Here is a 47717-nt window from a genome sequence, read left to right as displayed (position 1 = left end):
GAATCCACCCACTGACCACCAATCAAAAGCTTCGTCGGAACCTTAGCCAGAAGCTCGTCGATGTTTACTTTGCTTTGCGTAGTCATGAGTCTTTCTACTCCTTAACGGTTGCTCTCAGTGATTGCTCTCAGTAGCAGATGAAGAGGCAAATGAATCAGCCAACGAGCGCGCCGCGCCCGCCAGCAGCTGTACGTCAGCGCCCACTAGCGCGAAGGAGGCACCGGCCTCCAGGTAGCTACGCGCCTGATCCAGGTTGAAGGCGTTCACACCCACCTTCTTACCCGCCTTCTGGCAGGCCTTAAAGGTACGGTCCACCGCGGCCAGCACATCCGGGTGGGTTTGCTGGCCCAAAAGCCCCATGGAGGCCGCAAGATCCGAGGGGCCCACGAAGATCTGGTCCACGCCGTCCACGGCGACGATCTCCTCGACGTTCTCCACGGCAGTAGCGGATTCGATCTGCACGGTGAGACTCACTGTCTCCGAGGCCGTGGCCAGGTAGTTCTCCACGCCGTTCCAGCGTGAGGAGCGGGCCAGCGCCGCGCCCACGCCGCGCACGCCGCGCGGCGGGTAGTGCATCGCGGCTACGGCGGCCTCGGCCTCCTCCTTGGTGTCGATCATCGGCACCATGAGGTTCTGCGCGCCGAGATCCAGGTACTGCTTGATCAGCGCGGTGTCGTTGACCGGCACGCGTACCACGCGGGTCAGCCCGTAGGCGTCGGTGGCGCGCAGCAGGCTGAGCACGGTCTCCAGGCTGTAGGGGGAGTGCTCGCCGTCGATGAGCGTCCACTCAAATCCGGCAGAGGCGATGATCTCTGCGGCGGCCTCCGAACCAGAGCTGATCCAGGCGCCGATGAGGGGAGAGGAGGCGCGGTCAAGCGCCTGCGCAAAAGTGGCGGGGAGTTTTACTGGAATCGGCATGAGATGGTTCCCAACTTTCCGTAGTCAGCGAGCACGGTATCGCCCGGCTCGACCCACATGGGCTTGGTGAAGGAGCCGGCGAGGATGATGTCGCCGGCCTCGAGGGAGTCGCCGTGCTGGTGCAGCTTGTTGGCCAGCCAGGCCACGCCCATGGCCGGGTGGTTGAGCACCGCGGCGGCTACGCCGGTGTCCTCGATGGACTCGTTGCGGTAGAGCAGGGCGGAGACCCAGCGCAGGTCGATGGACTCGGGGGCAACGGGGTTACCGCCGTAGACCATGGCGCCGAGCGCGGCGTTGTCCGCGATGGTGTCCACGATGGTGCGCCCCTCCATCTCCACGCGGGAGGAGAGGATCTCCAGCGCGGGGACCACGTATTCGGTGGCGCGCAGGACGTCGAAAATCGTGCAATTCGGACCGGTGAGCTTCTCCTTGAGAACGAAGGCCAGCTCCACCTCGATGCGCACGTTGGAGAACTGCGCGTGCTCGATGATGGAACCGTTCTCGAAGACCTGGTCCTCGAAGATGGCACCGTAATCCGGCTCGGTGATGCCGGTGGCCTCCTGCATAACCTTGGAGGTCAGCCCGATCTTGCGGCCTACCAGGCGGCGCCCCTTCTCGACGCCGCGGCGGACCCATTCCGCCTGTACGGCGTAGGAATCCTCGACCTCCATCTCGGGGAAGCGCTTGGTGAGGCGCTCGACCATGGTGCGGTCGCTTTCGGCTTGGGCGAGCTCATCAGCGATGGCGATGTGCTGCTCTGTGCTCAGCATGTCATTCGCTCCTTTGACGGGTGTGATGTGGCGGGTTAGTTGTGGTGAGTGAGGGAAATGCGTGGTTTCACGTGAAACAACGAGAGGCCCCGCGGGCAGTCCTAGGGTGGCTGCGCTGCGAGGCCCAACGTTAGCGAGTGCGCGCGGCGCGCGCTTTAGAGCTGGTGGCCCAGCTTGTACTCGCCCAGCTTCCACTCCGGCATCTCAGCGGAGTCTTCCTTGCGGGTGTAGGAGAAGCCATCGGCACCGATGGTCTGCTCCAGCTCGGACTCGTCGGTGCGCTCGACCAGCGGAACCGGGTTGCCGTCGAGGTCGAGGACGGTGGAGCCGTCGCGGTACCAGGAGGGCACAACCGGGGTGCCCCACCAGTCACGGCGCTGGTTGTCGTGAACGTCCCAGGTGATGACCGGGTTGTCCGGGTCGCCGGTGTAGTAATCCTGGGTGTAGATCTCCACGCGGTGGCCGTCCGGATCGCGCAGGTAGAGGTAGTAGGCGTTGGACACACCGTGGCGGCCCGGGCCGCGCTCGATGCGGTCAGACTCGCGCAGGGCACCCAGCTTGTCGCAGATGGCGATGATGTTGTGCTTCTCGTGGGTGGCGAAGGCAATGTGGTGCATGCGCGGGCCGTCGCCGCCGGTCATAGCGGTGTCGTGGACGGTGGACTTGCGGCGCATCCACGCGGCGTAGACGGTGCCTTCCTCGTCGCGGATGTCCTCGGTGATGCGGAAGCCGAGGTCCTCCATGTAGTCCACGGCCGTCGGCACGTCCGGGGTGATCTGGTTGAAGTGATCGAGACGGACCAGGGCGCCGGGGATGTGGGCGTCGTAAGCCCAGGCCAGGCGTTCCACGTGCTCGACCTCGTAGAAGAACTCGTAGGGGAAGCCCAGCGGATCCATGACGCGCACGGAATCGCCGATGCCCTTGACAAAGCCCTCCTTGTTGCGGCGGACCTCGCAGCCGCGAGCCTTGTAGAACTCCTCGGCGAGGTCCAGATCCTCCGGGCTGCGCACGCGGAAGGAGAAGGCGGCCACGGCGGCCACCGGGCCCTGGCGCAGAACCAGGTTGTGGTGGATGAACTCCTCGTAGGTGCGCAGGTAGATCTCGTTCTCGTTCTCCTCGGTGACCACGAGGCCGAGGGTGTCAACGTAAAACTTGCGGGAGGCGGCCAGGTCGGTGACCACGATCTCCATGTAGGCGCAGCGCAGGATGTCGGGGGCCTGTACTTCAGTCATGATTGCTCCTTGCAATTCAAGTGGGGGTGGGGGGTAGGTGAATGCGGGACTAGTCCTGCTTGCCAAAGACCGGGTTGTGCACCTTGTCCAGGTTGATGTGGACGGCCTGCTGGTCGGTGTAGAAGTCGATGGAGCGGTAGCCGCCCTCGTGGCCCAGGCCGGAGGCCTTGACGCCGCCGAACGGGGTGCGCAGGTCACGCACGTTGTTGGAGTTGAGCCACACCATGCCGGCCTCGACGTTCTGCGCGAAGTTGTGGGCGCGCTTGAGGTCGGAGGTCCACACGTAGGCGGCCAGGCCGTACTTGGTGTTATTGGCCAGCTCCAGGGCTTCCTCGTCGGTGTCGAAGGGGGTGATGGCCACGACAGGGCCGAAGATCTCCTCCTGGAAGATGCGGGCATCCGGCTTGACGTCGACGAAGACGGTGGGCTGGACAAAGTTGCCCTCCTCGAAGCCCTCCGGGCGCTCGCCGCCGGCGGCCAGGGTGGCCTCCTGCTTGCCGATCTCAATGTAGGAGGTGACCTTCTCGTAGTGCTCCGGGTGAACCAGGGCGCCGACCTCGGTCTTCGGGTCGGAGGGCAGGCCCACCTTCACGCGCTTGGCCTGCGCGGTGTAGCGCTCAACGAACTCGTCGTAGATGTCGCGCTGGACCAGAATGCGGGAGCCGGCGGTGCAGCGCTCGCCGTTGAGGGAGAAGACACCGAAGATGCAGGCGTCGATTGCGGTCTCCAGGTCGGCGTCGGAGAAGACGATGGCCGGGGACTTGCCGCCGAGCTCCATGGACAGGCCCTTGAGGTGCGGTGCGGCGTTGCCGAAGATGATCTGGCCGGTGCGGGACTCACCGGTGAAGGAGATGAGTGGCACGTCCGGGTGCTTGACCAGCGGGTCGCCGGCGTAGCCCTCCTCGCCGAAGCCGTTGACCAGGTTGAACACGCCCTTGGGCAGGCCTGCCTCCTCGAAGATGCCGGCCCACAGCTGTGCGGAGAGCGGGGTGAACTCGGCCGGCTTGAGCACCACGGAGTTACCGGTGGCGATGGCCGGGGCGAGCTTCCAAGACTCGAGCATGAACGGGGTGTTCCACGGGGTGATGAGGCCGGCGACGCCAATCGGCTTGCGGTTGACGTAGTTGATCTGGCGGCCGGGGACCTTGTAGGCGTCGTCAGCCTGCGCCACGATGAGGTCGGCGAAGAAGCGGAAGTTCTCCGCGGCGCGCTTGGCCTGGCCGTTGGCCTGGGTGATGGGCAGGCCGGAGTCGAAGGACTCCCAGGCGGCGAGCTTGTCGGCGCGAGACTCGACGATGTCCGCAATCTTGTTGAGCACGCGGGCGCGCTCACGCGGCAGGGCCTTGGACCACGGGCCGTTCTCGAAGGCTTCCTTGGCGGCGGCAACGGCCTTGTCGATGTCCGCCGGCTTGCCGGAGGCTGCCTTGATGTAGTTCTGGTTGGTCACCGGGTCTAGGACGTCGAACTCGTCGCCGTCAATGGACTCGACGAACTCACCGTTGATGTAGTGGAGGATCTTCTCGGGGAGGTCTGCGGGCTTGGCGGCGTCGTTGTTGATAGCCATGTGCTGTGCTCCTTGTGTCGTGATAGTGAGGGGTTAAGAGTCGATGAGGTGTGTGTTCTTCTCGCGGTAGCTGGCGGAGGTCCGCAGCCGGTGCTGGCGTGCGACCTTCTCGATGTACGCCGGCTCCGCGCCAGCCTCGATGAAGCTGACCAGTTGTTCGTGTTCGTTGATGGATTCTTGGGCTCGCTCAGGCACGTAGCGGAAGGTGGACACGCGGTGATAATCCAGCTGATTCCACTGCTCGACCACCAGGCTCACTAGGCGCTCGTTGGGGCACTTACTGAAGAGGACGCTGTGGAAGTCCCTGTTGAGCTGGGTGAATTCCTCCGGCTCGTGGTGGATGTCCAAGTCCCTCATCTGCTGGTTGATGGCGCGCGCCTTGGCGATGTCCTCCGCGTCCAACAAGGGCGCGGACTCCGCCGTGGCTCTGGCCTCCAACGTGGCCACGATGTCCATGGTCTCGTAGTAGGCCTCGCGGTTGAAGGTGGTCACGCGGGCTCCGACGTTGCGTTCGTAGGTGACCATTCCTTCGGCCTCGAGCTGGCGGATGGCCTCGCGTACGGGAACCACGCTGACGTCCAGCTCCTCCGCGATGGAGGTGAGCACCAGCCGGTAGTCCGGCTCGTACTCGCGAGTGCGAATCTTGCGGCTTATCCAGTTATAGGCGTGTTGTGATTTGCTCACCCCGGCGGGCGCCGGGGTGCGGTCGATGGTTCGCGTCACTGATCACCCGCCTTCCCGGCGTCCTTGCTGGCCTCACGGAAGGCGATGTATGCCTCCTTGTTGGCCCCGGTGGGCGGGAAGAGGCCGTCAAGGCTGGCGCCGGTTTCCACCTGGCTGGCCACCCACTCGTCCTCGTGCTCCTTGGCCAGGGTGGCGTCCACGACTTCTTCGGCGATGTCGCGGGGGATGACCACCACGCCGTCGTCGTCACCGACGACGATGTCACCCGGCAGGACCGTGGCGTTGCCGCAGGAGACGGCGATGTCGCTGTCCCACGGCACGTGCTTACGGCCGAGCACGCAGGGGTGCGCGCCCTGGGTGAAGACCGGCAGTCCGATCTCCTTGACGGCCTCGTAGTCACGCACGCCGCCGTCGGTGACCACGCCCGCCGCACCGCGCACCTTGGCGCGCAGGGCCAGGATGTCACCCAGGGTGCCGGAGCCAGGCTCCTGGCGAGCCTCGATGACGATGACCTCGCCCTCACGCACGGTGTCGAAGACCTTCTTCTGCTCGTTGAGGCCGCCGCCGTGGGACTTGAAGAGGTCCTCGCGGCCGGCCACGAAGCGCAGGGTGCGGGCCACGCCGACCATTGTGGTTCCGGTGGTCTGCGGGTAGACGCCCTCGATGACGGACTGGTTGATGCCGCGCTTGCGCAGCTGGGCGGAGATTCCGGCGGTGGGGGCCTTCTCCAGCTTGGCCTTGAGCTGCGGGTCCAGCGCGTGCTCCGCGCCTACCGGCGGCAGGCCGGCGGATTCGCGGTCGCCGTAGGCGTCCTCGCGCTGCTTGTCATCGATGTGGGGGAGGTTTCCCAGCGCCGGGTCGAAGGAGGCGGGGACCTCCACGACGGTGGTGGACAGGCGCCCGGAGCTCTCGCCGCCGGGGACGTCCACCTCGACTTCGACGACGTCGCCCGGCACGATGACCGTGGAGCCGGCCGGTGTGCCGGTGAGGATGATGTCACCCTCCTCGAGGGTCATGTGCTGAGAGAGGTCAGCCACGAACTGCGCGAGCGGGAAGATCATGTCCTCGTCGGAGGAGGTGCCTTCCTGCACAAGGTCGCCGTTGACCCAGGTGCGCAGGCGCAGGCCCTTGGGGTCGACCGTCTGGGCGTCAATAAGCTTCGGCCCGATGGGGGTGTAGCCGTCGCGGGACTTGGAGCGGGTGTTGGAGCCCTTGTCCTGCGCCTTGTAGTCGTAGATGCCCAGGTCATTGGAGGCGGTCACGTAGGCGACGTGATCCCAGGCCTCCTCGAGGGAGACGTTGCGGGCCGGCTTTCCGATGATGAGCGCAATCTCACCCTCGAATGCCAGAAGCTCGGTGCCTTCTGGGCGTTCGACCACTCCGCCGGACTCGGCGAGGGTGCTGGTTGCTTTGAGGAAGTAGCTCGGGGTCTTGGGCCAGCGGCCGCGCTGCGCGGCGCGGGACTCAAAGGCCACATGGACGGCGATCATTTTGCCCGGATTAACCGGCAAGAACGCGGGTACAGCCATGAAGAATCCTTTACTTTGAACAAATCCTTGCCCGAATCGTATATTATCTTCCACATCGCTGCAAGTGGTTTAGTTCACACTGCCTTAAGCGTATACGACACGACACATCCCCCTTGAAAGGAACGCGCATGCCCCGCACCCCTGCGGCTGGGACCATCACGACGAACGAACGCCGCCGTGTTGTCGCAGCCACCACGATTGGTACCGCCATCGAGTGGTATGACTACTTCCTCTACGCCGCCGTCGCCGGCCTCGTCTTCAACAAGCTCATGTTCGGCCCCCTGGAAGGAGGCATGGCCAGCATCATCGCGTTCCTGACCGTCGGCCTTTCCTTCCTCTTCCGCCCGCTCGGCGCCTTCCTGGCCGGCCACTTCGCCGACCGCCTAGGCCGCCGCGTGGTCCTGCTCGTCACGCTGTTCGCCATGGGCGGTGCCACCACGCTCATCGGTGTGCTGCCCACCTACGAGACCGCCGGCGTGTGGGCGCCCATCCTGCTCATCCTCCTGCGCATCATCCAGGGCATCTCCGCCGGTGGCGAGTGGGGCTCGGCGGTGCTCATGGCCGTCGAGCACGCTCCCACTGACAAGCGCGGCCTCTACGGCGCCGGCCCCCAGATTGGTGTGCCCGCCGGCCTGCTGCTCTCCTCCGGCGTGCTGTCCATTATGAACACCATCGCCCCGGGGGAGGCCTTCATGCAGTGGGGCTGGCGCGTTCCCTTCCTGCTCTCCTTCGTGCTCGTCCTCGTGGGCTACTACATCCGCATGGGCGTGGAGGAATCCCCGGTGTTCGCGGAGATCGCCGAACGCGAGGAGCAGGAGGCCCGCAACCCCATCAGCGTGCTCTTTGCCAAGTTCACCCCGCTGGTCTTCATCGCCGCGCTCGTCTTCGCTGGTAACGGCACCGTGGGCTACATGACCACCGGCGGATACATCCAGAAGTACGCCACGGACCCGGACGGCCCGGTGGCCCTGGCGCGTGGCGACGTCCTCAATGCCGTCACCCTCTCCGCCTTCACCTGGGGCATCTTCACCCTCATGGCGGGCTGGATCTCCGATTACATCGGCCGCCGCAACACCTACCTCATCGGCTTTGTTCTGCAGGGCATCGGCGCCGCGGCACTGTTCCCCATGGTCAACACCGGTGAGCTGGGCAAGCTCTACATCGCGCTGATCTTCCTCACCATCGGCCTGGGCCTGACCTACGGAGCGCAGTCCGCGATGTACGCCGAGCTCTTCCCGGCCTCCATCCGTGCCACGGGTGTGTCCATCACCTACGCGCTGGGCTCCATCCTCGGCGGCGCCTTCGCCCCGATGATCGCCGCGGCCTTGGTGGAGGCCACCGGCACCACCTTCGCGGTCTCGGGATATCTGGTCACCGCCTCCATCGTGGGCCTGGTGTGCACCTTCATCCTGCGCGAGCGCAAGGGCATCCCGCTGGGCCCCGAGCACGAGGCCGAGCAGTCTCGCGGCCACTTCATCTTCAGCAAGAACAAGTAGGCACCTCTCCGGCGCCACCCCCGACCCCGCACTCTGAGAGACATAAATTGTGAATCTCATTGTGCGGGGTTGCGTCATCATATATGATTCGGCCCATAGGACTTAGATCACAGGGTTCGCACTCATTGAGGTGAGTCACCGCCCTTCCCTCCATTAGCTCACACTTCGCCGGGGTTGATTCCTACCCCCGCACCCCCATTGGTAATCAAGGAGACCACAGTGCAGTTCCACCACAACGGCTATGTTTCTGAAGACCCCCGAGAGCTCCCGGCTGCAGGCTATGGCGTCGATCGCGCCACCGAGCTGCCCGATGAGATGGATGTTCTCATCGTCGGCTCTGGCCCGGCCGGCATGATTGCCGCCGCACAGCTGTCCATGTTCCCCAGCGTCAACACCCGCATCATCGAGCGCCGCCCCCACCGCCTCGAGCTGGGACAGGCGGACGGCATCCAGTCCCGCTCCACCGAGACCTTCCAGGCCTTCGGCTTTGCCCAGGAGATCATCGAGGAGGCCTACGAGATCACCGAGATGTCCTTCTGGAACCCGGATCCGGAAGACCGCTCCAAGATCATCCGCACTGCCTGCCCTATCGATGACGAGTTTAGCATCTCCGAGTTCCCGCACCTCATCGTGAACCAGGCCCGCGTGCTGGATTACTTTGCCCGCTACGCGCGCCGCGGACCCGCCCGCATCACCCCGGACTACGGCTGGAACTTCCTCTCCCTGGAGGTGGGGGAGGGCGAGTACCCGGTGCTCGTCCACCTCGAGGACGCCGAGGGTAACCCGCGCGACGTCCGCGCCAAGTACGTCGTCGGCTGCGACGGTGCCAAGTCCCGCGTGCGCAAGTCCATCGGCCGCAGCCTCAAGGGCGATCAGGCCAATCACGCCTGGGGCGTCATGGACGTCGTGGTGGACACCAACTTCCCGGACTGGCGCACCAAGTGCGCCATCCACTCCAAGGCCGGCTCCATCCTCCACATCCCGCGCGAGGGCGGCTACCTCTCCCGCATTTACGTCGACCTCGGCGTGGTGGCCGAGGATGACAACCACAAGGTCCGCGAGACCCCGATTGAGAAGATCATCGAGAAGGCCAACGAGATCTACGCCCCCTACTACGTGGACGTCAAGATGGTGGCCTGGCACTCCGTCTACGAGGTGGGCCACCGCCTGGTGGACGCCTTCGATGACAGCGACGCCGAGCCGCGCGTCTTCCTCACCGGAGACGCCTGCCACACCCACTCGGCCAAGGCCGGCCAGGGCATGAACGTATCCATGCAGGACGGCTTCAACATCGGCTGGAAGCTGGGCCACGTGCTCGACGGCCGCGCGCCCAAGGACCTGCTGTGCACTTACCACGGCGAGCGCCAGCCGGCCGCCCAGAACCTCATCAACTTTGACAAGGAGTGGTCCACTCTCATGGCCACCCCCACGGAGGAGCTGGATGATCCGGAGGCAGTGGAGAAGTACTACGTTGCCGCCGAGGAGTTTGCCGCCGGCATGCTCACCCAGTACGAGGAGAACCTCATCGTCGGCGGCACCGAGAACCAGGAGCTGGCCTCCGGCTTCCCGGTGGGCAAGCGCTTCAAGTCCTACGAGGTCCTGCGCCGCTGCGACGCCTTCCCGCAGCACCTGGGCCACCAGCACCAGGCCGACGGCCGCTACCGCATCTACGCTTTTGCCGACGCCCCCAAGGCCGGCGAAGACTCCCGCCTGAGCGCCTGGGCGGAGAACATGGAGAAGGTCGTCGCCGCCTTCACCCCGGAGGGTGAGGATGAGAACACCTACTTCGACATCAAGGCCATCTACCAGCAGACCAACCACCACGACTTCGAGATCCTCGACGCCCCGCGCCTCTTCCGCCCGCGCAACGGCAAGTTCAACGTGCCGAATTGGGAGAACGTCTTCAGCGTGCTCTCCGCGGAGAAGGACATCTTCGAGGCCCGCGGCATCTCCCGCGAAGGTGCGGTGGTCATCGTCCGCCCCGATCAGTACGTGGGCGCGGTCCTGCCGCTGGATGACGCCTCCTCGGTCGAGGCCTACTTCTCCAAGGCCCTGATCAAGCGCTCCTAAACCCCAGCGCGCCCCGCCCGACACTCCACCCCAGTGCCCGAACGGAAGTCAACCCCCGGGATGCGATGTTTCACGTGAAACAGCCCGCGCCCGGGGGTATTTTTCTCATTACCTATACAGCGAGAGAAATCGGATGCTAGAGTGACACACATGACAAAGAACTCCCTGAACTGGTGGTGGCGCGCATAACCTGCGGGCCTTCCTTGTCATCCCTCTCTTCGGTCCGCGGCAGCGGGCCTTTCGGCGTTTTTGACCACGAGCCCGCCGCTGGGCTCCACCCCTTTGCCCACCCTCCACGTCAATCCCCAACGTCAGCGAAAGGCCATCATGCCGTACACAGCACAGCGCGAGCTCGCCTATACCCTTGATGCGGCCGCTCTCTTCTACGCCCTCGCCACGCCGCGCGACTCCCTGCTCCTCGAGGCGGCCGACATCGAGTCCAAGAAGAACCTCAACTGCATCGCCATCACCAAGGCGGCAATGAAGGTCACCTGCCGCGATAACCGCGTCACCGCTCAGGCACTCAGCGAGTCCGGCCGCCTGCTACTGGAAAGGCTCAACGCCGAGTTCGCCACCCAGCGCCAGCCCGAGGCCACCGAGCCGGAGCAACCAGCGGGGGAGCGGTCCGTCTTTCTCTTTGAGAGGTCCCGCGAGCACGACGAGCGCGCCCGCCTCCAGGACTCCTCCAGCGCGGACGTCCTGCGCTTCCTCCAGTTCATGGAGCTCGGCGGCGAGCAGGGTTCGGTAGCCGAGGACCTTCCCTTCCTCGGCGGCGGCTTCTCCTTTGACTACCTGGCCTCCTTCGAGGATCTGCCCGCGGTGACTGAGGGCGCTAACGGCTACCCGGACTACGAGTTCCTCGTGGCCGAGCACCTGCTTGTGGTGGACCACCTCAACCAGAAGGCATGGATGGAGGGATGGGGCATCGACAAGCGCGAGCTCGACCGCGCCCTCGATCGCGCCGCACACACCCAGCCTGCCAGCATGGAGCCCGCCCCCAGCGTGCCGGCACTGCGCGCGGTGGCCAGCATAGATGACGCCACCTTCCGCGCCCACGTGGAACGCCTGCAGGGCAACCTCGCCGCCGGCGACATCTACCAGGTGGTGCCCTCGCGCTCCTTCGAGCTGGAGTGTCCCAGCGCCTGGGCCGCCTACCGCAAGCTGCGCGAGTCCAATCCCTCGCCCTACATGTTCTACGTGCGGGGAGCGGACTACGAGCTCTTCGGCGCCTCCCCGGAATCCAACCTCAAGTTCAGCGCCCACAACCGCGAGGTGCAGCTCTATCCCATCGCCGGCACCCGCCCGCGGGGGCTCAACCCGGACGGCAGCGTCAACCACGAGCTCGACATCCGCGCCGAGCTGGACATGCGCACCGATACCAAGGAGGTCTCCGAGCACATCATGCTCGTGGACCTTGCCCGCAACGATCTCGCCCGCGTGGCGGTGCCCGGCACCCGGCGCGTAGCGGAGCTGCTCAGCGTGGACCGCTACTCCCGGGTCATGCACCTGGTTTCCCGGGTGGTGGCCACCCTGCACGAGGATTTCGATGCGCTCGACGCCTACCGGGCCTGCATGACCATGGGCACGCTTACCGGGGCACCGAAGCTGCGCGCTACCGAACTGCTGCGCGAGACCGAGGGCACCCGGCGCGGCTCCTACGGCGGGGCAGTGGGCTACCTCAAGGGTGATGGCTCGATGGATAACTGCATCGTCATCCGCTCCGCCTACGTCGCCGGCGGCAAGGCCATCGTGCAGGCGGGTGCCGGCGTGGTACGCGATTCCGTGCCCCAGGCCGAGGCCGATGAAACCGTCCACAAGGCCTACGCGGTGCTCAGTGCCATCGCCCAGGCCCACAACGCTTCCCTGGAGGTCATCCGATGAGCCAGAACACCCCGCACGTGGTGCTCATTGATAACCACGATTCCTTTGTCTATAACCTCGTTGACGCCCTCCACGGTTGCCGCACCACGGTCTTCCGCAACACTGTGCCGGTGAACGAGGTGCTCGCCGCCCAGCCCGATCTCCTCGTGCTTTCCCCAGGCCCGGGTCACCCCCGCGAGGCCGGCAACCTCATGGAGATCCTCAACGCCGCTCTGGGCACCATCCCCGTGCTCGGCATCTGCCTAGGCTTCCAGGCCCTGCTCGAGCACTTCGGCGGAAAGGTGGAGCCCTGCGGCCCAGTGCACGGCGCCTCGGTGCCCATGACGTTGACCCCGGAGGGGCAGCGCCACCCCGTGTTCCAGGGCCTGGCCACCAACGTGGAGCCGGACGCCCCGCACCGCGGCGGCACGCAGGTGCCGGTGGCGCGCTATCACTCGCTTGGCTGCTTTACCACCCCGGAGCAGCTCCACCCCCTGGCCACCACGCCCACCGAGCGCGGGGAGGTGGTCATGGCCGCGGCCACCCCGGATGGCATGGCACTGGGCCTGCAATTCCACCCCGAATCCATCCTCACCCCGCAGGGCCCGGTGATGATCGACCGCAGCATCCATGCCCTTAGCCAGTTTCATAACCACACCCCTTAACCACACCGCATAGAAAGGACCACCACCATGACGAGCAGCGATTCCCTGCGCACCCTACAGAGCTACCTCGACATCAAGGAACCCACCATCGAAGAAGCCATTGAGGTCTTCACTCCTCTGACGGTGGGTGATTACGACGAAGTCCACATCGCCGCGCTGCTCGCGGCCATCCGTACCCGCGGGGAAACCTTCGCGGATGTAGCTGGCGCGGCCAAGGCCTTCCTCAAGGCCGGCTATCCTTTCCCCATCACCGGGAAGGGCCTCATGGACACCGCGGGCACCGGCGGCGACGGCGCCAACACCATCAACATCACCACCGCGGCGTCCCTCGTGGCCGCCGCCGGGGGAGTGCGGATGGTCAAGTGCGGCAACCGCTCGGTCTCCTCCAAGTCCGGCTCCGCCGACGTCCTCGAGGCACTCAACATCCCGCTGGATCTCGATCCCCAGCGCGCGGTGCGCCAGTTCGAGTCCTCCAACTTCACCTTCCTCTTCGCCCCGGCCTATAACCCGGCGGTGGCCCACGTGCAGCCGGTGCGCAAGGCGCTGGGGATCTCCACCATCTTCAATACCCTCGGCCCGCTGCTCGCCCCGGCCCGTCCGGAGCTGCAGATCATGGGTATCGCCAACCCGGCGCTGGGCCAGACCATCGCGGAGGTCTTCAAGGAGCTGGGCCGCCGCCGCGCTCTGGTCATCCACGGCGCGGGCACCGACGAGGTGGCGGTGCACGGCACCACCGACGTCTGGGAGCTTAACGAAGGCGAGATCACCCACTACCAGATCAGCCCGGAGGATCTCGGAGTCGAGCGCCACGAGCTCAGCGAGCTGGCCGGCGGCGACGGCGCCGAGAACGCTCAGCTCATCCGCGCGGTCTTCGAGGGCCACGGCAAGCCCGCGCATGTCGACGCCATCGCAGCCACCGCCGGCTTGATGTTCTACCTCAACGGCACGGCCGAGACCATGGCCGAGGGCGTGGTCCACGCGCGCGAACTCATCGAAAGCGGCCAGGTGCAGGAGTGGCTGCGCACCCACGAGGAGGCCAACTATGGCGGAGAATAAGGTACCCACGGTGCTGGAAGGGATCGTCGCCACGCGGCGCACCCACCTGCCGGAGATTCGCCAACGCCTGGCGCACGTGGATCTGGAGGCCCTACCGCGCTCCACGCGCTCGCTGTACCGTGCCCTGCAGGGCCGCAACCGCTTCATCATGGAGTGCAAGGCCTCCTCGCCCTCGCTGGGGCTCATCCGCTCGCACTACGAACCGGGGGCCATCGCGCGGGTGTACTCCCGCTACGCCTCGGCCATCTCGGTGCTCTGCGAGCCGGAGCGCTTCGGCGGCGATTACGATCATCTGCAGACGGTGGCCATGTCCACCCACCTGCCGGTGCTGTGCAAGGACTTCATCATCGACCCGATTCAGGTCTACGCCGCGCGCTACTTCGGCGCGGACGCCATCCTGCTCATGATGTCCATCGTGGACGATGACACCTTTGCCAGCCTCAAGGCGCTAGCCGATAACCTCGGGCTTGACGTCCTCACGGAGGCCATCACCGAGGAGGAGGTATCCCGCGCGGTGAACTTCGGCGTTGACATCATCGGCATCAACAATCGCAACCTGCACGATCTCAGCATCGACCTCAGCCGCACTGAGCGCCTGGCCCCTCGGGTGCCGGAGGGAAAGGTCATCGTCTCGGAGTCCGGCATCCGCGATAACCAGACGGTGCGCCGGCTCGGCGGGCACGCCAACGCCTTCCTCGTCGGCTCCCAACTCACGGGAACACCGGACATCGACGCCGCCGCGCGCGAGCTGGTCTTCGGCCGCAACAAGGTCTGCGGCATCACCGAGTGCTCCGTGGCGCAGGCGGCCCGCGCGGCCGGCGCCCTCTACGGCGGACTCATCTTCGAGGAGGCCTCGCCGCGCAATGTTTCACGTGAAACCGCGCGCGAGATCATCGCCCACGAGCCCGGCCTCGAGTACGTCGCGGTCTCCCGCCGCACCACCGGCTGGGAGGAGCTCACCCTCGAGGGCATCGACGTCTTCCAGATCCACGCACCCTACCAAGGCAGCCTCGAGGCCGAGCACGCGCTCCTCTCCTCGGTGCGCGCGGCGGCGGGGGAGCGCCAGGTGTGGCGCGCCGTGGACATGCAGGGCCCCAAGGGCCCTGCCCTCGCCGCGCAGCTGGCCGATGCCGCCGACATGCTTATCCTCGACTCCGGCTCCGGCGGCACGGGCACGAGCTTCGATTGGTCCACCGTCCCGGCCAGCGTGCGCGGGAAGTCCTTGCTCGCCGGCGGCATCAGCCCAGAGAACCTCCACGCGGCGCTCTCCGTGGGTACCGCGGGCCTGGATCTCAACTCCGGCCTTGAGGCGGGCGGCCGCAAGGACACCGGGCGCATCGCCCGCGTCTTCGCCAGCATCCGCGAGTTCACCGACTAAACGCATACCCACACCCACCACCATCCACGAGAGAAAGACACCCACACCATGACTCAGCACAACGCAGAACGGGAGACACTCCTCCCGGCGTACTTCGGCGAGTTTGGCGGGCAGTTCGTTCCAGAGTCCCTCATCCCGGCTCTGGATCAGCTCGAGCGCGCCTTCGTCGACGCCACCAATGATCCCTCCTTCCGCGCAGAACTCGCGGGCTACCTCAAGGACTACCTCGGGCGCCCCACGCCGCTGACCGAGGCCACCAAGCTCGGCGGCAAGGCCCGCATCTTCCTCAAGCGCGAGGATCTGGTCCACGGCGGCGCGCACAAAACCAACCAGGTCATCGGCCAAGCGTTGCTGGCCAAGCGCATGGGAAAGAAGCGCATCATCGCTGAGACCGGCGCGGGCCAGCACGGCACCGCCACCGCGCTGGCCTGCGCGCTGCTCGACCTCGAATGCGTGGTCTACATGGGCGCCAAGGACGTCGCCAGGCAGCAGCCCAACGTCTACCGCATGGAGCTCATGGGCGCCACGGTGGTTCCGGTGGACTCCGGCTCCGGCACTCTCAAGGACGCCGTCAACGAGGCGCTGCGCGATTGGACCGCCACCTTCCACGAGTCCCACTACCTGCTCGGCACCGCCGCCGGGCCGCACCCCTTCCCGACGATCGTCCGCGAGTTCCACAAGGTCATCTCCGAAGAGGCCAAGGCGCAGATGCTCGAGCGCGTGGGCGCGCTGCCGGACCTCGTGGTGGCCTGCGTGGGCGGCGGCTCCAACGCCATCGGCATGTTCGCTGACTTCATTGACGAGGAAGGCGTCGAGCTCGTCGGCGCCGAGCCCGGGGGAGAGGGCCTCGACTCCGGCAAGCACGGCGCCACCATCAACAACGGCACAGTGGGCATCCTGCACGGCGCGCGTTCCTACCTCATGCGCAACGCCGACGGCCAGGTGGAGGAGTCCTACTCCATCTCCGCCGGACTGGATTACCCAGGTGTGGGCCCGCAGCACGCCTACCTGGCGCAGACCGGCCGCGCCACCTACGTGGGCATCACCGACGCCGAAGCGCTGGAGGCCTTCCAGCTATTAAGTAAGAAGGAGGGCATCATCCCGGCCCTGGAGTCCTCCCACGCCCTGGCCTACGCGCTCAAGCGCAAGGACGAGGACATCACCATCCTCGTCTCGCTGTCTGGCCGCGGAGACAAGGACATCGATCACGTGCGCCGCACCCTGGAGGAGCACCCCGAATACCGCCTCAAGGAGGAGAAGTAAATGAGCCGCTATGAAGCACTTTTTCAGCAGCTGGACGCCCGGGGCGAGGGGGCCTTTGTCCCCTTCATCATGCTCAGTGATCCGCGCCCCGAGGTAGCACTCGAGGTAGTCCGCGCGGCGGTGGCCGGTGGCGCCGATGCCCTGGAGCTCGGCGTGCCCTTCTCCGACCCAGTGGCCGATGGCCCCACCATCCAGGCCTCCCACATCCGCGCGCTGCGCAACGGCGCCACCGTCGATTCCGCCATAGAGCAGATCCGCACCATCCGCGCCGAGTTTCCGGAGCTGCCCCTGGGCATGCTCATCTACGGCAACGTGGCCTTCACCCGCGGCATCGAGCAGTTCTACCGGGACTTCGCGGAGGCCGGTGCCGATAGCATTTTGCTTCCCGACGTTCCCGTGCGCGAGTCCGCCCCCTTCGTTGCGGCCGCCGAGCAGGCCGGCATCGATCCGATCTTCATCGCCCCGGCCCAGGCCTCCGAGAAGACGCTCGAGGGCGTGGCCCGCAACTCCCGCGGCTACATCTACGCCATCTCCCGTGACGGCGTCACCGGCACCGAGCACGAGTCCGAGACCCGCGGCTTGAGCGAGGTGGTGGCCAACGTGCAGCGCTTCGGCGGCGCGCCCATCCTGCTCGGCTTCGGAATTTCCACCCCGCAGCATGTGCGCGATGCCATCGCCGCCGGGGCGGCCGGCGCGATCACCGGCTCGGCACTCACCAAGGTCATCGACACGCACCTCGACGCCGCGGGCAACCCCGACGAGGGCCTGGCCCAGGCGGTGAGCGAGTACGTCGCTTCCATGAAGGCGGCCACCATCCGCGACTAAGGCGCACAGCAAAAGCCTCCTTCCCCTCCCACGTCATTCTCAGTGGGGGAGGAAGGAGGCTTTGGCCTGTTTCACGTGAAACAGGGTTCCACGCGAGGACGCGCGTCTAGCTTAGGCCTCTGCTCCGGCGGCGCCGCTGGTGGCGGCCTCCTCGTCGAGGCCCTCGATCTTGTTGCGCGCGAAGCGGTCCACGATCATCGCGATGGCGCCGTCGCCGGTGACGTTAGCGGCGGTACCGACGGAGTCGATAGCGATGTAGGCCGCGATCATGAGCGCCACCATCGAGTCGTCGAAGCCCATGTTGGACTGCAGCAGGCCCACGGCCACCATGACCGCGCCGCCCGGCACGCCCGGGGCGGCAATCATCATGATGCCCAGCAGCAGGATGAAGCCCATGGCCTTACCAAAAGAGGCATCCATATCCGCCATGTAGACGATGGCGAAGGCGTAAAGGGTCAGCTTCATCATCGAGCCGGAGAGGTGGATGGTGGCGCACAGCGGAATGACAAATCCGGCCACGGGCTTGGAGATCCCGTTGCGCAGGGTGGACTCCAGAGTCACCGGGATGGTGGCCGCGGAGGAGGAGGTGCCCAGCGCGGTGAAGTAGGCCGGGGCCATGTTCTTCAGCGCCTTGGCCGGGTTCTTGCCGGCAATGGCACCGGCCACCGCGTACTGGAAGATGAGGTAGACCACGGTCATGATGACCGCCAGGATGAGCACCTTGGTAAAGGCAATGAGCACCGAGCCCAGGTTGCCGTTCATGCCCAGCGCCAGGAACATGCCAAAGATGTAGATGGGCAGCAGCGGGATGACAAAGCCCCAGATTACCTTGATCACCACGTTTTCCAATTCCTTGGTCAGCGTGTAGAGGTTATCGGACTTCACGGTGGTCATGGCCACGCCCACGCAGAAGGAGAGCAGCAGGGCGGTCATCACCTCGAAGGGGGCTGGCATCTCTACGGTGAAGTAGGGGGCCAAAGCACCCTCGTCAATATCGGCGACGTCCGTGTTGAGCGTCTGGCCAGCCAGCATGGCAGGGTAAAGCACCTGGGTCAGCGCGTAGGCGATGAGACCGGAGACGATGGTGGAGCCGTAAGCGATACCCGCGGTGATACCCAGCCATTTTCCAGCGCCGCGGCCCAGGCCCGCGATGGCGGGCGCAACCAGGGCGAAGATCAGCACCGGGATGAAGAAGCCGAGGAAGTTACCAAACAGGCCATTGAAAGTGGCGAACGTCCGGCCCAGCCACTCGGGCGCGAAGAGGCTGACGACGATACCGAGGATAATGGCGACTACGATGCGGAAGAGCAACGAGTCAGTCATCTTCTTGAAGTTCATACGTGATTCTTTTCTACTTACGGTCCCGTGCCGCGCTGAACCATGAGATTTCTATCATGCGACACGCAATGAATATTACAGCATGGAGCTTATAATCTGAACCAACATTCAGACCACAAACACACCCTCACTAGCCCCGAAGCACTCGCCAGCACGGCGTCGCGCTTTTTGATCCGGGGAACTCAGGGATAAACTTGAGCCCATGCTCGCTGTAGGAATCCTCTTCTTTATCCTTGCCTTCATCCTCCTGGTCGTCGGCGGCCTCGCCACCGCCCGCAAGCTTCCCGGCAACAACGTCGTGGGCCTTCGCCTCGTGGAAATCCGCAAGACCAAGGAGGCGTGGGATAACGCCCACGCCGTGGCTGGCCCCTTCTGGCTGCTCGGGGGAGTAGCGCTTGTCTTTGGCGGGCTCGTGGCTCTGCGCGCCTCCGGCTGGATGTGGCTCATCCCCGTGGTCACCTTCATCGTCGCGGTCCTCGCGCTCTCCATCGGCTCCAACATGGGTGCGCGCGCAGCCTACCTCTGGGATCAGGCGCACCAGGAGGAGGAAGGCTGCGGTGAGAGCTGCAACTGTGGCGATGGCGGCTGCGGCTCCGGCGAGGCCGACACACCGGCCCCGGCCGTAGATCTGGATGCCCTCCGCAAGGCCGCCGAGGAATCCGACAAGAACTAGCGCCATCACCAGCAAAAGAATTCACCACGCATAAGGCATTGACCTCTTAACGGGGACCTGAATACACTGTATTCACCACCGTTGGGAGGAACTATGAGCACCATGACAGTACGCATGAGCGAAGAAGACGCCGAGCTCGTTCGAAAGTTCGCTCACTTTGAGGGCGTCACCATTTCCGATTTCGTCCGCAGCGCCATTTTGGAAAAGATCGAGGACGCTCACGACCTCCAAGAACTGCGCGACGCCGTCGCACAGGACTCTGGGGAGCGTTTAAGTATGGACGATATTCTTTCTGAGCTCGCCTGATGCCTCCTACGTCCACTCCCTACCGCGTTGAATTCACTGCGCGGGCGCACAAGCAGCTCAAGAAGATGGACCGCTTTGACGCCAGGATCCTCGCCAAGTGGATCAAGAAACATCTCGACGGATGCGTTGACCCTCGCGCATTCGGCAAGGGGCTCACCGCAGACCGCACGGGGGAGTGGCGCTATCGAGTTGGCTCCTATCGCATCCTCGCCCTCATTCACGATGATGTCGTCACCATTGAGGTTTTCTCTATTGGTCGGCGCGACAAGATCTACTCGTCACAGTGACTTTATATGCTCCACGGGCAACCCCTGCACATACCGTCACTTTCTTTTATCCGAAGCCATTCTTTTCAGGAAGGGAAGGGCTAAAGTAGAGGCATGACTTTGTGTTCCCGCCGCATCTTCCTCCTTGGATCCGCCACCACCTTTGCCGGCGCCTACCTCGCAGCCTGTGGCAAGGCGCCAAGCGCCGAGATCGCCGCCACCGAGATCCCCGTTGGCTCCGCCGTCATCATTGACAAAGTGATTTTCACGCAGCCCACCGAGGGCCAGTTCAAGGCTTACTCTCAGACCTGCCCGCACCAGGGCAGCCTCATCACCGAGATCCAGGGCATGACCGCCACCTGCACCACGCACTACACCAGCTACGATCTCAACACCGGCGAACCCACTGGCGGCCCGGGCACCAAGCCGCTCGAAGAGTACGGCGTGGAATCGGACGGCGGGACCGTCAAGAACGTGACCAACTAACCTCGCTGCCGCGAGACTCATCCGAGATACGCGGGGTGGTTTCACGTGAAACCACCCTGGACGTTTCTGTGCGAGCAGCGGCCAGTGGGGGAGCGAGGTTTCCTCACGCGCGGGGGATAGAATGCAGCCTATGCTCGCGAAACTGAAACGACTCGACCCCCTCATCGTCCTCATCCTCTGCGCGGTGGTCATCGCCATCCTCTTCCCCGCGCGCGGCTCTTTTGCCGAGGGCTTCGATGTAGCCACCAACGTTGCCATCGCGCTGCTCTTCTTCCTCTACGGAGCCAGACTCTCCACGCGCGAGGCGCTCGAGGGACTCAAACACTGGAAGCTCCACCTCACCATCCTCGTCTTCACCTTCGCGGTCTACCCGCTCATCGGCGTGGCGCTGCGCCCCATGACGGCGTTCATTCCCCAGGACATGTACCTGGGCATCCTCTACCTCACGCTCGTACCTTCCACGGTCCAGTCCTCCGTGGCCTTCACCTCCATCGCGCGCGGCAACGTGGCTGGTGCCATCGTCTCCGCCTCCGCCTCCAACCTGGCGGGCGTCATCCTCACCCCCCTGCTGGTCATGGGGCTCATGGGCGCCGGCGGCAGCCTGCACATTGACGCCTCCGTGTTCCTGGAGATCGCAGCACTCCTGCTCGCACCCTTCATCCTGGGCCAGCTCACCCGCCGCTGGGTGGAGAACTTTGCCGCCAACAAGGCCACCAAGATCGTGGACCGGGGCTCCATCGGCATGGTGGTCTACGCGGCCTTTTCCAAGGGCATGGTCGACGGCATCTGGACCTCCATCGACCTCTGGCAAATCCTCTTCCAGATTGTCTTCTCCACCATCTTTGTCTTCTTCATGCTGTGGCTCACCGGCTACGCCTCGGACAAACTCGGATTCAACCGCGCGGACAAAATCGCCATCCAGTTCTGCGGCTCCAAGAAGTCCCTGGCCACCGGCCTGCCCATGGCCTCGGTGATGTTCGGCGCCGGCGGTGCCTCCCTAGGGCTTATCATTCTGCCGCTGATGATCTACCACCAGATCCAGCTCATGATCTGCGCCTCCATGGCCGCCCGCTACGGCCGCGAAGCCGAGGAAGTACACTCTTAACCCATGAGCACGCACTTGTACGTCCGCACCACCATGACCATCCCCGGAGTCGGCACCGCGATCCACGTGGCCGAGCTGGAGGAGCTGGGCCCCCAGGCCTGCGCCATGCAGCGCATGATCGCTCTGGCGCCGAACGACGCCATCATGGGCGCAGCCACACCCACCACCTCCGTGGGTAACGCGGACATCCCCCAGAAGCAGGTTCCACATCCGGACACCTACGGTGACTTCGAGGGCATCGAGGCCGAGCGCATCAGCGCCGAGGACTTCCACACGCTGTGGAGCGAGGCCACGGCGCTCTACGGGGAGCTCTAGTTGTTCTCGATGTTGGCGGGGTAGGTGGAGTAGAGCGGCAGCGGCATCGGCTGCCGCTTCATCACATCAGCCCACAGATCGGCAGGGCCGGGGGTGAGCACGTCCTGCGCCAGGGCCGGGGCCACGAACCAATCGCCGCGCTCGATCTCATCGTGCAGCTGGCCCGGGCCCCACTCGGCGTAACCGGCGAACATCCGGGTGCCGTCGACAAGCTGCGCAATCTCCTCCGGATCCGCGCGCAGATCCACGTGTGCCAGGCGCGGCGCGAGGCGGTTGAGCTGCGGGGTCTTATCCATGTTCACCCCGCTCTTGGTCATGGCCAGGCCCACCACGGACTGCTGGTTGAGCGGGCCGCCAATGTAGAGGGCCTGCGGCTTGGCCACCACCGGCAGCCACTCCGGCAAGACGTTGAACACCGCCACCTCGGAACGCTTGGTGAGATCCACGCCGAAGGTCATGAGCTCGTTGTGCTCAATCACCAGGATCACCGAGCGAGCAAACTCCACGGAGAGCATGCCCGGGGCCGCGACCAGCAGCTGGCCGGGCGCGGGCTCGTTGCGTTCGAGGGCGTTGAAAAGTCTATCGGCGTACATCGTCTACTAAACTACCTGGACTCCCACCACTGGCGCAGCCGGGCGACGGCCTCCTCGCGCTCGAGGGGGCCCTCCTCCAGGCGCAGCTCCTTCATGAAGGCCCAGGCAGCGCCGACCTCCGGGCCGGGCTTGAGCCCCAGGATCTCCATGATCTCGTTGCCATCCAGGTCAGGACGCACGCGCGCCAGATCCTCCTTGGCGGCGATCTCCGCGATGCGCTCCTCCAGATGATCGTAGGTGCGCTGCAGGCGGCGAGCCTTCCTTTCGTTGCGGGTGGTGCAGTCCGCGCGCACCAGCTTGTGCAGGCGCGGCAGCAGCTCGCCGGCGTCGGTGACGTAGCGGCGCACCGCGGAGTCGGTCCACTGCCCCTCACCGAAGCCGTGGAAGCGCATGTGCAGGTACACCAGCTGGCTGATGTCCTGTGTGGTGGCCTTGGGGTACTTCAGCGCGCGCAGGCGCTTGCGCACCAGCTTGGCGCCCACCACCTCGTGGTGGTGGAAGGTCACCTTGCCGCCGGTGGTATCGCGCGTGTCGGGCTTGCCGACGTCGTGAAGCAGCGCCGCCCAGCGCAACACCAGGTCGGGGCCGTCCTCCTCCTGATCCATGGCCTGGCGCAGCACGGTGAGGGAGTGCGCGTAGACGTCCTTGTGCTGCGCGTGCTCGTCGGGAGCCATGCGCAGCGCGGGGATCTCGGGGAAGACGTACTCGGCGATGCCCGAATCCACCAGCAGGTCAATGCCCAGCCAGGGTGCGGCGCCGCAGATGAGCTTGTCCAGTTCCACCTGGACGCGCTCCACGGTGATGCGCTGGATCTCAGCGGCCATGTCCGTCATGGCCGCCCGCACGCGATCCGCCACGGCGAACTCCAGCTGGGAGGCAAAGCGCGCGGCGCGCAGCATGCGCAGCGGATCATCGTGGAAGGAGATCTCCGGGGCGTCCGGGGTATCCAGCACACCCTGGGCAAGATCCTGCAGGCCGCCCATGGGGTCGTGGAACTCCTGGGTGCCGTCGGGACGCAGCTCGATGGCCATGGCGTTGACCTTGAAGTCGCGGCGCACGAGATCGCCTTCGAGGGTGTCTCCGTAGACCACCTCGGGGTTGCGGGAGTCGCCGTCGTAGGAGTCGGAGCGGAAGGTGGTGATCTCGATCTGCTGCCCCTTGTACACCGCGGAGACGGTGCCGTAGTCGATGCCGGTGTCCCAGACGGTCTCGGCCCAATCATCGAGGATGGCCTTCACGGTCTCCGGGCGGGCAGGCGTGGTGAAGTCGAGATCGTGGCCGAGCCGGCCCAGCAGTGCATCGCGCACGGAGCCGCCCACGAGGTAGAGCTGCGCATCGTGCTGCGCGAAGCGCTCCACCAGCCCCGAAAGCAGGCCACTGAGGGAGCCAACCGTCGCTTCTGCCCGTGCGAGTACGCCGATAAGCTGAGTGTCCTGAAAATTCACGGATTGAAGTCTACTACGATTGACCAGGATGACTAAGCACGAACAAGGCACCTCCACCGGCTCCTCCTCGTCGGGAGACAGCCGTGGCAGGCGACGCCGCCGACGCCGCCCCGATAACCGCTCGCGGCGCGCGGGGCGCAACCAGCGCCATTCCACCACGCGCATGACCACGCGTGATGAGACCTCGGCTGGCGGCCTCGTGGTATCCGGGTTGGCTGAGGCTGTTGCCGAGGACGGCTCTGTCGATCTCTCCCGTATCTATGTAGCGCTCATCGGCCGGCTTGATCGCCGCGGGCGCCTGCTGTGGTCCATGCCCAAGGGCCACGTGGAAAACGGGGAGGCCAAGGAGCTCACCGCCGAGCGTGAGGTGTGGGAGGAGACCGGCATCCACGGCAAGGTCTTCGCGGACCTGGGGATGATCGATTACTGGTTCGTCTCTGAGGGCGTGCGCATTCACAAGACGGTCCACCACCACCTGCTGCGCTACGTCGACGGCATCATGAATGACGAGGACCCCGAGGTCACCGAGGTCTCCTGGATCCCGGTCTCGGAGCTCATCGAGCACCTGGCCTACGCCGACGAGCGCAAGCTGGCGCGCATCGCCCACGACTTGCTGCCGGATCTCGCGCGAAAGGAAGCCGCCGCAGGAAAGGCGACGCCCCGGTGATGTCGCGGTTCACCCAGGCGCTAGCGTTGGCCGCAACGGCGGGCGTGAGCATGGGCGCTGCCTTCGTGCCGCTGGCCGGCGCCGTCGAGCCTGAGCAGCAACAGGTGGCGGCCCAGCAGTGGGTCGGCGCCCGCGGCCAGGACGAGCTCGAGCTCAGCCTGCTGGAGGCTACCCCAGTGGCGGCAGGGGAGACCAGCTCCATGCGCTTCAAGGTGCATAATTCCTCAGATTCCCCGGTCTCTCATCTGCAGATCACCTCCCGCCGCGGCGACGCCGTCACCAGCACCGCGCAGGCACGCGAGCAGCTGGCGGCAGGCGCATTTCCTTATTACGGGCCCATCGCCGAGGTAGGGGAGTTGGCGCCGGGGGAGAGCCGGGAGCTTAGCGTCGAGGTGCCCACCGGCCTGGCGCACGCGCTCACGCTGGCGATCACCGAGCCGGGCGCCTACCCGCTTCTTTTCACCCTCACCGGCACCCGCGAGGGCCAGGCCGCCAACTTTGCGGAGGAGCGGCTGATCTTTCAGGTGGATCCGGCACAGCACCTCGAGGCGGAGCCGCACCCAGCGGAGGCGGAGCCAGAAGAACAGCCCCACGCCTTCACGCTGGTCTACCCGCTGACCTCCGACATCGACATCGTGCCCGGTGACACCGGCGGCACCGAGCTCATCCTGTCCAATGACAACCTTGCCGCGGAGCTGGCCCCCGGCGGGCGCCTCGACGTGCTGCTCGATTCCTATCTGTCCCACGACCTGCGCGGCGCGGGCTGCGTGGCGCTGGATCCGGCGCTGGTGGACACCGTGGACCGCATGGCCAAGGGCTATACCGTCAACCCCACCCGCCCCTCGGCCGCCGAGCCCCCGCGGCGCCTGCGCGATTCCTGGTTCACCAACGAGGAACACGAGCGAGGAAAGCCAGGCCGCGGCAGCGCGGACGCCGCCGCCTGGCTGGGCAAGCTCAAGCACGTCTCCTGCACCATGACCATGCCCTGGGCCAACGCGGATGCTGACGCCGTCGCACACGTCAACAACAAGTGGCTCAACTTCGAGGCCATCCAGCGCGGCGAGGACACCATCAAGCGGGTGCTGGGCACCGAGCTGAGTACGCCGCTGAGTACCCCGGGCTCGGGCACCATCGCCCACGACATGGGCGTGCCCATGCTGGTGGCGGACAACAGCCAGTGGGTGGGCAAGGCCGCCACCTTCGACGCCTCCCTGGGCGCCCTGCTGGGCCAGACCGGCTCCAAGCCGCAGACGGCGGGCTACACCAACCCCGAGTTGCGCTATGACTATCAGCTGGATTCGGAGCAGTCGCGCGCCTTGAGCGCCGCGGCGGCGCTGGGTATTGCGGCCCGGCACGGCGATGTGGTGGCCAAGCTGCCGAACTACCTGGACGTCTCTGCGGCCGGCGCCGTGCTGGATTCCGCGCAGCAGCTTATCGACGCCGAAACCGTCACCCCCCGCGAAGTCAGCGCGCTGCCCATCGAGGATCCCTCCCCGGAGCGGGGAAACCGGGCCGGCAGCCCGTACCCGGATCCGGCGATCTTCCAGGACGCGGACATCACCCGGGTGGAGCAGCAGGCGCGCTACACCGACGAGCTCACCGGCATCATGGTCAACGATCCGAACATCGCCATGACCCGCTACGGCTTCACGCTGCCGCTGCGCCGGGATCTGCTTAGCGCCCTCTCGCTGACCAACCGCGACACGCTCAGCGGCTACGCCGAGTCCATCGAGGCCAGCTCCGAGCGCCTGCGCCGCCAGTCGGAAATGCTGCGTGACCTGCGCGCTTCTGTCTCCCTCATCCCGCCGGGCAACGTCTACACCCGCGTCTCGGAGTCCTCGCCCTTGCTCATCGTGGCCAAGAATGGCCTGCCTTTGCCTGTCGACGCCCGCCTGGCCTACACCGCGCCCGACGGCGGCTCCCTCAACACTCCTTCCTTGGTCCACATCCCGGCCAAGGGATCCATTACGGTGTCGATGACGGCCGATCTCCCCAGCGATAAGGCCCGCACCGATCTCACGTTGTGGTTGGCCACTCCTGATCGGCACGCCATTTCCGAGCCGATCAATATCGCAGTTCAGACTCGTGCCGGTATCGTAAGCGTCTATGGTGTCGGCGCCATCGCCGCGCTAGTGCTCATTCTGGCCGCGCTCTTCCGGCTCGGTCAGCGAAGAAAAAAGAACTCCCAAAGATAGTTTTTCTCTATGACAAAAGAATCTGGCCATGAGGTTGAGGCGGCCACCCAGCCGTCCGCAGCGCGCACAGCGCCCACCGAGGCCGCAGCGCCCACTGCAACCACGCACGCCGGCGCCAGGGGCCGCATTGTCACCCCCTCCCCGCCGGCTCCGGTTCCCGTCAAGCGCGCTCCGGTCGCCGTGCCGCCCGCCGAGGATGCCGCGCGCGAGGATCTCTCTGGGCTCAAGGGCAAGGCCGTCACCGTGGTGGATCCCTCCTCCGACGGCCAGGAGAACTCCGACGGCGCCGTCGTGCGCGCCACCGGCTCCATGGCTTTCGCCACCCTGATTTCCCGCATCACCGGCTTCCTGCGCCAGATGCTCATCGGCGCCACCCTGGGTGAGATCGTGGGCAACGCCTTCGGCGTGGCCAACCAGATCCCCAACCTGGTCACCGAGATCGTGCTGGGCGCGGTGCTCACCTCGCTCGTCGTGCCGGTGTTGGTGCGTGCGGAAAAGGAGGACGCCGACCGCGGCGAGACCTTCGTGCGGGAGCTGTTCACCCTGGCCACGGCGCTGCTGGCGGTGGTGACCATCCTCTCCGTCATCGGCGCCCCCTGGCTGACCAGGCTCATGGTGCCGGAGGACAGTAAGGTCAACACCATTCAGGCCACCTCACTGGCCTTCCTGCTGCTGCCGCAGATCCTCTTCTACGGGCTCTTCGCCCTCTTCCAGGCCATCCTCAACACCAAGAACGTCTTTGGTCCTGGCGCCTGGGCGCCGGTGGTCAACAACGTCATCGCCATTTCCGTGCTGGTGCTCTACCGGCTGGTGCCGGGCACGCTCGATCCCTTCGAGCCCACGCCGGTGACGGATTCACACATCCTGCTGCTGGGCCTGGGCACCACGCTAGGCGTGGTGGTGCAGTGTCTGATCCTCGTGCCCTACCTCAAGAGCGCCGGGATCAATCTGCGCCCAAAGTGGGGGATTGATAACCGCATCAAGCAGTTCGGCGGCATGGCGATTGCCATCATCACCTACGTCGCCATCTCCCAGGCCGGCTACGTGGTGACCTCCCAGGTGGCCTCCTACGCCGACCGCGGCGCCATGCTGGTCTACCAGAACGCCTGGCTCATGCTGCAGGTGCCCTACGGCGTCATCGGCGTCACGCTGCTCACCGCCATCATGCCGCGGCTCTCGCGCAACGCCGCGGAGGGCGACGTCCAGCGCGTGGTCAAGGACCTCACCCTGGGCTCCAAACTAACCTTCATCGCGCTGATCCCGATTGTCATCTTCATGACCGGCTTCGGCGTGCCCATTGCCCGCGCGCTCTTCCAGTACGGTGCCTACGGCGCGGATAGCGCTGAGCAGTTGGGCCTGACCATCTGCTTCTCCGCCTTCACGCTCATTCCCTACGCCCTGGTCCTGCTGCACCTGCGCGTGTTCTACGCCCGCGAGGAGGCCTGGACGCCGACCTTCATCATCGCCGGCATCACGCTGACCAAGGTGGTGCTCTCCCTGCTGGCCCCGCTGGTGGCGGATTCCTCCTCCCGCGTGGTCATCCTGCTGGGTACCGCCAACGGCTTCGGCTTCATCTCCGGCGCGGTGATCGGCGGCTTCCTGCTCAAGCGCAAGCTGGGCAGCCTGGGCGGCAAGGAGCTGGCCAGCACGGTGGTGTGGTCCACCGGCGCCGGCGTCGTGGGCCTAGCGGTGGCCGGCGCGCTCTACTGGGCGCTGGGGCTCATCCTGCCGGAGAACATCCCCTCGCTGGCCTACCTACTGCTCATCATCGGCCTGGGCATCGTCTTCGTGGCGGTCACGGGCATCGTGCTCTCGCGCTCCGGCTTGCCGGAGGTCATCAACCTGGGCCGCCAGCTGCGCCGCATCCCCGGCATGTCCCGCATCATTCGCATTGACAACGCCGAGGCCATCGAGGTGGACGAGCCGGATCAGATGGAGATCCAGCCCATCTTCACCGCGGATGCCTTCAACTCCTCGCCGGTGCCGCCACCGATGTCCGCCGGCATCGTGCGCGGCCCGCGGCTTGTGCCGGGTGCGCCGGTGTCCGACGGCCGCTTCCGCCTGCTCAAGGATCACGGAGCGGTGCCCGGTGCGCGCTTCTGGGAGGCCCGCGAGCAGGCCACCGGCCGCCTCGTGGCGCTGACCTTCGTGGACACCACGGGCGCGGCCCCGATGGCGCCGTCCACTCCGGCGGAGTCCGCGCGCAGGGCTGCCGACGTCTCCCGCGCCACCCGCAAGCTCGGGGAGATGAACCTGCCCGGCGTGGCGGAGAACATCCGGGTGCTGTCCTACCGCCAGGGCTGCCTCATCGTCTCCGATTGGGTGGAGGGCAGCGCGCTGCGCACCGTTTCGGAGGACAAGGAGCTTGATCCCCACGCGGTGGCGCACGCCCTGACCCCGCTAGCTCAGTCCATGGCCACCGCCCACGCGGCCGATCAGCTGCTGGGCGTGGATCACCGCGATCGCATCCGCATCTCCACCGAGGGAGTGGCCACCCTGGCCTTCCCGGCGGTGCTCAATGAGAACGACGAGGACTCCGACCGCTCGGCGCTGGGCTCGGCCATCGCCCTGCTCGTGGGCTCCACCAACCCCACGCCGCAGGCGCTGAGCGATATCGCTGCCGACGCCGAAGAGTGCGAGGAGACCGAGCTGCAGGACATCGCCAAGCGGCTGGCCTCCTTCGCCCACGGCGGAGAAGGCGAGAGCGATCGCGAGGGCGAGGCCGCGCCCGAGACGCTGCTCATTCCGGAGCAGCCCGAGGAGCAGCGCCCGGATCCCACCCCGGAGCCGGGCTTTGGCAGCCGCGGCTACTCCCGCTCGGGCATCGTGGTGCTCGGCGTGTTTGCCAGCCTCTTCGTCGTGGCCATGGCGGCACTGAGCGTGTGGATCCTCTCGCTGGTGGGCAACGAGTCCACCTCGCCGGTGACCCCGAAGAACGTCACAACAACGGAGACCACCTTCCCCAACGTGCCGCCGGTGATCCTCAAGGATCTCACGGTGACCTCCGTGCCGGAGGGCAAGGATCAGGCGCAGGTGCTCAAGGAATCTTCCAGCACCACGTGGAGCACCAAGAAGAAGGACACCGGGCTGCTCATCTCCGCGAAGACCCCCACCCAGCTGCACGTGCTGCCGCTGGTGCAGTCGAAGTCCACCGGCGCGAGCTACACGGTCTATGGCGTCGACTCGGCCACCTTCGATCCCAAGAAGCCGGAGATCAGCTCTGCGCCGGTGCTGGCCGAGGGCACGCTGGATCACGCGCGCACGGACATTGAGCTGGAGGAGCTCAACGAGGCCTTCGACAGCGTGTACGTGGTGTTCACCGATCTGGGCAAGAACCAGCAGGTGACGCTGCGCCAGGTCTCCCTGGTGGGGCTACCCACGAACTCCTAGTGTGTGGGGGCGACGCGAAAGTCGGGGGGCTTTCGCGGGCTGCGCAGGATTTTCACTTCAAGCCTTGACAGTTTAGGCGTGAAGTGTATAGTTCATGTTGTTACGTCAACAAGCGTTCGAGCAAAGGAGTTTTAATGACCAACCTCGCAGGTACCTACACCATCGACCCCGCCCACACTCTCATTGGCTTTGTCGCCCGCCACGCCATGGTGACCAAGGTGCGGGGCCGCTTCGATGAGTTCGAAGGCGCCCTGACGGTGGGGGAGAACCCCGCCGAGTCCTCCGCCGAGGCCACCATTAAGACCAGCTCCATCGACACCGGCGATACCAAGCGCGACGAGCACGTCCGCGGCGATGATTTCTTCTCCACCGAGCAGTTCCCGGAGATGACCTTCAAGGCCACCTCCTTCGACGTCGACGCCGAGGGCAACGGCACCGTCACCGGTGACCTCACCATCAAGGGCACCACCAAGCCGGTGACCCTCAAGGTGGAAACCGAGGGCATCGCCGAGGATCCCTTTGGTAACACCCGCCTGGGCTTCGAGGCCAGCACCAAGATCAACCGCACGGACTTCGGCATCGACTTCAACGCTCCGCTCAAGACCGGCGGCATGTTGGTCTCCGAGGAGATCAAGATCGAGATCGAGGCTTCTGCCATCAAGCAGTAGGTCGCGAGCAGTAACTCGCACGCGCTCACCCGCGCACGCATTAAGGGAATGCAATGAAAGGGGCGTCGCCACGCAGCGGCGCCCCTTACAATGATCGGCATGACTCAAGCCACAGATTCCCAGAACAACCGCGGCCGCAACTCCGCAAACCTCAGTCACGACGAAGCACAGGCCCGCAGCGCCGCGCTCACGCTGAGCACCTACGAGCTTCACCTCGACGTCACCGGCGCCCCCACGGAGGCCGAGACATTCGGGGTGATCTCGCGCATTCGGCTGAGCAACACCGCGCCGGATACCTTCCTGGATTACCTGGGCGCCGCCGTGGAGTCCGTGCGCGTCAACGGCGAGGAGGTGGCCAACACCTTCGACGGCGGACGCATCTACCTCAGCGGGCTGCCGGTGGGGGAGGAGCTCACCATCGAGGTGGTGGGTTCCTCGCGTTACTCGCGCACCGGCCAGGGCCTGCACCGCATGCATGATCAGGCCGACGGCAACACCTATCTCTATTCGCACCTCGAGCCTTCCGACGCCCGCCGGATCTTCCCCTGCTTCGATCAGCCGGATCTCAAGGCGCGCTACACCGTGCACATCACCGGCCCGGAGGGCTGGCAGCTCTTAGCCAACCAGCCAGAGGTTTCACGTGAAACCACCGAGAGCGGAGTGACGGCCACCTTCGCCGAGACCCCGCTGCTGTCCACCTACCTCACCTCCTTCGCCGCCGGACCCTACGTCTCCACCGAGCGCACCTGGACCGCGCCGGACGGATCACTGAGCTCCGAGCTGCGCGCCTTCGCTCGCGCCTCGATGGGGGAGTACCTCGACGAGGAGATCCTGGAGATCACCGCCCGCGGCATGGACTTCTTCCACCAGGCCTTCGGCTTCCCCTACCCCTGGGGCAAGTACGATTCCATCTTCGTGCCCGAGTACAACCTCGGCGCCATGGAGAACCCCGGCCTGGTGACCTTCACCGAGCACTATCTCTACCGCTCCGCGGCCACCCGCGCACAGCACGCCGCGCGCACCAACACCATCCTGCACGAGATGTCCCACATGTGGTTCGGCGATCTGGTCACCCCACAGTGGTGGGATGATCTCTGGCTCAAGGAGTCCTTTGCCGAGTTCATGGGCGCCGATGCCTCCGTCGAGGCCACCCAGTACACCGAGGCGTGGACCAACTTTGCCGGACAGCGCAAGAACTGGGCCTACCAGCAAGATCAGCTGCCCACCACGCACCCCATCAAGGCGGAGATCCCGGACGTCGACGCCGCGCGCCAGAACTTCGACGGCATCACCTACGCCAAGGGCGCGGCCGTGCTCAAGCAGCTGGTGCACTACGTGGGCCGCGAGAACTTCTACGCCGGCGCGCGCGACTACTTCCAGGCCCACGCCTTCGCCGCAGCCACCTTCGACGATCTCCTCACCGCGCTCAAGGGCCACACCGAGCGCGATCTCGACGCCTGGTCCCAGGCCTGGCTGCGCACCTGGGGCCCGGATACCCTCACCCCGCACCTGAGCTTGAAGGATGACGCGGACGACGCTGCCGCAAGCGCGAAGGTAGATGAGCTGCGCATCGACTCCGCCGCTGCGGACGTCACCCGCCCGCACCGCCTCGACGTCTCCTTCTTCGATGCGGATCTGCGCAAGTACGCCACCCTCGACGTCGATATCGCAGCCGGGGCGCAGTCCACCGTGGTCAGTGCCGCCGAGGGCCTGGACGCGCCCGCGCTACTGCTGCTCAACGACGCCGACCACACCTACGCCAAGGTTCGCTTCGACGAGACCTCCCTGACCACTCTGCGCGAGCGGCTCTCCGACATCCCCGATGAGCTCAGCCGCGCGGTGATCTGGACCTCCCTGTGGAACCTCACCCGCGACGGCGAATGGCCCGTGGCCGAGTACGTGGAGACCGTGCTGCGCCACGCCCCGGCGGAGACCAACCCGGCGCTGCTCACCACCACCTTTGCCAACGCCCACTTTGCCCTGGGCCACTACCTACCCGAGGCCCAGCGCGACGCCGCCCGCGCCGAGTACGCCTCCCGCCTGTGGGAGCTGCTGAGCACCACCGAGGCCGGTTCCGACGCCCAGCTCGTGCTCGCCCGCGCCGCCATCGCCGCCCAGGCCGCCACCCCGGAGGAGGTTGGAACCGAGCGCCTGCGCGCACTGCTGGCTGGCGAGCTGGAGGGCCTGCGCCTCGATCCGAATATTCGCTGGTCCCTGCTGCGCGCGCTGGCCGCTCGCGACGCCGTCACGCCCGCGGAGCTCGAGGAGGAGAAGCAGCGCGATAACACGCTCACCGGCGCCGCGGCCTTCCTGGGCGCCTCCCACGCCTTCCCGCATGCCGAGACCAAGCGCGAGGTCTTCGACCTGGTGCGCACCCCGGGCACGTACTCCAACGCGGAGGTCGATTCGCTGCTGCTGGCCTTCAACGCGCCGCGCTCCGGGAAACTCACCGAGCCCTTCGCCCAGGAGTTCTTCGAGCACCTGAGCACCATCTGGGAGGAGCACCCCATCGAGATTGCGAACCGCCTGGTGCGCGGGCTCTACCCGGAAGTTGAGCTGGCACTCGAGGCCACCGACGAGTTCCTCGCCACCGAGCGCCCTGGCGCCTTGCGCCGTGTGCTGCTGGAGTGCCAGGACGAGCTGCGCCGCACCCTGCGCGTGCGCGAGGCCAACGCCGGCTAAGCCAACCCCGGCCAAACCAACCCGGCAAAGCCTACTGAGCACAAGAAGAAGCACGAGCCAGGCGGCTCGTGCTTCTTCCTCTGTCTGCCTACTTCGCTTCTACCTACTTCTTCGCCGCGCGCACGATCAGGTAGATCACAAGCACTGGCAACCCGAGGCCTAGCGCCCAGCCCAACAGAACCATGAGAAACGACATACATCACTCCTTTCGGCTATAACTGGAATCACAACACGTTGTATCCGGGGGGATTCTTCATGTCAGTTAGTGCTGATCCGTCGTTTTCAGGACCACGTCACACAGGCCAGTATTCAGAAAAGTCACAGCACGCATCAAATCGTGCTCACGAACCATCAGACCACGAGTTGGTCGACGCCTTCATCGAGGGGGACACCAAGGCGTTCTCGGCCATCGTCGAGCGGCACCGCAAGCGCCTGACCACCGTGGCGCGCAGATACACGCGCAACGACCATGACGCCCAGGACATCGTCCAGGAGGCTCTGCTACGCGCCTCCTGCAGCATGGACAATTACCGCGGGGAGTCCACGCTGTCCACCTGGCTGCACAGGCTGGTCATGAACTCCGGATACGACTTCCTCAACCACCGCGCCAACCGCGAGCTCGCCTCCCTCGACGCCGACATCATCGATCCGGACCGCAACTACGCGCTGGCACACAACCCCAGCGATCACCTCGCCGAGCATGTCGCCGTCACCCAGGCCATGGCCACCTTGCGCGAGGATCAGCGCGAGGCGCTGTTGCTTACCGACGTCGCCGGGTACCCCATCGCCACTGTGGCCGAGGTCCAAGGGGTGGCACCGGGGACTATCAAGTCACGCCGCGCCCGCGCGCGTGAGGTACTGCGCGCGGCGATCGCCAGCAGCTAGCGGCGCGCCGAGCATTGCAACCTTTATGCCAGCGACGAGTAGACTTTGTGTGGTTGCGCGCCCAAGCCGCATCGCGCGCCTGAGGCGCAGAAGAATTCTGCAAGAGAAGTGCACAAATTCAAGACAGATTCAAGGGAGTGTTGAATGACCGTCCACGATGTTGCCATCGTTGGCTCCGGCCCCGCCGGGTACACCGCAGCTCTATACGCAGCACGCGCTGAGCTCAATCCGATCGTCTTCGAAGGATTCGAGTACGGCGGCGAGCTGATGAACACCACCGAGGTGGAGAACTACCCCGGCTTCCAGAAGGGCATCATGGGCCCCGAGCTCATGGAGGAGATGCGCGCTCAGGCCATCCGCTTCGGCGCGGATCTGCGCATGGAGGTTGTTGACTCCCTCGAACTCGAGGGCGAGATCAAGAAGCTCCACGTGGGAGACGAGGTCTTCGAGGCCCGCTCCGTCATCCTGGCCACCGGTGCCGCGCCGCGCTACCTGGGCATTCCGGGCGAGTCCGAGCTCACCGGTCGTGGTGTCTCCGCCTGCGCCACCTGCGACGGCTTCTTCTTCAAGGGCCGCAACATCGCCGTCGTCGGCGGCGGCGACTCCGCCATGGAGGAGGCCACCTTCCTCACCAAGTTCGCCGAGACCGTGACCATCATCCACCGCTCCGAGAACTTCCGTGCCTCCAAGATCATGCTGGAGCGCGCCAAGGCCAACCCGCAGATCAAGTGGCAGCTCAACACCACCGTCGAGCGCGTGCTCGAGGGCGAGGGCAAGGTCGCCGGCTTGGAGATCAAGGACGCCATCACCGGCGAGGTCTCCACCCTGGACGTCACCGCCATGTTCGTGGCCATCGGCCATGAGCCGCGCTCGGCCTTCCTCGAGGGCCAGGTGGACACCAACGAAGCCGGCTACGTCACCGTTGAGCACCCCTCCACCAAGACCAACGTCCCGGGCGTCTTTGCCTGCGGCGATCTGGTCGATGACCACTACCAGCAAGCCATCACCGCAGCGGGTTCCGGCTGCCGCGCAGCCATCGATGCGGAACATTTCCTCGCAGAAAGCCGTTAATACGTTCATGAGCAATGTTAAAGCAGTGACTACTGATACCTTCCGTTCCGAGGTCGTCGAGGCCTCCGGCTCCAAGCCCGTCGTCGTCGACTTCTGGGCCGACTGGTGCGGACCGTGCAAGAAGCTGTCCCCGATACTCGACGACGTCGCCGCCGAACTCGGTGAGGACGTCTCCATCGTCAAGGTGAACGTGGACGAGGAGCGCACCCTGGGTGCCATGTTCCAGATCATGTCCATCCCCTCCGTCCTCATCTTCAAGGACGGCGAGAAGGTGGATGAGTTCACCGGAGTTCAGCCCAAGTCCGCCATCGTGGCAAAGATTCAAAAGCAGCTCTAACTGGTAGTCTCATAACTATTCGCTGGCGCACCCCGGGGTGCGCCACCTATACGTGAAAGGGGTAGGTGTGAATCGCGTTTTACGTGTCGGCGATAACAGTGTTCGTGTCGCCGAAGCCCGCGCAACCCTCGCCCGCCTCGGTTTGCTGACGCACTACCAGGGAACGCTGTCTGACTGGAAGAAGCAGAAGTACTCGGAGAAGGACAAGCTTTTTGACGCCGAACTCTCCGAGGTCATCAAAGCCTTCCAGCAGTCCCGCGGAATCATCCCCAACGGCACCATCGATGATCTGACCCTGCGCGAGCTTCGTCACGCCTCCTACACGCTGGGGGCCCGTGTCTTGGCCTATGAGCCCAGCAACGAGCAGGTGGGCGATGACGTCTCTCAGCTGCAGCAGCAGCTGCACGAGCTGGGTTTCTACCGCAGCCGCATCGATGGGCGCTTTGGTCCTGATACGCACGAGGCCGTCATGGAGTACCAGCACAACTACGGGCTGCAAAACGACGGCGTGTGTGGGCCCGCCACCATTCATGCACTGAGCCTGCTGGGCCGGCGCATCACCGGCGGCTCCGCCCACAACATTCAGGAGCGCGAGCGCGTGCGCAACGCAGGCCCCAAGCTGGCCGGCAAGCGCGTGGTGATCGATCCCGCCTTGGGCGGCGAGAACCGCGGTGCCACCGTCAAGGGCCGCTTTGGTGACATCACCGAGGAGGAGATCCTCTGGGATCTGGCCGAGCGCGTAGCTGGCCGCATGATCGCCGCGGGTATGGAGACCATCATCTCCCGCCCGCGTACCGACGACCCTTCCGTCAAGGATCGCGCGGAGCTGGCCAATGCCTTCGACGCAGACCTGGTGATCTCCCTGGCATGTGATTCCTATCCGAATGAGAAGGCCAACGGCGTGGCCACCTTCTACTTCGGCTCCGAGGCCAATAACTCCTCGCTCATCGGCGAGACTCTCTCCGGCTTCATTCAGCGCGAGATCGTGGCCCGCACGAACCTGCTCAACTGCTGGAACCACGGCCGCACCTGGGATCTGCTGCGCCTGACCCAGATGCCGGTGGTGCAGGTGGTCCTGGGCTACATCACCAACCCGAAGGACGTGGCCATCCTCACCAACCCGGAGTCCCGCGATGACATCGCGGAGGCCATCGTCGTGGCCGTCAAACGCCTTTACCTCCTCGACGAGGACACCGCAGTGACGGGCACGTACAAGTTCTCCGAGCTGCTGCGCGCGGAGCAGTCCTAAAGAACAGGAATTCGCTCTAGTCCGTTGGGCTGTGGGCGGCTGGCTTGGGCCGCTCAGGCCAACGCCCGCGCGACGAGATCCTCTGCCGCCGCGGCGCTGAGCAGATCAAAGGCCGGGGGCAGTTCGAGGCGCAGGCGCGGGGTGACGGGGTGATCCTCGTGCACCAGGAAGCCTGCGGCCTCGAGGGTCTCCACCGGCAGCAGCCCAATGCGCGCGGGCTTGTCACCCACGATTTCTTCTGCCTGCGCGGCGTCCCTGTGCCCAAAAGCCTCCACGGCGGTGAAGCCGCGTGAGGTGAGGTTCATGATGGCGGCGTCGAGAAGCACGGCCTCCAAACCGCGCGCGGCGCGGTGGGACTTCACAAAGAGCGAGGAGATGAGCACGGCGTCCTCCGAGACCGGAGCGGTGGGCAGAGCGGCGGCCCCGGGGAAGAACTCCGGCGAGGAAAAGAAGACCGTGGCCTCATCGCCCACGGTGAACCCGCACTCCCCGAAGCGCAGCAGCGTGGTGGAAATCCAGGCCTCCTTTTCAAAGGCGGCGTCCGTCACGCCCTCCTTATCCACGGAGCCGCCCAGCTCCCAGAAAACGCAGCGAGCCGCCAAGGGGTTAAGGACACTGCCTTCCTTGACGGACTCGACGAGCATAGCGGGGGTTACTCCGTGCCCTCGATGAGCGCCATGATGCGCTCGAAATCCTCCTGATCCCCGAACTCGACCACCATCTTGCCCTTGCGCTTGCCCATGGTCACGGTGACCTTGGTGTCGAAGCGATCGGAGAGGCGCTCCGCGGAATCGCTGAAGAAGCGCGGCTGCGGGGTGGCCGGGCGCGGGGTCTTCTCCGCCGGCTTGCCGTCGCGCTTGTAGAGGGTGACTGCCTCCTCCGTAGCGCGCACGGACAGGCCCTCAGCGATGACGCGATCCGCGATGAACTGCATGGCCTCGGCATCCGGCAGGCCCAGCAGCGCGCGGGCGTGACCGCCGGTTAGGGTGCCCGCCGCCACGCGCTTCTGTACCTCCACGGGCAGCTTGAGCAGGCGGATCATGTTGGTCACCTGCGGGCGAGAGCGGCCGATGCGATCCGCCAGCTCGTTCTGGGTCACGCCGAACTCCTCCAGCAGCTGCTGGTAGGCGTGGGCCTCTTCCAAGGGGTTGAGCTGGACGCGGTGGATGTTTTCCAAGAGGGCGTCACGAAGCAGGCTCTCATCCTTGGTATCACGCACAATCGCCGGGATGGTGGCCAGTCCCGCCTTGGCGGAGGCGCGCCAGCGGCGCTCGCCCATGATGAGCTCGAAGCCGCCCTCCTCGGAGGGGCGCACGACGATGGGCTGCAGCAGGCCAAACTCCTTGATGGAGTGGACCAGCTCTGCAATCTCCTCCTCATCGAAGACCTGGCGCGGCTGCTTGGGGTTGGGCACAATCTCCCCGATGGGGATCTCGCGGTAGGTCGCCCCCATCACCGACGGGGTAGCGCGGCGCTTGGAAGAGGAAGCGGACTGCTGAATGGTGGGCGCGCCCTTGATGTGCTTGGATTCGCCCTCAGAGCTGCCGGAGCCGGAACGCTGGGAGGTAGACACACCCAGGATGATGTCCGCAGCGGAATCCCCGAGGCGCGGCTTGCGGGAGGGTACGTTCGGGCCAGAGGGGATGAGAGCGGCGAGGCCCTTGCCCAAACCGCCCTGCTTCTGTTCCTTCTGATCTGCCATGTGCGTGCCTTCCTATCCTTCCAATTCCGCGTAGATTTCCGGGCTGACCCCGATGGCCCCGGTGGTGGGGTGCGGCGGGTAGTCGCCGCGCTGATCCAGCTCGCGCGCCGCGGCGGAATAGGCCCGCGCGCCCGTGGAACTGGGATCATAGGCGATGACCGTCTTGCCGTAGCCGGGTGCCTCAGACACCCGCACGGAGCGGGGGATGACGTTGCCCAGCACCACCGCGCCGAACTGCTCGCGCACCTCGGAGACCACCTGCTCCGCCAGCTTGGTGCGGGCGTCATACATGGTGAGCAAAACCGCAGAGATGTGCAGCTCCTCGTTGAGGTGCTCGCGGATCATCGAGATATTACCCAGCAGCTGGCCCACGCCCTCGAGCGCGTAATACTCGCACTGGATGGGGATGATGACTTCCTCGGCGCAGGTCATCGCGTTGATGGTGAGCAGGCCCAGGGAGGGAGGGCAGTCGATGAAGACGTAGTCGAAGCCGTGCTCTTCGAGGAAGCCGTTATGGAGGGCGTCGTAAAGCCTGAACTCGCGGCGCACCAAGGAGACCATCTCGATCTCCGCGCCAGCCAGGTCAATGGTGGCCGGGATGCAGAAAAGATTGTCGTTGCCGGGGGAGGGCTGCATTGCCTGCTCCGCGGTGCGATCCCCCAAGAGAACCTCGTAGCTGGAATCCGTACCCGAGGTGTGTACCGCGCCGACAGCGGTGGACGCGTTGCCCTGGGGGTCCAGATCAATCACCAAGACCTTCTTCCCGGCCTCCGCCAGAGCGGCTGCCAGGTTCACGGCGGAGGTGGTCTTGCCCACGCCGCCCTTTTGGTTCGCGATGGTGATAAGGCGAGGTTGTGTCATGCCGTCTACTCTAGTTCACCCGTGGGACACGAATAATCGTGGTGCCCTTGATGGTCATGACCTCGGCCTTCCCGCCTCCAGCACGCTTGATAGCGGCGGCGTCGCGCTCCAGCTCCTCATGTACCGAGGAACCCTTGAGCGCAATCATCTCGCCGCCCTTGCGCACCAGCGGCAGGGACCACGTGGCCAGCTTGCCCAGCGGGGCGACGGCGCGGGAGGTCACGATGTCCGCGCCCTTGACCGCCTTCTTCACTGGGCCCTCCTCGGCGCGGCCGCGGATGACGGTGACGTTATCCAGGCCCAGCTGCTCCTTGACCTCGGAGAGGTAGTTCGAGCGCTTGAGCAGCGGCTCGATGAGGGTGATCTGCAGATCCGGCCGGGCGATAGCCAGCGGGATGCCGGGTAGGCCTGCGCCACTGCCGACGTCAATAACCGTGGCGCCCTCCGGCATCACCTCTGCCACCACGGCGCAGTTGATGATGTGGCGCTCCCACAGGCGCGGTACCTCGCGCGGGCCGATAAAACCACGAATGGACCCGTCTGTAGCGAGTGAATCATGGTAGGCCTGCGCTAGGGGCAGACGGGAGCCAAATACGTCAGACGGGTCCACTTCGGACACGATGTTTCTCCTCAGAAAGGGGACAACGAATGGATTGGGTGGTATTTAGTTGTTTTTGCGCTGCTTCTTGGAGCGGTTATCGCGCTTGCGCGCGCCCGGCTTCGGGGCGGAGGTGCGCTTGAGCTCGGCCTTGGCGGCCAGTTCTTCTTCTTCCTCGCGGTCCATCTTGGCAAAGACCACGCGGGTCTGCACGAAGGTCCACACGGTGTTGGCCAGCATGTAGAACAGCAGGCCGACGGGCCAAATGAAGCCGGAGAAGATGAGCATACCGGGCATGAGCCACAGCATCATCTTGTTCATCATGGCCATCTGCTGCTGCATCATCTCGGCGTTCTCGCCCTGCGGCGCGGCCGTCTTGCCGGCGGCGCGGCGCGCCTCCTGGCGGTTGAGCGACATGCGCGCGTTGAAGTGCGTCAGCGTGGCAATGATGGCGATGAGCGGCACAATGATCATGGCCGCCTGCGCCGTGGAGGTCTCCTGAATGATCTTCAGGCCAGAGTTCAGGCGGAGGTTAGCCACCAGCGGGATGCCGAAGATCTTCGCGTCAACGAACTGCTGCACCAGCTCCGGGGAGAAGATGTAGTTCGCAATCTGCGCGTTGGCCTCCTCAGACAGCGGCTCGCCGGCCGGGTGGCCCACGCCGCCGGCGACGGCCACGGTGCGGTCGAATGAGCGCAGCACGTGAAACAGACCGATGAACATCGGAATCTGGGCCAGCATGGGCAGGCAGCCGGCCACCGGACGCACGCCGGCTTCCTTGTAGATGCGCTGCATCTCCTGGGCAGCCTTGGTCTGGTCATTGGCGTACTTCTTGCGTATCTCCTGGATCTGCGGCTGGATCTCCTGCATCTTGCGCGAGGAGCGCAGCTGAGTGATGGTGGGCTTGACCATCACCGCCTTCAGGGTCCACGTGAGCAGCACGATGGCGAGAATCCAGGTGCCACCCCACGCCGGATCCAGCACGAAGCTCAGCAGCCAGTGCCAGAACCATAGAACGGCCGAAATCGGCCAATAGATGAAATTAAGCACGAGTGTTTTCTACCTCAGTTGTTGTGTTTTGCCGGAACCGGATCGAATCCGCCCGGGTGCCAGGGCCCGCACTTGCACACCCTCGCGATGGCCAGCACAACGCCTTTAAAAGCTCCATGGACGGAGATGGCCTCCAGAGCGTAGGCGCTGCATGTCGGTTCAAAACGACAGGTGGACACCATCTTAAGGGCTGAGAGGTGCTTTTGGTAGAAGCGCACCGCTGCGACGAGCGCTTTGGCGGCCCCTCGAGCCTCCGGTATTTCTTCACCTTGGGAGTTTATGTATCCCACTTGCGCAGAGCCTTCCGAATATCGCGTAAGAGCTGCTCACTTGTGGCCTCTGCGCTAGCCGGCAGGGCCCGGATGACGATGTCCGCCGTCGGTGGCAGCTGCTCGAAGAGCTGCATGCACACATGACGAAGCCGCCGGGAGGTGCGGTGGCGAACCACGGCATTCCCGACGGCTTTCGAAACTACCAAGCCGAATCGCGGCCCAGAAGCAGCGATGGCGTCTTGGTCGGTGTTGTTGCGCATGTGCACAACAACGGTGCGCGTGCCCGCCCGGCGACCACCCTTGATCGTCCTCCGGAACTCCGCAGGCGATGTGAGCTTGTGCTGGGCTGGAAGCATTGATTAAGCGGTGAGCTTTGCGCGGCCCTTCTTGCGACGTGCTGCAACGATGGCGCGGCCTGCACGGGTGCTCATGCGGGTGCGGAAGCCGTGCTTGCGAGCGCGACGACGGTTGTTGGGCTGGAAGGTACGCTTACCCTTTGCCACGATTATCTCCTTGAAGTTGTACGCGGACCCCACCTGAACAGCAGGCTGGACATCCACTTGAATTAATGGAAATCGTGAGTATTGACGGCAGCCGCGTACCAATAAGGCGGCGCCACCCCTCACGCGCAACGGTTCATGTTGCGATAGACCATGACAGATTACGCGATTTGCCACCGGCGAAACAAATCGACACACGGGTGTCCCCGAAATTACAAAGATGTTTTTATCCGCAGCTTAGAGCCCACTTTCCGCCCTCTTACTGGGAGAGCTCGAGCCGCGCCCGGAGCAATTGCCGGCGCCCGGTAGCTAGCCCAAAATCCCTGTTAGACACCCACCGGCGAAGGGGGGTAAAACGTAGTAGTCAAATTCCACAGACGCCCACAGGCTGTGAATAACTCTCAAGCACTGCTTTAAACTTTCGCAATTTTAGCAGCTCAGAGGGTTTAAGCACCCAGTGTGCAGTTATCCACAGGCATACGCTAGGCTGTGGATAACGATTTCTTCCACACCTGTGGATAACTCTGTGGACTACGAGGTAACCCGCGGAAAACCCGTGTGGATAGCTCGGTGGAAACACAAGTGAAAAATGTAATTCCCACAGGAATTTCGTCTCTTAACTGTCCCTCGTCCAAGTCAATTCACTGCGACGAGCCCGCGTTGAGCGCAGCCAATGAATATTTTTGGCCGCTTTCTGCGCGGTCACTCACCCGTTGCAGACAAGAAGGAAGGCGTCTTGACTGACCCACAAGCGGCACTCAAAGCCGGCTGGAAATCAGTGGTTGCTGATCTCCTAGCCCAAGCTGAGCAACCCAACTCAGACGTCCCCAACTTCAACCACAGCCAGCGCCTCTACCTTCAACTGACCCAGCCCATCATGATGATGGACGGCTACGTGCTCATCGCCGCACCCGACGAGACCTCCAAGCACGTGGTGGAGACCGAGCTCAGCCCGTATATCACCGCGCAGCTGACCAAGCAGCTGGGCCGTCCCTGCACCTTGGCTGTCACCATTGCCAATGAGCCCGAGCCGGAACCGGAGCCCGAGCCCACGCCGAAAAGCTCTCCCCAGCCTGAGCCGACTTACAGGGAATCGGGCTTTCCGGGTGCTGGGTTCTCCGAGCATGGCTACCGCGATCCCTTTGGCCAGCAGGCCCCCAACCAGCAGCACCAGCCGCAGGCGCAATTCCAGCAGCCGCCGGCCCAGCGCCCGCAGCAGATGCAAGCGCCCTCCCACGGCTCGGAGTGGCGCACCACCCACGCGCCGGCCAGCCTGGATGAGCTCGCGCAGCACTACAACCAGCAGCAACAGGCCGAGGGCCACGCCGCGCGCATCCCGCGCGAGGAGCCCGCGCACAACCCCAACCGCGAGGAATCCCTCAACCCGAAGCACACCTTTGAAAACTTCGTCATCGGTTCCTCCAACCGTTTTGCCAACGGCGCCGCAGTGGCCGTGGCGGAAAATCCCGCCCGCGCCTACAACCCACTGTTTATTTGGGGCGGCTCCGGCCTGGGCAAGACGCACCTGCTGCACGCCGCGGGTAACTACGCCCAGGTGCTGCACCCGGGCCTGCGAGTGAAGTACGTGTCCTCGGAAGAGTTCACCAACGATTACATCAACTCCCTGCGCGATGACCGCCAGGAATCCTTCAAGCGGCGCTACCGCAACCTGGACATCCTCATGGTCGATGACATCCAGTTCCTAGAGGGCAAGGAGTCCACGCAGGAGGAGTTCTTCCACACCTTCAACGCGCTGCACCAGGCCAACAAGCAGATCATTTTGTCCTCTGACCGCCCGCCGAAGCAGCTGACCACGCTGGAGGATCGCCTGCGCACCCGCTTTGAGGGTGGTCTCATCACGGACATTCAGCCGCCGGATCTGGAAACGCGCATTGCGATTCTCATGAAGAAGGCCGCTGCCGACGGCACCGACGTGGACCGCTCCGTACTGGAGCTCATCGCCTCGCGCTTTGAGTCCTCCATCCGCGAGCTGGAGGGCGCCTTGATCCGTGTCTCCGCCTACTCTTCGCTGGTCAATGAGCCGATCAGCCTGGAGATGGCGGAGATCGCACTGCATGATCTCGCCCCCGATTCCGCAGACCGCCAGATCACGGCGACCACCATCATGGAGGTCACCGCGGACTTCTTCAACATTGACGTCGACACGCTGCGCGGCGCCGGCAAGAAGCGCGCGGTGGCGCACGCCCGCCAGCTGGCGATGTACCTGTGCCGCGAGCTCACCGAGCTTTCCCTGCCCAAGATCGGCGATCAGTTCGGCGGCAAGGACCACACCACCGTGATCTATGCCGACCGCAAGATCCGCAAGGAAATGACAGAAAACCGCAACACCTACGACGAGATCCAGGCGCTGACCCAGCGCATCAAGTCCCACAACCGCCACTAAGCGCCACTAAGCGCGGCCACTCCGGCTTTACGGGGACAAGCCCACTCCCACAAGGCTGAACCTAGAAAGCTGAACCTCACGCTCACGTGCTGCTCCTCCGTGAACAGCGCGGAAGCCCACCTGCGGGTTCAGCCATCCAGGTTCAGCCTTTTAGGTTTTGTGGGGCACCGTGCCGTCCCCTTTCCCACGCCCTCACCGCGTAGAAAAGTTATCCACACCGTTATTCACAGTTGTGTAATTTCATTGTTGTAATTCGTAGATCTTGGTCACAGTTTTAGATCTCACAGCAGATCAGCGGCCCTCAACGCGCTGTGATCAACGCTGTGATCAGCGGCGATGATCCTGGGGATGGATTGTGGATAACTTTGGCCGGTTTTGAGTTACTCACATTTTTTGTCATTTGATCACAGAGATCCCACAGCCCCACCCACACCGCGGATCAGCGCCGCGAACTTGTCATTTAGGCCTCTATCCACAGATCCCACAGCGCTTATTACTACTACTATCTAGATCTCTCCCCTTATCAAGTAGAAAAGGGATGTGTGTGATTCGCCGAGGCCCGGCTGCGGCCGGCGCCCTGAACGAGCGCGCACAGATGGAATTACAAAATCCTGTGCGGGCCCACCCATGCGGTAAGTTGGAATTCAGCGTGCGGGAAATGACAAATCTCCCGCGTTTATTGATCCGATGTTCGTAGAGGAGCCTTTTGTGACGATGGACCAGTCTGTGTCATTCCGTGTTGCCAAGGACGACCTATCCAACGCCGTCGCATGGGTAGCACGCAGCCTTCCCTCAAAGGTCACCCAGCCCGTCCTGCGCGCCATGCTGATCACCGCGGATGACAACGGCTTGGAGCTCACCGGCTTCGACTACGAGGTATCCACCCGCGTGCGCATCGGCGCCATGGTGGACGAGCCCGGCCGCATCGCCGTGGCCGGCAAGCTGCTCGCAGACATCGTTGCTTCCTTGCCCAACAAGGAAATCGAGATGACCCAGCAGGATTCCAAGGTCCTGCTCTCTTGTGGTTCCACCCGCTTCGAGCTGCCCATCATCCCGCTCGATGATTACCCGCAACTGCCGGTCCTGCCGGAGGTCACCGGCACCATCAACCCCCAGCTCTTTGTTGAGGCCATCAGCCAGGTCGGCGCCGCCGCCGGCAAGGATGACACCCTGCCCATGCTCACCGGCGTGCACATTGAGATTCACGGCTCGCACGTGGAGATGACCGCCACCGACCGCTTCCGTCTGGCCATGCGCACCCTCGAGTGGGATCCGGTCTCCCCGGACGTCGAGGCCAAGCTGCTGGTTCCCGCCAAGACCTTGCAGGACACCGGCCGCTCCCTCGATACCCACCTGGGCACCCCGGTGGAGATCGCCGTGGGCACCGGCGAGAACATCGGCGCCGATGGCCTCTTTGGCCTGCATGCCGATAACCGCGAGACCACCACGCGCATGCTCGACGCCGACTTCCCCAACGTCGCACCGCTTCTGCCCAAGACCCACACCGCCATGGCCAGCATCGCGGTGGCACCGCTGCAGGAGGCCATCCGCCGCGTCTCCTTGCTTACGGACCGCAACGCGCAGATTCGCATGGAGTTCTCCGAAGGCCAGGTGGTGCTCGCCGCTGGTGCCGATTCCGGCCGCGCCACCGAGACTCTGCCCTGTGCGTTCTCCGGGCGCGATGAGTTTGTCATCGCCTTCAACCCCAGCTACCTCAAGGACGGCCTGGCGGTGGTGCACACCGAGCGCGTGGTCTTTGGCTTTACCGAGCCCTCGCGCCCGGCGATCATGATTCCGGAGCCGGAGGAAATGCCGCTGGCCGACGAAGACGGTGTGTTCCCCACCCCGGAGACTAACTTCACCTACCTGCTCATGCCGGTTCGCCTGCCGGGCTAATCCCAGCGCATCCTGTATGTACGTACGCGATCTTGCTCTCAGGGACTTTCGTTCGTGGCCTGAGCTCTCCGTGGAGCTGGGGCCGGGGATCACCCTGTTCGTGGGACGCAACGGTTTTGGCAAGACCAACATCGTCGAGGCCATCGGCTACCTCGCCCACTTGTCCTCGCACCGCGTGTCTCACGACGCCCCCCTCGTGCGCCAGGGAGCGGAGAACGCCAGGGTATCCATCACCGCGGTTAACCAGGGCCGCGAGCTGACGGCCCACCTGCTTATCAAACCCCACGCCGCGAACCAGGCCCAGATCAACCGCACCCGCCTCAAGAGCCCGCGGGAGGTGCTCGGCGTGGTGAAGTCCGTGCTCTTCTCGCCGGAGGATTTGGCGCTGGTGCGCGGGGAGCCGGCAGAGCGCCGCGCCTATCTCGATGCGATCATCGCCTCGCGCACCCCGCGTCTGGCCGGGGTGAAGGCCGACTATGACAAGGTGCTCAAGCAGCGCAATGCGTTGTTGAAGTCGGCGTCGGCAAGCTTGCGCCGCGGCTACGGGGACGCGGACGGAGCCTCGGCGCTGGCCACGTTGGACGTGTGGGACGCGCAGCTGGCCCGGCTGGGCGCGCAGGTCACGGTGGGGCGCTTGGAGCTTGTCGACGCCCTCTCTCAGCTCATCCCCAGCGCTTATGCCGGGTTGGCTCCGGAGTCACGCCCGGCGCACATCGAGTACAAGTCCACCATTGACGTCACTGATCGGGAGGTACTCGAGGCGGTGATGCTCACCGAGCTCGCCGCCGTGCGCCAGCGCGAGATCGAGCGCGGGATCACCCTGGTGGGTCCCCACCGCGACGATCTCCTGCTGCACCTGGGTACCCAGCCGGCCAAGGGATTTGCCAGCCACGGTGAGACCTGGTCTTATGCCATCGCCCTGCGGCTGGCGGAGTTCAATCTGCTGCGCCAGGACGGAACTGATCCGGTGCTCGTGCTCGATGACGTGTTTGCGGAGCTCGACGCCAAGCGCCGCGAGAAGCTCGTCCACTTGGCCGCCGAGGCCGAGCAGGTGCTCATCACCGCCGCGGTGGATGAGGATCTGCCGGGCAACCTGCAGCCCAGCGTGCGCTTTGACGTCAGCGTGCGCGATACCGAGCAGGGGCGGATTTCTCTCATTGAACGCGCGGAAGGGGGCGCCAGCGATGACTGACAAAGACACGGGGAAAGACACGGGGAAGGACACAGCACACGATCCGGTGCAGGCCCTCTTCGAGCGGCTGCGCACCTCCTCGCCCAACGCCCCGGCGCTCAACAAGCCTGTGCCCAAGATGAACCTCAACCCGCAGGGCCCGGCGGAACCGAAGAAGTACCAGGTGGGAAAACCCAGCGGCCCGGACGGGCGGCGGCGCCGTCGGCCGCTGGACGTGCCCAGCCTGGGCGAGCAGATCCACAAGGAGATCGGCCGCCGCGG

44 protein-coding genes (1 of these 44 cut by a window edge) are annotated in these 47717 nt (G+C 65.0%); 27 read left to right on the top strand and 17 right to left on the bottom strand.

From position 1 onward, the window contains the following. Window positions 1-114: 114 nt before the first annotated feature. The 6 genes from Q4E25_RS06270 to Q4E25_RS06245 all read right to left on the bottom strand — a co-directional run bounded on the left by Q4E25_RS06270 (window position 115) and on the right by Q4E25_RS06245 (window position 6697). Window positions 115-918, bottom strand: coding sequence for an HpcH/HpaI aldolase/citrate lyase family protein (locus tag Q4E25_RS06270; RefSeq protein ID WP_303155248.1), 804 nt, complete (start codon window positions 916-918; stop codon window positions 115-117). Then, window positions 903-1688, bottom strand: a complete 786-nt coding sequence (hpaH, locus tag Q4E25_RS06265; RefSeq protein WP_303155245.1) for a 2-oxo-hept-4-ene-1,7-dioate hydratase — start codon at window positions 1686-1688, stop codon at window positions 903-905. Before hpaH ends, Q4E25_RS06270 begins: the two co-directional genes overlap by 16 nt. Window positions 1689-1843: 155 nt before the next feature. Further along, window positions 1844-2920, bottom strand: coding sequence for a 3,4-dihydroxyphenylacetate 2,3-dioxygenase (hpaD, locus tag Q4E25_RS06260; RefSeq protein WP_303155244.1), 1077 nt, complete (start codon window positions 2918-2920; stop codon window positions 1844-1846). A gap of 49 nt (window positions 2921-2969) precedes the next feature. Continuing rightward, a complete protein-coding gene (hpaE, locus tag Q4E25_RS06255; RefSeq protein ID WP_303155241.1) occupies window positions 2970-4484 on the bottom strand; it encodes a 5-carboxymethyl-2-hydroxymuconate semialdehyde dehydrogenase in 1515 nt (504 codons plus the stop codon). A gap of 33 nt (window positions 4485-4517) precedes the next feature. After that, window positions 4518-5207, bottom strand: coding sequence for a GntR family transcriptional regulator (locus Q4E25_RS06250; RefSeq protein ID WP_303155239.1), 690 nt, complete (start codon window positions 5205-5207; stop codon window positions 4518-4520). Beyond that, entirely contained in the window at window positions 5204-6697 is a 1494-nt protein-coding gene (locus Q4E25_RS06245; RefSeq protein ID WP_303155237.1) for a fumarylacetoacetate hydrolase family protein, read from the bottom strand. Before Q4E25_RS06245 ends, Q4E25_RS06250 begins: the two co-directional genes overlap by 4 nt. A gap of 128 nt (window positions 6698-6825) precedes the next feature. On the opposite strand from Q4E25_RS06245, the gene Q4E25_RS06240 reads away from it, so the two are divergent. The 8 genes from Q4E25_RS06240 to trpA all read left to right on the top strand — a co-directional run bounded on the left by Q4E25_RS06240 (window position 6826) and on the right by trpA (window position 17310). After that, window positions 6826-8193: an MFS transporter gene (locus tag Q4E25_RS06240; RefSeq protein WP_303155235.1), complete on the top strand. Its 1368-nt coding sequence runs from the start codon at window positions 6826-6828 to the stop codon at window positions 8191-8193. 219 nt (window positions 8194-8412) lie between these two features. Then, complete coding sequence (locus tag Q4E25_RS06235) at window positions 8413-10263, top strand: FAD-binding monooxygenase (protein WP_303155233.1); 1851 nt, start codon at window positions 8413-8415, stop codon at window positions 10261-10263. 327 nt (window positions 10264-10590) lie between these two features. Beyond that, complete coding sequence (locus Q4E25_RS06230; RefSeq protein WP_303155232.1) at window positions 10591-12144, top strand: anthranilate synthase component 1; 1554 nt, start codon at window positions 10591-10593, stop codon at window positions 12142-12144. Next, complete coding sequence (locus tag Q4E25_RS06225) at window positions 12141-12788, top strand: gamma-glutamyl-gamma-aminobutyrate hydrolase family protein (RefSeq protein WP_303155230.1); 648 nt, start codon at window positions 12141-12143, stop codon at window positions 12786-12788. The genes Q4E25_RS06230 and Q4E25_RS06225 overlap by 4 nt, the downstream gene beginning before the upstream one ends. A 27-nt stretch (window positions 12789-12815) precedes the next feature. Further along, window positions 12816-13844 (top strand): anthranilate phosphoribosyltransferase, encoded by a 1029-nt coding sequence (trpD, locus tag Q4E25_RS06220; protein WP_303155228.1) that lies wholly within the window; start codon window positions 12816-12818, stop codon window positions 13842-13844. Beyond that, window positions 13831-15222 (top strand): bifunctional indole-3-glycerol-phosphate synthase TrpC/phosphoribosylanthranilate isomerase TrpF, encoded by a 1392-nt coding sequence (gene trpCF, locus Q4E25_RS06215; protein ID WP_303155226.1) that lies wholly within the window; start codon window positions 13831-13833, stop codon window positions 15220-15222. Before trpD ends, trpCF begins: the two co-directional genes overlap by 14 nt. Before the next feature lie 48 nt (window positions 15223-15270). Then, window positions 15271-16485, top strand: a complete 1215-nt coding sequence (trpB, locus tag Q4E25_RS06210) for a tryptophan synthase subunit beta (protein ID WP_303155225.1) — start codon at window positions 15271-15273, stop codon at window positions 16483-16485. Beyond that, the gene (gene trpA / locus Q4E25_RS06205) at window positions 16486-17310 is read left to right on the top strand and encodes a tryptophan synthase subunit alpha (protein ID WP_303155223.1); all 825 of its coding nucleotides are present in this window, start codon (window positions 16486-16488) and stop codon (window positions 17308-17310) included. Window positions 17311-17421: 111 nt separating this feature from the next. On the opposite strand, the gene Q4E25_RS06200 is transcribed toward trpA, so the two are convergent. Then, on the bottom strand, window positions 17422-18648 hold the full coding sequence (locus Q4E25_RS06200) for a dicarboxylate/amino acid:cation symporter (RefSeq protein WP_303155221.1): 1227 nt from the start codon (window positions 18646-18648) through the stop codon (window positions 17422-17424). A 202-nt stretch (window positions 18649-18850) separates the two neighbouring features. Between Q4E25_RS06200 and Q4E25_RS06195 the strand changes: the two genes are divergently transcribed. The 6 genes from Q4E25_RS06195 (at window position 18851) to Q4E25_RS06170 (ending at window position 21799) form a co-directional block, all read left to right on the top strand. Beyond that, entirely contained in the window at window positions 18851-19321 is a 471-nt protein-coding gene (locus Q4E25_RS06195; protein ID WP_303155219.1) for an SdpI family protein, read from the top strand. 102 nt (window positions 19322-19423) lie between these two features. After that, a complete protein-coding gene (gene relB / locus Q4E25_RS06190; protein WP_303155216.1) occupies window positions 19424-19627 on the top strand; it encodes a type II toxin-antitoxin system RelB family antitoxin in 204 nt (67 codons plus the stop codon). After that, window positions 19627-19914, top strand: coding sequence for a type II toxin-antitoxin system RelE/ParE family toxin (locus Q4E25_RS06185; protein WP_303155213.1), 288 nt, complete (start codon window positions 19627-19629; stop codon window positions 19912-19914). Before relB ends, Q4E25_RS06185 begins: the two co-directional genes overlap by 1 nt. 93 nt (window positions 19915-20007) lie before the next feature. Further along, window positions 20008-20379, top strand: a complete 372-nt coding sequence (locus Q4E25_RS06180) for a Rieske 2Fe-2S domain-containing protein (RefSeq protein WP_303155210.1) — start codon at window positions 20008-20010, stop codon at window positions 20377-20379. Window positions 20380-20509: 130 nt separating this feature from the next. Continuing rightward, window positions 20510-21484: a bile acid:sodium symporter family protein gene (locus Q4E25_RS06175; protein WP_303155207.1), complete on the top strand. Its 975-nt coding sequence runs from the start codon at window positions 20510-20512 to the stop codon at window positions 21482-21484. 3 nt (window positions 21485-21487) lie between these two features. Continuing rightward, on the top strand, window positions 21488-21799 hold the full coding sequence (locus Q4E25_RS06170) for a hypothetical protein (protein ID WP_303155204.1): 312 nt from the start codon (window positions 21488-21490) through the stop codon (window positions 21797-21799). Here the strand turns inward: Q4E25_RS06170 and Q4E25_RS06165 are convergent. Next, window positions 21796-22392: a YqgE/AlgH family protein gene (locus Q4E25_RS06165; protein WP_303155201.1), complete on the bottom strand. Its 597-nt coding sequence runs from the start codon at window positions 22390-22392 to the stop codon at window positions 21796-21798. The two genes, Q4E25_RS06170 and Q4E25_RS06165, sit on opposite strands and share 4 nt — an antisense overlap. 11 nt (window positions 22393-22403) lie before the next feature. Beyond that, window positions 22404-23837 carry a CCA tRNA nucleotidyltransferase gene (locus Q4E25_RS06160; protein WP_303155199.1) on the bottom strand — a complete coding sequence of 478 codons (1434 nt, stop codon included), beginning with the start codon at window positions 23835-23837 and terminating at the stop codon, window positions 22404-22406. A 28-nt stretch (window positions 23838-23865) separates the two neighbouring features. Here Q4E25_RS06160 and Q4E25_RS06155 point away from each other — a divergent pair, with 28 nt between their 5' ends. The 9 genes from Q4E25_RS06155 (at window position 23866) to Q4E25_RS06115 (ending at window position 36981) form a co-directional block, all read left to right on the top strand. Then, window positions 23866-24504: an NUDIX hydrolase gene (locus tag Q4E25_RS06155; protein ID WP_303155198.1), complete on the top strand. Its 639-nt coding sequence runs from the start codon at window positions 23866-23868 to the stop codon at window positions 24502-24504. Further along, window positions 24504-26699: a DUF6049 family protein gene (locus Q4E25_RS06150; protein ID WP_303155197.1), complete on the top strand. Its 2196-nt coding sequence runs from the start codon at window positions 24504-24506 to the stop codon at window positions 26697-26699. Before Q4E25_RS06155 ends, Q4E25_RS06150 begins: the two co-directional genes overlap by 1 nt. Window positions 26700-26708: 9 nt before the next feature. Then, on the top strand, window positions 26709-30089 hold the full coding sequence (murJ, locus tag Q4E25_RS06145) for a murein biosynthesis integral membrane protein MurJ (RefSeq protein ID WP_303155195.1): 3381 nt from the start codon (window positions 26709-26711) through the stop codon (window positions 30087-30089). A gap of 134 nt (window positions 30090-30223) precedes the next feature. Then, window positions 30224-30757, top strand: a complete 534-nt coding sequence (locus tag Q4E25_RS06140) for a YceI family protein (protein WP_303155193.1) — start codon at window positions 30224-30226, stop codon at window positions 30755-30757. A 99-nt stretch (window positions 30758-30856) separates the two neighbouring features. Next, window positions 30857-33439 carry an aminopeptidase N gene (gene pepN, locus Q4E25_RS06135; RefSeq protein ID WP_303155190.1) on the top strand — a complete coding sequence of 861 codons (2583 nt, stop codon included), beginning with the start codon at window positions 30857-30859 and terminating at the stop codon, window positions 33437-33439. 363 nt (window positions 33440-33802) lie between these two features. Further along, window positions 33803-34324 carry an RNA polymerase sigma factor gene (locus Q4E25_RS06130; RefSeq protein WP_303155188.1) on the top strand — a complete coding sequence of 174 codons (522 nt, stop codon included), beginning with the start codon at window positions 33803-33805 and terminating at the stop codon, window positions 34322-34324. Window positions 34325-34468: 144 nt separating this feature from the next. Then, complete coding sequence (trxB, locus tag Q4E25_RS06125; RefSeq protein WP_303155186.1) at window positions 34469-35395, top strand: thioredoxin-disulfide reductase; 927 nt, start codon at window positions 34469-34471, stop codon at window positions 35393-35395. 7 nt (window positions 35396-35402) lie between these two features. Further along, complete coding sequence (gene trxA, locus Q4E25_RS06120) at window positions 35403-35732, top strand: thioredoxin (protein ID WP_303155183.1); 330 nt, start codon at window positions 35403-35405, stop codon at window positions 35730-35732. Between the two features lie 67 nt (window positions 35733-35799). After that, on the top strand, window positions 35800-36981 hold the full coding sequence (locus tag Q4E25_RS06115; RefSeq protein ID WP_303155180.1) for an N-acetylmuramoyl-L-alanine amidase: 1182 nt from the start codon (window positions 35800-35802) through the stop codon (window positions 36979-36981). A gap of 53 nt (window positions 36982-37034) precedes the next feature. On the opposite strand, the gene Q4E25_RS06110 is transcribed toward Q4E25_RS06115, so the two are convergent. From Q4E25_RS06110 to rpmH, 8 genes are read right to left on the bottom strand one after another with little or no spacing between them, the layout of a single operon-like run. Further along, the gene (locus Q4E25_RS06110; protein WP_303155177.1) at window positions 37035-37625 is read right to left on the bottom strand and encodes a hypothetical protein; all 591 of its coding nucleotides are present in this window, start codon (window positions 37623-37625) and stop codon (window positions 37035-37037) included. 8 nt (window positions 37626-37633) lie between these two features. Further along, entirely contained in the window at window positions 37634-38683 is a 1050-nt protein-coding gene (locus tag Q4E25_RS06105) for a ParB/RepB/Spo0J family partition protein (RefSeq protein WP_303155174.1), read from the bottom strand. A 12-nt stretch (window positions 38684-38695) separates the two neighbouring features. Then, complete coding sequence (locus Q4E25_RS06100; RefSeq protein WP_303155173.1) at window positions 38696-39544, bottom strand: ParA family protein; 849 nt, start codon at window positions 39542-39544, stop codon at window positions 38696-38698. A gap of 10 nt (window positions 39545-39554) precedes the next feature. Continuing rightward, window positions 39555-40163 (bottom strand): 16S rRNA (guanine(527)-N(7))-methyltransferase RsmG, encoded by a 609-nt coding sequence (gene rsmG, locus Q4E25_RS06095; RefSeq protein ID WP_303155171.1) that lies wholly within the window; start codon window positions 40161-40163, stop codon window positions 39555-39557. Between the two features lie 45 nt (window positions 40164-40208). After that, window positions 40209-41192: a membrane protein insertase YidC gene (yidC, locus tag Q4E25_RS06090; protein WP_303155169.1), complete on the bottom strand. Its 984-nt coding sequence runs from the start codon at window positions 41190-41192 to the stop codon at window positions 40209-40211. 14 nt (window positions 41193-41206) lie between these two features. Continuing rightward, window positions 41207-41473, bottom strand: coding sequence for a membrane protein insertion efficiency factor YidD (gene yidD, locus Q4E25_RS06085; RefSeq protein ID WP_303155251.1), 267 nt, complete (start codon window positions 41471-41473; stop codon window positions 41207-41209). Next, a complete protein-coding gene (gene rnpA / locus Q4E25_RS06080) occupies window positions 41470-41820 on the bottom strand; it encodes a ribonuclease P protein component (protein ID WP_303155166.1) in 351 nt (116 codons plus the stop codon). Before rnpA ends, yidD begins: the two co-directional genes overlap by 4 nt. A 3-nt stretch (window positions 41821-41823) precedes the next feature. Continuing rightward, window positions 41824-41967 carry a 50S ribosomal protein L34 gene (gene rpmH, locus Q4E25_RS06075; RefSeq protein WP_003847033.1) on the bottom strand — a complete coding sequence of 48 codons (144 nt, stop codon included), beginning with the start codon at window positions 41965-41967 and terminating at the stop codon, window positions 41824-41826. Window positions 41968-42700: 733 nt separating this feature from the next. Here rpmH and dnaA point away from each other — a divergent pair. From dnaA to Q4E25_RS06055, 4 genes are all read left to right on the top strand, one after another. Next, window positions 42701-44368: a chromosomal replication initiator protein DnaA gene (dnaA, locus tag Q4E25_RS06070; RefSeq protein ID WP_303155151.1), complete on the top strand. Its 1668-nt coding sequence runs from the start codon at window positions 42701-42703 to the stop codon at window positions 44366-44368. A gap of 714 nt (window positions 44369-45082) precedes the next feature. Further along, on the top strand, window positions 45083-46264 hold the full coding sequence (dnaN, locus tag Q4E25_RS06065; RefSeq protein ID WP_303155150.1) for a DNA polymerase III subunit beta: 1182 nt from the start codon (window positions 45083-45085) through the stop codon (window positions 46262-46264). 16 nt (window positions 46265-46280) lie between these two features. Then, complete coding sequence (gene recF / locus Q4E25_RS06060; RefSeq protein WP_303155149.1) at window positions 46281-47456, top strand: DNA replication/repair protein RecF; 1176 nt, start codon at window positions 46281-46283, stop codon at window positions 47454-47456. Next, on the top strand, window positions 47449-47717 hold the 5' end (the start) of the coding sequence (locus tag Q4E25_RS06055) for a DciA family protein (protein WP_303155148.1). It continues 301 nt past the right edge of the window; the window shows 269 of its 570 coding nt (coding positions 1-269); its start codon is at window positions 47449-47451; its stop codon lies beyond the right edge, outside the window. Before recF ends, Q4E25_RS06055 begins: the two co-directional genes overlap by 8 nt.

Origin of the sequence: Corynebacterium sp. (assembly GCF_030532325.1) — a bacterium.
Lineage (GTDB): Bacteria > Actinomycetota > Actinomycetes > Mycobacteriales > Mycobacteriaceae > Corynebacterium.
Note: the sequence above shows the minus strand (reverse complement) of the source record. Positions and strands in the feature narration are given on the sequence as shown.

Coding starts and splice junctions, on each gene's coding strand:
- Q4E25_RS06270 (WP_303155248.1), bottom strand. CDS start 918: ATGCCGATTCCAGTAAAACTCCCCGCCACTTTTGCGCAGGCGCTTGAC.
- hpaH (WP_303155245.1), bottom strand. CDS start 1,688: ATGCTGAGCACAGAGCAGCACATCGCCATCGCTGATGAGCTCGCCCAA.
- hpaD (WP_303155244.1), bottom strand. CDS start 2,920: ATGACTGAAGTACAGGCCCCCGACATCCTGCGCTGCGCCTACATGGAG.
- hpaE (WP_303155241.1), bottom strand. CDS start 4,484: ATGGCTATCAACAACGACGCCGCCAAGCCCGCAGACCTCCCCGAGAAG.
- Q4E25_RS06245 (WP_303155237.1), bottom strand. CDS start 6,697: ATGGCTGTACCCGCGTTCTTGCCGGTTAATCCGGGCAAAATGATCGCC.
- Q4E25_RS06240 (WP_303155235.1), top strand. CDS start 6,826: ATGCCCCGCACCCCTGCGGCTGGGACCATCACGACGAACGAACGCCGC.
- Q4E25_RS06230 (WP_303155232.1), top strand. CDS start 10,591: ATGCCGTACACAGCACAGCGCGAGCTCGCCTATACCCTTGATGCGGCC.
- Q4E25_RS06225 (WP_303155230.1), top strand. CDS start 12,141: ATGAGCCAGAACACCCCGCACGTGGTGCTCATTGATAACCACGATTCC.
- trpD (WP_303155228.1), top strand. CDS start 12,816: ATGACGAGCAGCGATTCCCTGCGCACCCTACAGAGCTACCTCGACATC.
- trpCF (WP_303155226.1), top strand. CDS start 13,831: ATGGCGGAGAATAAGGTACCCACGGTGCTGGAAGGGATCGTCGCCACG.
- trpB (WP_303155225.1), top strand. CDS start 15,271: ATGACTCAGCACAACGCAGAACGGGAGACACTCCTCCCGGCGTACTTC.
- trpA (WP_303155223.1), top strand. CDS start 16,486: ATGAGCCGCTATGAAGCACTTTTTCAGCAGCTGGACGCCCGGGGCGAG.
- Q4E25_RS06200 (WP_303155221.1), bottom strand. CDS start 18,648: ATGAACTTCAAGAAGATGACTGACTCGTTGCTCTTCCGCATCGTAGTC.
- Q4E25_RS06195 (WP_303155219.1), top strand. CDS start 18,851: ATGCTCGCTGTAGGAATCCTCTTCTTTATCCTTGCCTTCATCCTCCTG.
- relB (WP_303155216.1), top strand. CDS start 19,424: ATGACAGTACGCATGAGCGAAGAAGACGCCGAGCTCGTTCGAAAGTTC.
- Q4E25_RS06185 (WP_303155213.1), top strand. CDS start 19,627: ATGCCTCCTACGTCCACTCCCTACCGCGTTGAATTCACTGCGCGGGCG.
- Q4E25_RS06180 (WP_303155210.1), top strand. CDS start 20,008: ATGACTTTGTGTTCCCGCCGCATCTTCCTCCTTGGATCCGCCACCACC.
- Q4E25_RS06175 (WP_303155207.1), top strand. CDS start 20,510: ATGCTCGCGAAACTGAAACGACTCGACCCCCTCATCGTCCTCATCCTC.
- Q4E25_RS06170 (WP_303155204.1), top strand. CDS start 21,488: ATGAGCACGCACTTGTACGTCCGCACCACCATGACCATCCCCGGAGTC.
- Q4E25_RS06165 (WP_303155201.1), bottom strand. CDS start 22,392: ATGTACGCCGATAGACTTTTCAACGCCCTCGAACGCAACGAGCCCGCG.
- Q4E25_RS06155 (WP_303155198.1), top strand. CDS start 23,866: ATGACTAAGCACGAACAAGGCACCTCCACCGGCTCCTCCTCGTCGGGA.
- Q4E25_RS06150 (WP_303155197.1), top strand. CDS start 24,504: ATGTCGCGGTTCACCCAGGCGCTAGCGTTGGCCGCAACGGCGGGCGTG.
- murJ (WP_303155195.1), top strand. CDS start 26,709: ATGACAAAAGAATCTGGCCATGAGGTTGAGGCGGCCACCCAGCCGTCC.
- Q4E25_RS06140 (WP_303155193.1), top strand. CDS start 30,224: ATGACCAACCTCGCAGGTACCTACACCATCGACCCCGCCCACACTCTC.
- pepN (WP_303155190.1), top strand. CDS start 30,857: ATGACTCAAGCCACAGATTCCCAGAACAACCGCGGCCGCAACTCCGCA.
- trxB (WP_303155186.1), top strand. CDS start 34,469: ATGACCGTCCACGATGTTGCCATCGTTGGCTCCGGCCCCGCCGGGTAC.
- trxA (WP_303155183.1), top strand. CDS start 35,403: ATGAGCAATGTTAAAGCAGTGACTACTGATACCTTCCGTTCCGAGGTC.
- Q4E25_RS06110 (WP_303155177.1), bottom strand. CDS start 37,625: ATGCTCGTCGAGTCCGTCAAGGAAGGCAGTGTCCTTAACCCCTTGGCG.
- Q4E25_RS06105 (WP_303155174.1), bottom strand. CDS start 38,683: ATGGCAGATCAGAAGGAACAGAAGCAGGGCGGTTTGGGCAAGGGCCTC.
- Q4E25_RS06100 (WP_303155173.1), bottom strand. CDS start 39,544: ATGACACAACCTCGCCTTATCACCATCGCGAACCAAAAGGGCGGCGTG.
- rnpA (WP_303155166.1), bottom strand. CDS start 41,820: ATGCTTCCAGCCCAGCACAAGCTCACATCGCCTGCGGAGTTCCGGAGG.
- dnaN (WP_303155150.1), top strand. CDS start 45,083: ATGGACCAGTCTGTGTCATTCCGTGTTGCCAAGGACGACCTATCCAAC.
- recF (WP_303155149.1), top strand. CDS start 46,281: ATGTACGTACGCGATCTTGCTCTCAGGGACTTTCGTTCGTGGCCTGAG.